The organism is Pseudomonas borbori, from assembly GCF_900115555.1.
GTDB lineage: Bacteria > Pseudomonadota > Gammaproteobacteria > Pseudomonadales > Pseudomonadaceae > Aquipseudomonas > Aquipseudomonas borbori.
This window is the reverse complement of record NZ_FOWX01000003.1, coordinates 168,205-223,381: the sequence shown is the minus strand read 5'-3', so window position 1 is coordinate 223,381 and position 55,177 is coordinate 168,205. Positions and strand designations below refer to the sequence as shown.

General features: G+C 64.4%; 56 protein-coding genes (2 of these 56 running past the window's edge). 38 read left to right on the top strand and 18 right to left on the bottom strand.

Features of this window, described 5'->3' with window-relative positions:
* The 3 genes from BM315_RS03670 to BM315_RS03660 form a co-directional block, all read right to left on the bottom strand.
* A protein-coding gene (locus tag BM315_RS03670; RefSeq protein WP_090497911.1) for a tripartite tricarboxylate transporter TctB family protein crosses the window boundary here: on the bottom strand, positions 1 to 53 show its beginning. It extends 391 nt beyond the left edge of the window; 53 of the gene's 444 nt are visible here — the first part of the coding sequence; it begins with the start codon at positions 51 to 53; the stop codon falls past the left edge of the window.
* A gap of 93 nt (positions 54 to 146) precedes the next feature.
* On the bottom strand, positions 147 to 1,127 hold the full coding sequence (locus BM315_RS03665) for a Bug family tripartite tricarboxylate transporter substrate binding protein (RefSeq protein WP_090497908.1): 981 nt from the start codon (positions 1,125 to 1,127) through the stop codon (positions 147 to 149).
* 29 nt (positions 1,128 to 1,156) lie between these two features.
* Positions 1,157 to 2,422, bottom strand: a complete 1,266-nt coding sequence (locus BM315_RS03660; RefSeq protein ID WP_090497906.1) for an OprD family porin — start codon at positions 2,420 to 2,422, stop codon at positions 1,157 to 1,159.
* A gap of 323 nt (positions 2,423 to 2,745) precedes the next feature.
* Between BM315_RS03660 and BM315_RS03655 the strand changes: the two genes are divergently transcribed.
* On the top strand, positions 2,746 to 3,417 hold the full coding sequence (locus BM315_RS03655) for a response regulator (protein WP_090497904.1): 672 nt from the start codon (positions 2,746 to 2,748) through the stop codon (positions 3,415 to 3,417).
* Between the two features lie 10 nt (positions 3,418 to 3,427).
* Entirely contained in the window at positions 3,428 to 4,819 is a 1,392-nt protein-coding gene (locus BM315_RS03650; protein WP_090497951.1) for a sensor histidine kinase, read from the top strand.
* On the opposite strand, the gene BM315_RS03645 is transcribed toward BM315_RS03650, so the two are convergent.
* From BM315_RS03645 to ygfZ, 3 genes are all read right to left on the bottom strand, one after another.
* Positions 4,820 to 5,566, bottom strand: a complete 747-nt coding sequence (locus tag BM315_RS03645; protein ID WP_090497902.1) for a substrate-binding periplasmic protein — start codon at positions 5,564 to 5,566, stop codon at positions 4,820 to 4,822.
* 67 nt (positions 5,567 to 5,633) lie between these two features.
* Positions 5,634 to 6,470: an HDOD domain-containing protein gene (locus BM315_RS03640; RefSeq protein ID WP_090497899.1), complete on the bottom strand. Its 837-nt coding sequence runs from the start codon at positions 6,468 to 6,470 to the stop codon at positions 5,634 to 5,636.
* Positions 6,471 to 6,510: 40 nt separating this feature from the next.
* Positions 6,511 to 7,452 carry a CAF17-like 4Fe-4S cluster assembly/insertion protein YgfZ gene (gene ygfZ / locus BM315_RS03635; protein ID WP_090497897.1) on the bottom strand — a complete coding sequence of 314 codons (942 nt, stop codon included), beginning with the start codon at positions 7,450 to 7,452 and terminating at the stop codon, positions 6,511 to 6,513.
* 217 nt (positions 7,453 to 7,669) lie between these two features.
* On the opposite strand from ygfZ, the gene BM315_RS03630 reads away from it, so the two are divergent.
* Both BM315_RS03630 and BM315_RS03625 read left to right on the top strand, forming a co-directional pair.
* Positions 7,670 to 7,924 (top strand): FAD assembly factor SdhE, encoded by a 255-nt coding sequence (locus BM315_RS03630; protein ID WP_090497894.1) that lies wholly within the window; start codon positions 7,670 to 7,672, stop codon positions 7,922 to 7,924.
* Entirely contained in the window at positions 7,908 to 8,360 is a 453-nt protein-coding gene (locus tag BM315_RS03625; protein WP_090497893.1) for a protein YgfX, read from the top strand. The genes BM315_RS03630 and BM315_RS03625 overlap by 17 nt, the downstream gene beginning before the upstream one ends.
* On the opposite strand, the gene nadB is transcribed toward BM315_RS03625, so the two are convergent.
* A complete protein-coding gene (nadB, locus tag BM315_RS03620) occupies positions 8,329 to 9,945 on the bottom strand; it encodes an L-aspartate oxidase (protein WP_090497892.1) in 1,617 nt (538 codons plus the stop codon). The genes BM315_RS03625 and nadB overlap by 32 nt on opposite strands.
* 383 nt (positions 9,946 to 10,328) lie before the next feature.
* Here nadB and rpoE point away from each other — a divergent pair, with 383 nt between their 5' ends.
* The 13 genes from rpoE (at position 10,329) to hrpA (ending at position 25,302) form a co-directional block, all read left to right on the top strand.
* Positions 10,329 to 10,910: an RNA polymerase sigma factor RpoE/AlgU gene (gene rpoE / locus BM315_RS03615; protein WP_090497889.1), complete on the top strand. Its 582-nt coding sequence runs from the start codon at positions 10,329 to 10,331 to the stop codon at positions 10,908 to 10,910.
* A gap of 31 nt (positions 10,911 to 10,941) precedes the next feature.
* Entirely contained in the window at positions 10,942 to 11,535 is a 594-nt protein-coding gene (locus BM315_RS03610) for an RseA family anti-sigma factor (protein ID WP_090497887.1), read from the top strand.
* 8 nt (positions 11,536 to 11,543) lie between these two features.
* The gene (locus BM315_RS03605) at positions 11,544 to 12,494 is read left to right on the top strand and encodes a MucB/RseB C-terminal domain-containing protein (protein WP_090497886.1); all 951 of its coding nucleotides are present in this window, start codon (positions 11,544 to 11,546) and stop codon (positions 12,492 to 12,494) included.
* Positions 12,491 to 12,946, top strand: coding sequence for a SoxR reducing system RseC family protein (locus BM315_RS03600; RefSeq protein WP_090497884.1), 456 nt, complete (start codon positions 12,491 to 12,493; stop codon positions 12,944 to 12,946). The genes BM315_RS03605 and BM315_RS03600 overlap by 4 nt, the downstream gene beginning before the upstream one ends.
* 34 nt (positions 12,947 to 12,980) lie before the next feature.
* Positions 12,981 to 14,408 (top strand): DegQ family serine endoprotease, encoded by a 1,428-nt coding sequence (locus BM315_RS03595; RefSeq protein ID WP_090497883.1) that lies wholly within the window; start codon positions 12,981 to 12,983, stop codon positions 14,406 to 14,408.
* 213 nt (positions 14,409 to 14,621) lie between these two features.
* Entirely contained in the window at positions 14,622 to 16,421 is a 1,800-nt protein-coding gene (gene lepA, locus BM315_RS03590; protein ID WP_090497881.1) for a translation elongation factor 4, read from the top strand.
* 5 nt (positions 16,422 to 16,426) lie between these two features.
* Positions 16,427 to 17,281, top strand: a complete 855-nt coding sequence (gene lepB / locus BM315_RS03585; protein ID WP_090497879.1) for a signal peptidase I — start codon at positions 16,427 to 16,429, stop codon at positions 17,279 to 17,281.
* 112 nt (positions 17,282 to 17,393) lie between these two features.
* Positions 17,394 to 17,771, top strand: a complete 378-nt coding sequence (locus BM315_RS03580; protein ID WP_090497877.1) for a DUF4845 domain-containing protein — start codon at positions 17,394 to 17,396, stop codon at positions 17,769 to 17,771.
* The gene (rnc, locus tag BM315_RS03575; RefSeq protein WP_090497876.1) at positions 17,768 to 18,457 is read left to right on the top strand and encodes a ribonuclease III; all 690 of its coding nucleotides are present in this window, start codon (positions 17,768 to 17,770) and stop codon (positions 18,455 to 18,457) included. The genes BM315_RS03580 and rnc overlap by 4 nt, the downstream gene beginning before the upstream one ends.
* Entirely contained in the window at positions 18,450 to 19,352 is a 903-nt protein-coding gene (gene era, locus BM315_RS03570; RefSeq protein WP_090497874.1) for a GTPase Era, read from the top strand. Before rnc ends, era begins: the two co-directional genes overlap by 8 nt.
* A gap of 162 nt (positions 19,353 to 19,514) precedes the next feature.
* On the top strand, positions 19,515 to 20,207 hold the full coding sequence (recO, locus tag BM315_RS03565; protein ID WP_090497872.1) for a DNA repair protein RecO: 693 nt from the start codon (positions 19,515 to 19,517) through the stop codon (positions 20,205 to 20,207).
* Entirely contained in the window at positions 20,200 to 20,946 is a 747-nt protein-coding gene (gene pdxJ, locus BM315_RS03560; RefSeq protein WP_090497871.1) for a pyridoxine 5'-phosphate synthase, read from the top strand. The genes recO and pdxJ overlap by 8 nt, the downstream gene beginning before the upstream one ends.
* A gap of 318 nt (positions 20,947 to 21,264) precedes the next feature.
* Positions 21,265 to 25,302, top strand: coding sequence for an ATP-dependent RNA helicase HrpA (hrpA, locus tag BM315_RS03555; RefSeq protein WP_090497870.1), 4,038 nt, complete (start codon positions 21,265 to 21,267; stop codon positions 25,300 to 25,302).
* A 63-nt stretch (positions 25,303 to 25,365) separates the two neighbouring features.
* Here hrpA and BM315_RS03550 read toward each other — a convergent pair whose 3' ends face one another.
* Positions 25,366 to 26,709, bottom strand: a complete 1,344-nt coding sequence (locus BM315_RS03550) for an erythromycin esterase family protein (RefSeq protein WP_090497868.1) — start codon at positions 26,707 to 26,709, stop codon at positions 25,366 to 25,368.
* Positions 26,710 to 27,016: 307 nt separating this feature from the next.
* Between BM315_RS03550 and BM315_RS03545 the strand changes: the two genes are divergently transcribed.
* Both BM315_RS03545 and BM315_RS03540 read left to right on the top strand, forming a co-directional pair.
* Positions 27,017 to 27,259 carry a hypothetical protein gene (locus BM315_RS03545; protein ID WP_090497866.1) on the top strand — a complete coding sequence of 81 codons (243 nt, stop codon included), beginning with the start codon at positions 27,017 to 27,019 and terminating at the stop codon, positions 27,257 to 27,259.
* Positions 27,256 to 27,558 carry a cell division protein ZapA gene (locus tag BM315_RS03540; protein ID WP_090497864.1) on the top strand — a complete coding sequence of 101 codons (303 nt, stop codon included), beginning with the start codon at positions 27,256 to 27,258 and terminating at the stop codon, positions 27,556 to 27,558. Before BM315_RS03545 ends, BM315_RS03540 begins: the two co-directional genes overlap by 4 nt.
* A gap of 48 nt (positions 27,559 to 27,606) precedes the next feature.
* Here BM315_RS03540 and BM315_RS03535 read toward each other — a convergent pair whose 3' ends face one another.
* Complete coding sequence (locus BM315_RS03535; RefSeq protein WP_090497862.1) at positions 27,607 to 28,521, bottom strand: LysR family transcriptional regulator; 915 nt, start codon at positions 28,519 to 28,521, stop codon at positions 27,607 to 27,609.
* A gap of 117 nt (positions 28,522 to 28,638) precedes the next feature.
* On the opposite strand from BM315_RS03535, the gene BM315_RS03530 reads away from it, so the two are divergent.
* Both BM315_RS03530 and BM315_RS03525 read left to right on the top strand, forming a co-directional pair.
* Positions 28,639 to 29,079 carry a carboxymuconolactone decarboxylase family protein gene (locus BM315_RS03530; RefSeq protein ID WP_090497860.1) on the top strand — a complete coding sequence of 147 codons (441 nt, stop codon included), beginning with the start codon at positions 28,639 to 28,641 and terminating at the stop codon, positions 29,077 to 29,079.
* Between the two features lie 5 nt (positions 29,080 to 29,084).
* On the top strand, positions 29,085 to 29,513 hold the full coding sequence (locus tag BM315_RS03525; protein WP_090497858.1) for a cupin domain-containing protein: 429 nt from the start codon (positions 29,085 to 29,087) through the stop codon (positions 29,511 to 29,513).
* A gap of 36 nt (positions 29,514 to 29,549) precedes the next feature.
* On the opposite strand, the gene BM315_RS03520 is transcribed toward BM315_RS03525, so the two are convergent.
* Both BM315_RS03520 and BM315_RS03515 read right to left on the bottom strand, forming a co-directional pair.
* Positions 29,550 to 30,263: a substrate-binding periplasmic protein gene (locus BM315_RS03520; protein WP_244527242.1), complete on the bottom strand. Its 714-nt coding sequence runs from the start codon at positions 30,261 to 30,263 to the stop codon at positions 29,550 to 29,552.
* 152 nt (positions 30,264 to 30,415) lie between these two features.
* The gene (locus BM315_RS03515) at positions 30,416 to 31,027 is read right to left on the bottom strand and encodes a LysE family translocator (protein WP_090497855.1); all 612 of its coding nucleotides are present in this window, start codon (positions 31,025 to 31,027) and stop codon (positions 30,416 to 30,418) included.
* 321 nt (positions 31,028 to 31,348) lie between these two features.
* Between BM315_RS03515 and BM315_RS03510 the strand changes: the two genes are divergently transcribed.
* The 9 genes from BM315_RS03510 to BM315_RS03470 all read left to right on the top strand — a co-directional run bounded on the left by BM315_RS03510 (position 31,349) and on the right by BM315_RS03470 (position 41,442).
* Positions 31,349 to 32,017 carry an ABC transporter ATP-binding protein gene (locus tag BM315_RS03510; RefSeq protein ID WP_090497949.1) on the top strand — a complete coding sequence of 223 codons (669 nt, stop codon included), beginning with the start codon at positions 31,349 to 31,351 and terminating at the stop codon, positions 32,015 to 32,017.
* 1 nt (position 32,018) lies between these two features.
* Positions 32,019 to 34,496, top strand: coding sequence for an ABC transporter permease (locus tag BM315_RS03505; protein WP_090497853.1), 2,478 nt, complete (start codon positions 32,019 to 32,021; stop codon positions 34,494 to 34,496).
* On the top strand, positions 34,486 to 35,568 hold the full coding sequence (locus tag BM315_RS03500; protein ID WP_090497851.1) for a lipocalin-like domain-containing protein: 1,083 nt from the start codon (positions 34,486 to 34,488) through the stop codon (positions 35,566 to 35,568). The genes BM315_RS03505 and BM315_RS03500 overlap by 11 nt, the downstream gene beginning before the upstream one ends.
* A 509-nt stretch (positions 35,569 to 36,077) precedes the next feature.
* Positions 36,078 to 37,199: a beta-ketoacyl-ACP synthase III gene (locus BM315_RS03495; RefSeq protein ID WP_090497947.1), complete on the top strand. Its 1,122-nt coding sequence runs from the start codon at positions 36,078 to 36,080 to the stop codon at positions 37,197 to 37,199.
* Complete coding sequence (locus BM315_RS03490) at positions 37,199 to 37,810, top strand: RNA polymerase sigma factor (RefSeq protein ID WP_090497849.1); 612 nt, start codon at positions 37,199 to 37,201, stop codon at positions 37,808 to 37,810. Before BM315_RS03495 ends, BM315_RS03490 begins: the two co-directional genes overlap by 1 nt.
* The gene (locus BM315_RS03485) at positions 37,804 to 38,037 is read left to right on the top strand and encodes an anti-sigma factor family protein (RefSeq protein ID WP_090497847.1); all 234 of its coding nucleotides are present in this window, start codon (positions 37,804 to 37,806) and stop codon (positions 38,035 to 38,037) included. Before BM315_RS03490 ends, BM315_RS03485 begins: the two co-directional genes overlap by 7 nt.
* A gap of 296 nt (positions 38,038 to 38,333) precedes the next feature.
* Positions 38,334 to 39,662 (top strand): OprO/OprP family phosphate-selective porin, encoded by a 1,329-nt coding sequence (locus BM315_RS03480; RefSeq protein WP_090497845.1) that lies wholly within the window; start codon positions 38,334 to 38,336, stop codon positions 39,660 to 39,662.
* Between the two features lie 90 nt (positions 39,663 to 39,752).
* Positions 39,753 to 40,877 (top strand): GNAT family N-acetyltransferase, encoded by a 1,125-nt coding sequence (locus tag BM315_RS03475; RefSeq protein ID WP_090497843.1) that lies wholly within the window; start codon positions 39,753 to 39,755, stop codon positions 40,875 to 40,877.
* Between the two features lie 88 nt (positions 40,878 to 40,965).
* Positions 40,966 to 41,442, top strand: coding sequence for an REP-associated tyrosine transposase (locus tag BM315_RS03470; RefSeq protein ID WP_090497842.1), 477 nt, complete (start codon positions 40,966 to 40,968; stop codon positions 41,440 to 41,442).
* Positions 41,443 to 41,543: 101 nt separating this feature from the next.
* Here the strand turns inward: BM315_RS03470 and BM315_RS03465 are convergent, their stop codons facing one another.
* Positions 41,544 to 43,376, bottom strand: coding sequence for an ABC transporter ATP-binding protein (locus BM315_RS03465; protein WP_090497840.1), 1,833 nt, complete (start codon positions 43,374 to 43,376; stop codon positions 41,544 to 41,546).
* Positions 43,377 to 43,671: 295 nt separating this feature from the next.
* Between BM315_RS03465 and BM315_RS03460 the strand changes: the two genes are divergently transcribed.
* Entirely contained in the window at positions 43,672 to 43,893 is a 222-nt protein-coding gene (locus tag BM315_RS03460) for a hypothetical protein (RefSeq protein WP_090497839.1), read from the top strand.
* Between the two features lie 81 nt (positions 43,894 to 43,974).
* On the opposite strand, the gene BM315_RS03455 is transcribed toward BM315_RS03460, so the two are convergent.
* Genes BM315_RS03455 through BM315_RS03445 form a run of 3 tightly spaced genes read right to left on the bottom strand, consistent with a single transcriptional unit; the run spans position 43,975 to position 46,290 of the window.
* Positions 43,975 to 44,529: a peptidylprolyl isomerase gene (locus tag BM315_RS03455; RefSeq protein WP_090497837.1), complete on the bottom strand. Its 555-nt coding sequence runs from the start codon at positions 44,527 to 44,529 to the stop codon at positions 43,975 to 43,977.
* On the bottom strand, positions 44,523 to 45,350 hold the full coding sequence (locus tag BM315_RS03450; RefSeq protein ID WP_090497836.1) for an alpha/beta fold hydrolase: 828 nt from the start codon (positions 45,348 to 45,350) through the stop codon (positions 44,523 to 44,525). Before BM315_RS03450 ends, BM315_RS03455 begins: the two co-directional genes overlap by 7 nt.
* Before the next feature lie 13 nt (positions 45,351 to 45,363).
* Positions 45,364 to 46,290: a LysR family transcriptional regulator gene (locus BM315_RS03445; protein ID WP_090497834.1), complete on the bottom strand. Its 927-nt coding sequence runs from the start codon at positions 46,288 to 46,290 to the stop codon at positions 45,364 to 45,366.
* An 85-nt stretch (positions 46,291 to 46,375) separates the two neighbouring features.
* Between BM315_RS03445 and BM315_RS03440 the strand changes: the two genes are divergently transcribed.
* From BM315_RS03440 to BM315_RS03420, 4 genes are all read left to right on the top strand, one after another.
* Positions 46,376 to 46,690 (top strand): 3-phosphoglycerate kinase, encoded by a 315-nt coding sequence (locus BM315_RS03440; protein ID WP_090497832.1) that lies wholly within the window; start codon positions 46,376 to 46,378, stop codon positions 46,688 to 46,690.
* Positions 46,691 to 46,845: 155 nt separating this feature from the next.
* Positions 46,846 to 47,445 (top strand): FMN-dependent NADH-azoreductase, encoded by a 600-nt coding sequence (locus tag BM315_RS03435; protein ID WP_090497830.1) that lies wholly within the window; start codon positions 46,846 to 46,848, stop codon positions 47,443 to 47,445.
* Positions 47,446 to 48,043: 598 nt separating this feature from the next.
* Positions 48,044 to 48,934 carry an EamA family transporter RarD gene (gene rarD, locus BM315_RS03425; protein WP_090497828.1) on the top strand — a complete coding sequence of 297 codons (891 nt, stop codon included), beginning with the start codon at positions 48,044 to 48,046 and terminating at the stop codon, positions 48,932 to 48,934.
* 11 nt (positions 48,935 to 48,945) lie between these two features.
* Complete coding sequence (locus BM315_RS03420) at positions 48,946 to 49,644, top strand: cupin domain-containing protein (protein ID WP_090497826.1); 699 nt, start codon at positions 48,946 to 48,948, stop codon at positions 49,642 to 49,644.
* On the opposite strand, the gene BM315_RS03415 is transcribed toward BM315_RS03420, so the two are convergent.
* Entirely contained in the window at positions 49,614 to 50,030 is a 417-nt protein-coding gene (locus BM315_RS03415; protein ID WP_090497824.1) for an anti-virulence regulator CigR family protein, read from the bottom strand. The two genes, BM315_RS03420 and BM315_RS03415, sit on opposite strands and share 31 nt — an antisense overlap.
* Before the next feature lie 150 nt (positions 50,031 to 50,180).
* Between BM315_RS03415 and BM315_RS03410 the strand changes: the two genes are divergently transcribed.
* Positions 50,181 to 51,557, top strand: a complete 1,377-nt coding sequence (locus BM315_RS03410; protein WP_425287763.1) for a DEAD/DEAH box helicase — start codon at positions 50,181 to 50,183, stop codon at positions 51,555 to 51,557.
* 75 nt (positions 51,558 to 51,632) lie between these two features.
* Here the strand turns inward: BM315_RS03410 and BM315_RS03405 are convergent, their stop codons facing one another.
* Complete coding sequence (locus BM315_RS03405) at positions 51,633 to 52,613, bottom strand: zinc-dependent alcohol dehydrogenase family protein (protein WP_090497820.1); 981 nt, start codon at positions 52,611 to 52,613, stop codon at positions 51,633 to 51,635.
* 348 nt (positions 52,614 to 52,961) lie between these two features.
* Here BM315_RS03405 and BM315_RS03400 point away from each other — a divergent pair, with 348 nt between their 5' ends.
* Together BM315_RS03400 and BM315_RS03395 are read left to right on the top strand one after the other, a co-directional pair.
* On the top strand, positions 52,962 to 53,684 hold the full coding sequence (locus BM315_RS03400; RefSeq protein WP_090497818.1) for a substrate-binding periplasmic protein: 723 nt from the start codon (positions 52,962 to 52,964) through the stop codon (positions 53,682 to 53,684).
* Positions 53,685 to 53,781: 97 nt separating this feature from the next.
* A complete protein-coding gene (locus BM315_RS03395) occupies positions 53,782 to 54,930 on the top strand; it encodes a PQQ-dependent sugar dehydrogenase (protein ID WP_090497816.1) in 1,149 nt (382 codons plus the stop codon).
* A 142-nt stretch (positions 54,931 to 55,072) separates the two neighbouring features.
* Here BM315_RS03395 and BM315_RS03390 read toward each other — a convergent pair whose 3' ends face one another.
* Positions 55,073 to 55,177, bottom strand: partial view of a hypothetical protein gene (locus BM315_RS03390; protein ID WP_170862154.1) — the 3' portion only. Its footprint extends 84 nt past the window's final position; only the last 105 of its 189 coding nucleotides appear in the window; the start codon falls outside the window, past its right edge; it ends in the stop codon at positions 55,073 to 55,075.

Sequence of the window (55,177 nt, the reverse complement as noted above, 5' to 3'; positions counted from 1 at the left end):
GCGAGTCCGGCGCAGAACAGCAGCCAGGTCGCAGCGAACAGGCGGACGTACATGGTGGGTTACCTAATTGAGGGTCAGGGAGGAGCGAGGCATAGAGCCGCAGGATGGCCGGGCCGCGTGGGCCGGCCATCCTGGGTGCCGGCGTTTTACTCCTGCATCAGGCCGAAGGCGTCGGCCAACACCTTGTACTCCTCGACCTGCTTGAAGACGAAGGCTTGCAGCTCGTCGCCAGTCATCGACAGCGGCAGCAGGTCGCGTTGTTCACGCAGCTTGGCGAAGTCCTCGCTGGCGAGCAGGCTGTCGAACTGCTGTTTCCACCAGTCGTACTGCTCGTCGCTGACCTCGGGGCCGACATAGAAGCCGCGGATCACCGGCCAGGTCATGTCGTAGCCCTGCTCCTTGGCCGTGGGGATCTCGGCCAGCTTGCCCGGCAGGCGCTCGTCGGATAGTACCGCGAGGATGCGCACCTTCTTCGCTTCCAGTTGCGGGGTAACTTCACCCAGGCCGCTGCTGGTCACCTGCACGTGGCCGCCGAGCATGGCGGTGAGGGTTTCGCCGCCGCCCTCGAAGGCGACGTAACGCAGGTTCTTCGGATCGATGCCGGCCAGGCGGGCGATCAGTGCGGTCTGCATCCAGTCCTGGCCGCCGATGGTGGCGCCAGCGCCGAAGACGATGCTCGACGGGTCTTTTTTCAGCGCCTCGACCAGGTCGGTGAGCGTCTGGTAAGGCGAGTCGGCGCGCACGGTGATGGCGCCGTAGTCGGTGCCCACCGCCGCGAGCCAGCGCACGCCGGTTTCGTCGTAACGACCGAACTTGCCTTGGGCCAGATTGAGCAAGGATCCGCTGGAGAAGGCGACAATGGTGCCTGGGTCATCGGCGCGCTGGGCGATCACTGCGTTATAGGCCACCGCGCCGACACCGCCGGGCATGTAGGTGACGCGCATCGGTGCTTTCAGCAGGCCGCTGTCTTTCAAGCCGCTTTGCGCCAGCTTGCAGGTCAGGTCGAAGCCGCCACCGGGCTTGGCCGGCGCGATGCACTCGGGGCGCTTGGGTTCGCCGGCCAGCAGCTGGCCGGCGAAGGCCAGGCAGGCGGTGGCCAGGGCGATACGGGTAAAGGCAGTTTTCATGGTTGAATCCTCTCGATTGTTATTGTGGATTACCAAATCGGCAGTGTGTAGCCGACGATCACGCGGTTCTCGTCCGCATCGCGGGCGAAGTCGGAGTGGAAGCTGGCGTTGCGCAGGCGCACGTAGAGGTTCTTCGCCGGGCCGCTCTGCACCACGTACTTGAGTTCCAGGTCGCGTTCCCACTCGCCGCCGCTCTTGGCGCTGCCGATTACGGTGGCATCGTCGCCGCGGGTGTAGCGGGCGAGGGCACTCAGGCCGGGCAGGCCGAGCGCCGCAAAGTTGTAGTCGTAACGGGCCTGCCAGGATTTTTCGTCGGGGTTGGCGAAGTCGTTGATCTGCGAGAAGTTGACCAGGTAGGGGTCACTGCCGTCGATATAGGCGTAACCGGTGTCGCCGCTCATATCCTGGTAGTTCAGGCTGAGCTTGTGGCCGCTGTGGGCATAGCTGAGTATGCCGTTGAGGGCGCGGTTGTCGACCTTGCCGGCATTCGCCGCGCCGGTGTCGTCACTGAGCATCAGGCGCAGGTCGGCGGCCAGGGTGCCGCCGCCCATTGGGTAGCTGGCGAGCAGGTTGAAGAAGTTCTGCCGGTAGATGTCGTCCAGCTCGGCGTAGAAGTAGCGGCCTTTCAGGTTCGTGTTGAACTGGTAGTCGAGGCCGGCCAGGTCCAGGTGATCGGCAGCGATGCCGCCGGGGAAGCGCTTGTTCTTGCTGTTGAGCAGCATATCCTCGGAGTTGGTCGAGGCGCGGTCGATGACCTTGTCCAGACGCCCACCGGTGAAGGTCAGGCCAGCCAGTTCCGAGGAGGTCAGCAGGCCGCCCTCGAACACCTGGGGCAGCAGGCGGCTGTCGCTGGCCTTGACCACCGGCAGTTCGGGCACGTGCGAACCGTAGCGCAGTTCGGTGGCGGAAGCCTTGACCTTGGCGGTCAGGCCCAGACGGCTGAACTCGTCTGGAGTGCCGCCGTCGTCCTGTACCGGCAGCAGGTCGGTGCCGGTGCGCCCTCCGCCGGAGTCGAGCTTGACGCCGAGCATGCCCAGGGCATCGAGGCCGAAGCCGACCGTACCTTCGGTGTAGCCGGACTGGATGTCGAGGAGGAAACCCTGGCCCCATTCTTCGCGCTTGTTCTGGCCATCGCCTTCGCGGAAATCACGATTCAGGTAGATATTGGTCATGACCAGGTTGGCGCTGCTGTCTTCGACAAAAGCGGCCTGGGCGGCAGGCGCGAGCAGCGCCGCGGATACGGCTAGGCTTAGCAGGTTCGCAGGCAGCAGGGCCTGACGGGATGCGATCGGCATCGGGTGGTCTCCATTGTTGTTTTTGTCACGGCCGCACACCACTGTGCGGACCGTTCAGGTAGGTGGGTCGAGCCACCTGGGACTGATCCTATGAGGTCAAGCTTTCGCCAAGCTTTCAGTGCTGAAAAAACGCCTGGAGCGTTTTTTGACGTCGCCTGCGACGGCCCGCAGGGTGGGCGCCAGGGATGGCGGGCCACAAAGTTTTACCGTGGCGGCTGGTCGCAGGTATTTAGACCATTCACAGGGCGCCTCGCGTCTGTAAACTGCGCCCCGGGCTGCGTGGCCGATAGCGGCCGTTGACTCGAATCCGGAGGGAGGTGGCGGTGCGAATTCTGCTGGTCGAAGACCATCCGCAACTGGCGGCAAGCGTGGCTCAGGCCCTCAAAGGCGCGGGCTGGACGGTGGATGTGCTGCACGACGGGGTGGCCGCCGACCTGGCGCTGGCCAGCGAGGACTATGCCCTGGCGATTCTCGATATCGGCCTGCCGCGCCTCGATGGTTTCCAGGTGCTGGCGCGTTTGCGCGCACGCGGCAAGACCCTGCCGGTGCTGATGCTGACCGCCCGTGGCGAGGTCAAGGATCGCGTGCACGGCCTCAACCTCGGCGCCGACGATTACCTGGCCAAACCCTTCGAGCTGAGCGAGCTGGAGGCGCGGGTCAAGGCGCTGCTGCGGCGCAGCATGCTGGGTGGCGAGCAGCAGCAGCGCTGCGGTGAACTGGTCTACGACCTGGCTACCCGGCGCTTCAGTGCGCGGGGTGAAAGCCTCAGCCTGACTTCCCGCGAGCAGGCGGTGCTGGAGGCGATGATCGCCCGGCCGGGGCGGGTGATGAGCAAGGAGCAACTGGCGGCCCAGGTGTTCGGCCTGGACGAGGAGGCCAGCGCCGACTCCATCGAGATCTACGTCCATCGCCTGCGCAAGAAGCTCGAGGGCAGCGGCGTGCGCATCGTCACCTTCCGTGGCCTGGGTTATCTGCTGGAAGCAGTCGGTGACTGAGGGGGCGCGGATTGCTGCAGTCGGTAGCCTGCGCGGGCGGCTGCTGCGGCGTCTGGCGCTGTTGCTCGCCTTGCTCCTGCTGATCGCCAGCCTGAGTGCCTACTGGAGCGCCCGGCGCGCCGCCGATACCGCTTATGACCGCACCCTGCTGGCGTCGGCGCGGGCGATTGCCCAGGGCCTGTATGCCGATGACGGCCGGCTCAAGGCCAATGTGCCCTATGTCGCCCTGGACACCTTCGCCTACGACAGCGCCGGGCGCATCTACTACCAGGTGTTGGATCTGCGCGGGCAACTGGTGTCCGGTTACGAAGACCTGCCGGCTGCGCCTGCGGGTACTCCGCGCACCGACGACTACCCGGCGCTGGCGCGTTTCTACGACGGCCTCTACCGCGGTCAGGGCGTGCGGGTGGTCAGCCTGCTGCAACCGGTCAGCGAGCCCTTGCTCAATGGTATCGCCGAGATCCGGGTGGCCGAGACCCTGGGCGCGCGCGAGCGCATGATCCGTGAGTTGCTGGTCGGCACGCTGTGGCGCATGAGCTTGCTGGCGTTCAGCGCCTTGCTGCTGGTGTGGCTGGCGGTGAGTGCTGCGCTGCGCCCCCTGGACCTGTTGCGGCGGGCCGTGGCCTCGCGCGCCAGCGACGATCTGCGGCCGCTACCGGATACCGAGCTGCCGCGCGAGTTGCGCCCGCTGGTGAATGCGTTGAATCAGTTCAACGACCGCTTGCGCGACCTGTTCGAGCGCCAGTCGCAATTCATCGCCGATGCCGCCCACGAACTGCGCACGCCCCTGGCGGCGCTCAAGGCGCGGGTCGAGCTGGGTCTGCGCGCGCAGGAGCCGGCCGCCTGGCGCAGCACCCTGGAAGAGGCTGCGCAGAACACCGACCGGCTGACTCAACTGGCCAATCAACTGCTTTCGCTGGCGCGCATCGAAAGCGGCGCGCGGGCGATTGCCGAAGGCGGCGCGCAACGCCTGGATCTCAGCCAGCTGGCCCGTGAGCTGGGGTTGGCCTTGGCGCCCCTGGCCCATGCCTGCGGAATCGCCTTGGCGCTGGAGGCCGAGCAGCCGGTGTGGCTGCGCGGCGAGCCGACCCTGCTCAATGAACTGTTGTGCAACCTGGTGGATAATGCCCTGGCGCATACCCCGGTCGGTGGCAATGTGATCCTGCGGGTACTGGCGCCCGGCATCCTGGAGGTCCAGGACGATGGCCCGGGGATCCCCGCGGAGGAGCGCGAGAAGGTCTTCGAACGTTTCTATCGCCGCAGCGTGCAGGGCTCGGGCGCCGGCCTGGGCCTGGCCATCGTCGGCGAGATCTGCCGCGCGCATCGGGCCGCCATCAGCCTGCATCAGGCGCAGCCGCAGGGGTTGCTGGTACGGGTGGAGTTTGCCGTCGAGGCTGGCTGATCATGGGTGGGGATGCTGGACTCCCCACAGATACTGGGCGATCTTGCCGTTGTCCTGCAATTGCTTGAGGCCGCGGTTGAAGCATTCGAGCAGCTCGGCATTGCCGGGTACCTGGCGTGACAGCAGGAGGTGCAGAGAGGCGCTGCTCAGGGGCTTGGCGTGAAAGTTCAGTCGCGCTCGTTCCGCCGCCGTGAAGCGCTGAGCCAGCAGGCTAAGGCCGGCCTCCCGTGACATCGGGAACAGGTCGATGCGGCCTCCCAGCAGCTGACGGAATGCCACTTCGTCGCTGTTGATGCGATGCACGTTCAGCCGACCCGCCGTCTCGGCTCGCTCGAAGTCGCGGCCGTAGAAGTAGCTACGGGTGGCGCCTATGCGCAGATCCTGCAGATTATCCAGGGTGGTCCACGCGAAATTCCGGTTCTTGAGATGGAAGAAGTGCTGGTGGCTGAGCAGCACAGGGTCGCTGATGAAGAACTGCTCCTCGCGTTCGGCGTTGCGCCGCCAGACCGCGGTGCCGGTGCGTTGCCCCTGCGCGGCCATCTGCAGCGAGCGCGCCCAGGGCAGGAACTCCCACTGCACCTCGATGCCCTCGAGGGTAAAGGCTTCGTTGACGATTCGCGTGGCGACGCCCTGATGGGGCAGCTGCGCGCCGTGAAAGGGCGGCCACTCGCCCGTCGTAAGGCGAATGGGTTCCGCTATGACCAGGTCGCTAAGTAGCAGGATGACTAACAGCAGGCAGTGCTGCATGGGATCCCTCCTTCGAGCATACCGTGCTCAGTGTGATGCTCTGCAGGCTCGGGTGCAGACGACAGCTTTACTGCAGCATGCCCATGGCCGCTTCCATGGCCGCGGAGAGGTCTTCGTCGTCGTTCAGGTTCTGCTGTGGGTCCAGGCCGAGTTTGTGGAAGGCCGGAATCTGGCTCCAGTCCAGTTGGGTGTAGGGGTGTTGGCTGCCCAGGTAGCTCTGCAGGATGGCGACCTGGACGATGTCGACGTAGTCGACCTTGGCGCTGTCGCGGCTGAAGTCCAGGTGTTGGCCCGGTACCATGGCGATCAGTTCGGGGAAGTCCCAGGTGCGCAGAATCTTGTCGCCGATCAGCGGGTGAATCTGCTCGATCACATGGTTGAGGCTGATCGAGTCGGCCAGCAGTTCGTTGTGGTCTTCGGCGTAGGTGAGGATCGGCAGCACGCCGATCTGGTGGACCAGGCCGGCGAGGGTCGCCTGATCCGGCAGCAGGCGGGTGTAGTGCTTGCACAGAACGTGGCAGATCCCGGCGATTTCCGTGCTTTTGTTCCAGACTTCGCGCATCTTGCGGTCGACCACGTCCGAGGTGGCCTGGAACATCTGCTCCATCGCCAGGCCGGTGGCCAGATTGCAGGTGTAATTGATGCCCAGGCGGCTGACGGCCATCTGCAGGTCGGTGATTTCCTTGTTGGTGCGTAGCAATGGGCTGTTCACCACCTTGATGATGCGGGCGGTCAGCGCCGCATCGTTGCCGATGACCTTGCTGATCTGCGGAATGCCGATGTCCGGGTCTTCTGCCGCTTCACGGACCTTCAGGGCGACCTCCGGCAGGGTCGGCAGTACCAGATCGTCGTTGTCGATGGCCTTGATCAGTTCCTGTTGGACTTTTTCGGCAAGCTTGCTCATGGGCGGATCTCTTCGGTAATCGGCTGCAGGTGCAGGGTGGTTAGCGCTGGATTTCGCGGTTGCTGTCCAGGGTGTAGGGCAAATCCAGCAGCCTGAGCGGAAGGCCTTGCGGGGTGCCGAGGTGAATGCGGCCGTCGCTGACTGCGTCCTCCAGCAATACCGCGAGCAGCTCGAAGCCGCTGTCGCTCTGCGCGGCCAGTACCACTTCACCGACGCTGCCGCTGCGCTCGGGCGAGAACAGTTCGGTGGCCGGTGCGGGCAATTGCTCGCCGTCCACTGCCAGGCGATACAGGCGACGCTTGAGCTTGCCGAGGTACTGCATGCGCGCGACGATTTCCTGGCCGGTGTAGCAGCCCTTCTTGAAACTGACGCCGCCCAATGCCTGCAGGTTGAGCATTTGCGGGATGAACAACTCGCGGGTGGCGCCCAGCACCTGGCCGATGCCGGCGCGCACCTGGGCCAGCAACCACCGATTCAGTGGGGCGTGCGCCAGCTGTGCAGCCAACTGGGCCTGCAGGTGCTCGGCCTGGCTGGCCGGTGCCCAGAGTTCGGCGCGGCCGTCGCTCAGGCGCAGCGCCAGCAGGTCGGCGACCCGCGCCACGCTGTCGGCGTGGCCGGGCAGGTCGAGGCCGAGGCTGGCCAGCGCGGCGTCACCCTCATGCAGGCCGAAACGCACCCAGTCGGCGCTTTCGTCGATCAACTTGGACTTGCTGAATACTGCGTATTTCTGCAGGTCGAGCAGTTGCGGCTCGACCAGTTCACTGGCCATCGCCAGCAGGAAACCGTCGAACACGCTGACAACCCGGAAACTCGACAGCATGCGGCCTTTCGGGGTGCAGCGGGCACCGAGGCTGGCGCTGGCATCGCTCAGGTAATTGAGGTTGCAGGTCAGTTGGCCCTGGAGGAATTTGCTCGCATCAGGGCCGCGAACGGCGAGGACGCCTTCGTGGCTGAGGGTGGAGAAAAACGCGGAATCGGCCATAGGAATAAACAATCGCTGGATGAAAGTTAGGGGCGTCATCATAAAAGCAGCCACAAGCTACAAGCTACAAGCTTCAAGCAAAAGCAGAGAAAAGGCTTGAACGCCGGTTTGCTTAGGGCCTCACTCGAGCGGCTTGCAGGGGGCGGCCACCCGACTTGCAGCTGACTGTTATACTGCGCCGCTTCCTCCCCGTCAGGCTCTATCAAGGAACCGCTCCATGGTCGATTCGACAGAACTCAATCGCCTTTACTGGCACAGCCGTCGCGGCATGCTGGAACTGGATGTACTGCTGGTGCCATTCGTCAGGGAGGTTTATCCAACCCTCGATGAGCGGGATCGCGAGCGTTACCGCAAGCTGCTCGAGTGTGAAGACCAGGACATGTTCGGCTGGTTCATGCAGCGCGGCGAACCCGAAGATGCCGACCTGCAGCGCATGGTTCGCATGATCCTGGACCGTGTCCAGCCCAAGTGACGGTTTCGAGTGCCGCTGGCAGCCGTCGCGGCGCTTGCTGCTGCTCTACGGGTTGGTTCAGGCGCTAGCGCTGCTCAGCTTGTCGCTGGTCGAGATTCCGTGGTGGGCGCTGGCGCTGGGTGTCGCCCTGTGTCTGGGGCATGCCGCCTGGGTGTTGCCGCGGCATATTCTGCTGAGTGCGCCGCAGGCGTTCAGCGGGTTGCGCTGTACGGTCGATGGCTGGCAGTTGTGGAGTGCTTCGGGCGGCTGGCAGGTCATCCAGTTGTGCCCCGACAGCCTGGCGTTGCCGCTGGTCGTGGTGCTGCGCTTTCGCCTGGCGGGCGAGCGTCGGGTGCGCGGCCTGTGCATCCCGCACGATGCCATGGTGCGGGACATGCACAGGCGCTTGCGTGTGCGCCTGAAGTTCAGTCGCCGTAGGTGGGCGGCTGCAGAATAGTGTCTTTGGCCTCGGGTAACTGCTGCGGGTAGTCCAGGGTGTAGTGCAGGCCGCGAGATTCCTTGCGTTCCATCGCCGAGCGGATCATCAGTTCGGCCACCTGGGCCAGATTCCTCAGTTCGATCAGGTCGCGGCTGACTTTGTAATTGCTGTAGAACTCGTCGATTTCGTCGAGCAGCAGGCGCACCCGGTGTTCGGCGCGTTGCAGGCGCTTGTTGGTGCGCACGATGCCGACGTAGTCCCACATGAAGCGCCGCAGCTCATCCCAGTTGTGCGCGATGATCACGTCTTCATCCGAGTCGGTCACCTGGCTGGCGTCCCAGCACGGCAGGCCGGTCGGCATGCCGACATCGTCCAACTGCTGGACGATGTCGGCCGCCGCCGCGCGGGCATAGACGAAACACTCCAGCAGCGAGTTGCTGGCCATGCGGTTGGCCCCGTGCAGGCCGGTGAAGCTGGTTTCGCCGATGGCATACAGGCCGGGTACGTCGGTCTGGCCGGTCTGCTCGACCAGCACGCCGCCGCAGGTGTAGTGCGCAGCCGGCACTACCGGAATCGGCTCGCGGGTGATGTCGATGCCGAAATCCAGGCAGCGCTCATAGACAGTGGGGAAGTGCGCCTTGATGAAATCGGCCGGTTTGTGGCTGATATCCAGGTACACGCAGTCCACACCGAGGCGCTTCATTTCGTGGTCGATGGCGCGGGCCACGATATCGCGCGGCGCCAGTTCGGCGCGCGCATCGAAACGCTGCATGAAGCGCTCGCCGCCCGGCAGCTTGAGCAGCGCACCTTCGCCGCGCAGGGCTTCGGTGACCAGAAAACTCTTGGCCTGCGGGTGGTACAGGCAGGTCGGGTGGAACTGGTTGAACTCCAGGTTGCCGACTCGGCAGCCGGCGCGCCAGGCCATGGCGATGCCGTCGCCGCATGCACCATCCGGGTTGCTGGTGTACAGATAAACCTTGGCCGCGCCGCCGGTGGCGAGGATGACGAAGCGCGCGCCATAGGTATCAACCTCGCCGCTGGCGCGATTGAGCACATAGGCGCCCAGGCAGCGTTCGCCGGCCAGGTCGAGTTTACGCTCGGTTATCAGGTCGACCGCCACGTGCTGCTCGAGCATTTCGATATTGGCCCGCAGCCTGGCCTGTTCGAGCAGGGTCTTGAAGATCGCCGCGCCGGTGGCGTCGGCGGCGTGGATGATGCGTCGATGACTGTGACCGCCTTCGCGGGTCAGGTGAAATTCGAAGCCGCCGTCTTCGCGGGCGGTCTGGTCGTCGCGGGTGAAGGGCACGCCCTGATCGATCAGCCATTGAATCGCTTCGCGGCTATGCTCCACGGTGAAGCGCACCGCTTCTTCGCGACACAGGCCGGCACCGGCATTGAGAGTGTCTTCGACATGCGACTCGATGGTATCGGTGTCGTCCAGCACCGCTGCCACGCCACCCTGGGCCCAGTATGTCGAGCCATTGGCCAGATTGCCCTTGCTCAGCACGGCAATGCGCAGATGCTCGGGCAGTGTCAGCGCCAGCGTCAGGCCGGCGGCCCCGCTGCCGATGACCAGAACGTCGTGTTGGTGGTGTTGGCTCATGTCGTGATTCCGCAGGTAAGCGGCCCCTAGTATATAGAGCGGGCGGGCAGCACAATAGCCGGCTTATGACCTACTGTGGTGGTGAGGAACTTTCTTAGTCTCTCATGATCCATAAAGGGCCACCCGTAGAGGGGCAGTGTCGTCTGTTTGCCGAAGTGCGTTGAGGGCATGTAAGGATTTTCGATCGTTGGCAGATGGCTGATCTAAGACTATTTTTGCGCAGCAGGGCCTAGCGGCTGTTGCTGCGTCACTCCGTGCAGGACAAAAAGCGTTCTGCAGGAAGCTTGTTTGGGGGGAGAACTTTTGCGCAACGCCCGAGTCTATTTTGGCAGAACGATTGATTGGCTGATGTTGCACTCCTGCAGACTCGATGGGGAGTGTTGATGCTAGTTCAGGAAGAAGATCAGCAGCTGGTCGAGCGCGTGCAGCGTGGCGACAAGCGGGCATTCGATTTGCTGGTGCTGAAGTACCAGCACAAGATTCTGGGGTTGATCGTGCGTTTCGTGCATGACACCCATGAAGCGCAAGACGTGGCGCAGGAAGCCTTCATCAAGGCTTATCGGGCGCTGGGAAATTTTCGCGGTGACAGTGCGTTCTATACGTGGCTGTACCGTATCGCCATCAATACGGCGAAGAATCATCTGGTGTCGCGTGGTCGGCGACCGCCAGAGAGCGATGTAAGTGCCGAGGATGCTGAGTTCTATGATGGCGATCATGCCCTCAAGGACATCGAGTCCCCGGAACGCTTGCTGCTGCGGGATGAAATCGAAGCCACAGTGCATCGGGCCATCCAGCAATTGCCAGAAGATTTGCGTACGGCGCTAACCTTGCGTGAATTCGATGGTCTGAGTTACGAGGACATTGCGAGCGTGATGCAGTGTCCGGTCGGTACTGTGCGTTCGCGAATTTTTCGAGCTCGTGAGGCCGTAGACAAGTCCTTGCAACCCCTGTTGCAGGGAAGTTAAGACAGCGGCGATAGCCAAGAGAGGAACCGCCATGAGTCGTGAAGCCCTGCAGGAATCGCTGTCCGCGGTGATGGATAACGAAGCGGATGAAATGGAGCTGCGGCGCGTGCTCAGTGCGAGCGACGATGCCGAACTGCGTGCAACCTGGTCGCGTTATCAGATCGCTCGTGCAGTGATGCACAAGGAGTTGCTGGAACCGCGTCTGGATATCGCTGCCGCTGTGTCTGCGGCGCTGGCCGACGAAGCCTTGCCGGTACAGAACAGGGCCGCCGCTCACGGTCCGTGGCGCACGGTCGGGCGTTTTGCCGTGGCCGCCTCGGTTACGGTCGCCGTGCTGGCAGGTGTGCGTTTGTACAACCAGGATGAGGTTGCAAGCACCCAGTTGGCGCAGCAAGCTGCTCAGCCGGCCTTGAGCGCTCCGCAAGCGCAAGGCCCTGCCATGCTGGCTGGTTTCAGTACGGCAGGCGAGCAACAAGCTGCGGCCGAAACTGCCAGTGAGGCCACGCCTGGCTGGCATGACCAGCGTCTGCCGGCGTATCTGCGCCAGCATGCTCAGCAAGCGGTTATGAATGCTAATGAGAGCGCGCTGCCTTATGCTCGCGCTGCAAGCCTGGAAAACCGCTAAGGAGGCGCATGCGCTTTATTCCCGTCATCTCTTTGTTGCTTGGCAGCTGGTTGGCGTTACCTGCTGTCGCTGCCGAGGCGCAAGATTGGCTGCAACGTTTGGCTGAGGCTGGCCGAAGCCGAAGCTTTCAAGGTGTATTCGTCTATGAGCGCAACGGCAGCTTTTCTACCCATAGTATTTGGCATCGGGTGGATGAGGCGGGTGTGGTGCGCGAACGGCTATTGCAGTTGGATGGGCCCGCGCAGGAAGTGGTGCGTGTCGATGATCGCGCGGAATGCGTCAGTGGTTCCCTGGCCGATCAGATCGGCGACCCCCAGGCGTGGTCCGCGCATGGTCTGAGTGTCCAGCGACTGCTCGAGTCTTATGACCTGCGCATGATCGGCAATTCGCGTGTGGCGGGGCGTTCCGCTGTGGTCTTGGCGTTGTCCCCGCGCGATCAGCATCGTTACGGCGTTGAGTTGCACCTGGATCAGGAAAGCGCCCTGCTGTTGAAGTCCCTGTTGCTGAATGACAAGGGGCAGTTGCTCGAGCGCTTTCAATTTACCCGGCTCGATCTGGGCGCGCTTCCTACTGAGCAGGAGCTGCAGCCTGGCGCGGGTTGTCAGCCGGTAACTGCCAGCAAGGCGGCTAAGGTTGCCGAGGCCTGGCGTTCCGAGTGGTTGCCGCCAGGTTTTACCCTGAGCCGGGTGGCCGAGCGTCGCAGTCCTGCTTCCAATGAACAAGTCGCCAGTCTGGTTTATTTCGATGGGCTGGCGCGTTTTTCTGTGTTCGTTGAGCCCTTGCGTGGTGTCATGGTCGAAGATGCGCGCAGTCAGCTTGGCCCTACTGCTGCGGTTTCGCGGCGTCTGGCGACCGCCGATGGCGATGTGATGGTGACTGTGGTTGGTGAGATTCCTCTGGGTACGGCGGAGCGTATAGCCTTGTCGATACGCGGTATAGAAATGCAGGCTGTGCAATGATCGAAGAGCAGGGACGAGTCGTGGCTGTCGAACCAGGTGCCGTTTGGGTTGAGACCCTGCGTAAAAGCACCTGTTCCAGTTGCTCGGTCAGCGCCGGTTGCGGTCATGGCGTGCTCGACAAGCTGGGGGTCGGTGGGCGGCGGGGCTATGTCCGTGCGCTCTGCGATCTGCAGTTGAACGTGGGCGATGCGGTGGTGATTGGCGTGCGCGAGGAGTTGCTGGTGCGCGGCTCATTGCTGGTCTATCTGCTGCCTCTGATCGGTTTGTTCGGCGCGGCATTACTGGCCGAACAACTGGCCTTGAGTGAGCCGCTGGTGATCCTGTCTGCTTTCGTCGGCTTGTTCGTGGCTTGGTCGGCGGTGCGCTGGCGCAGCAATCGCACGGCCGATGATCCGGCCTTGCAACCGGTTGTCGTGCGTGCCTTGCTCGGCGGATCTGCTGCAGCGTTTTGAGCATTTTGCTCGTTCGATGGGGAGTTTTATATCGATGTCTAGCCTGAAATCGTCTTTCTATTCCTTGCTCGCTCTACTGCTATTGGGGCAGGCGGTGGTTGCCCAGGCAAGCTTGCCGGACTTTACCGAGTTGGTCGAAGAGGCCGCGCCAGCGGTGGTCAACATCAGCACCCGGCAGAAAATACCGGAGCGTGTGGCCGGGGCTGGCGAATTGGCCATCCCCGATCTTGAAGGCCTGCCGCCGATCTTTCGCGAATTCTTCGAACGCAATATTCCGCAAGTGCCGCGCGCACCAAACGGCGGCCGCCAGCGTGAAGCGCAGTCGCTGGGTTCCGGTTTCATTATTTCCGCCGATGGTTATGTGCTGACCAACAATCACGTGGTCGCCGGTGCCGATGAAATCATCGTGCGTCTGCCTGACCGCAGCGAGTTGGAGGCGAGGCTGATCGGTGCCGATCCGCGTAGCGATGTGGCCTTGCTCAAGGTCGAAGGCAAGGATCTGCCAACGGTCAGGCTGGGCAAATCCGAGGATCTGAAGGTCGGTGAGTGGGTGCTGGCCATCGGCTCGCCCTTCGGCTTCGACCATTCGGTGACCGCCGGCATTGTCAGCGCCAAGGGGCGCAGCCTGCCGAATGAAAGTTATGTGCCGTTCATTCAGACCGATGTGGCGATCAATCCGGGTAACTCCGGTGGCCCGTTGTTCAACCTGGCGGGTGAGGTGGTGGGGATCAACTCGCAGATATTCACCCGCTCCGGTGGCTTCATGGGCTTGTCCTTCGCCATTCCGATGAGCGTGGCCATGGATGTGGCCGAGCAGTTGAAGGCCGACGGCAAGGTCAGTCGCGGCTGGCTGGGTGTGGTGATTCAGGAAGTGAACAAGGATCTGGCCGAGTCCTTCGGTCTGGACAAGCCGGCGGGTGCGCTGGTTGCCCAGGTGCTGGAGGGAGGTCCGGCGGCCAAGGGCGGTTTGCTGGTTGGCGACGTGATTCTCAGTATCGACGGCAAGCCGATCGTCATGTCGGGAGACCTGCCGCATCTGGTGGGGCGCCTGAAGCCGGGCAGCGAGGCCGAGCTGGATGTGGTGCGTGACGGTTCGCGCAAGCAGCTCGCGTTGACCATCGGGGCCTTGCCGGAAGACGGAGAAGCCTTGGCCGGGGCGACTGGGCCGGGCGTGGAGCGCAGCAGCAATCGGCTCGGAGTCAAGGTGGTCGAGTTGAGCGCGGAGCAGAAGAAAGGCCTCGACCTGAAAGGCGGTGTGGTGATCAGCGAAGTGCTCGACGGCCCTGCCGCGCTGATCGGCTTGCGTCCGGGCGATGTGATCACCCATTTGAATAATCAGGCCATCGATTCGGCGAAGACCTTTACCCAGGTAGCCCAGGAGTTACCGAAGAACCGCTCTGTTTCAATGCGTGTACTGCGCCAGGGGCGCGCCAGTTTCATCACCTTCAAGCTGGCGGAATGATGACGGCGCCTTGCCTGGCCGTCGCAAATGCGCTGCCGCCGGCCTGATCTAGAAGCTGAAACGCGGCACGCAAGACTGAAGAAGGGCGATTTCGATCGCCCTTCTTCACATCTGCCGATTGGCGCCTGGGCGTGACGGCTGCGGCGCCAATCGGGTACACTTCACGGCTATTTTCGGCGGGCTGTCGCCTGCGACCTTTTCGAGTGTTGTCCTGTGAGTGACCTGAGTCATATCCGCAATTTCTCCATCATCGCCCACATCGATCACGGCAAGTCCACCCTGGCCGATCGCTTCATCCAGATGTGTGGTGGCCTCGCCGATCGTGAAATGGAAGCCCAGGTCCTGGATTCCATGGACCTCGAACGTGAGCGCGGGATCACCATCAAGGCGCATAGCGTGACCCTGTATTACAAGGCGCGCGACGGCAAGACCTACCAGTTGAACTTCATCGATACCCCCGGGCACGTCGACTTCACCTATGAAGTCAGCCGCTCCCTGGCGGCCTGCGAAGGCGCGCTGCTGGTGGTTGATGCCGGTCAGGGGGTCGAGGCGCAATCGGTCGCCAACTGCTACACCGCCATCGAGCAAGGCCTCGAGGTCATGCCGGTGCTGAACAAGATCGACCTGCCGCAGGCCGACCCGGATCGGGTCAAGGAAGAAATCGAGAAAATCATCGGCATCGATGCCACCGATGCCGTGACCTGTAGCGCCAAGACCGGCCTGGGGGTCGACGAAGTGCTCGAGCGTCTGGTACATACCATTCCCGCGCCGGCCGGCGATATCGAGGCGCCCTTGCAGGCGTTGATCATCGACTCCTGGTTCGACAACTACCTGGGGGTGGTTTCCCTGGTGCGCGTGCGCCACGGGCGGATCAAGAAGGGCGACAAGGTGCTGGTGAAATCCACCGGCAAGATTCACCTGGTCGACAGTGTCGGCGTCTTCAACCCCAAGCACTGCGCCACGGTCGACCTCAAGGCCGGCGAAGTCGGCTTCATCATCGCCGGCATCAAGGACATTCACGGTGCGCCGGTGGGCGACACCCTGACCCTGAGCTCGACCCCCGACGTCGAAATGCTGCCAGGCTTCAAGCGCATCCAGCCGCAGGTCTATGCCGGTCTGTTTCCGGTCAGTTCCGACGACTTCGAGGATTTCCGTGATGCCCTGCAAAAGCTCACGCTGAACGACTCATCCTTGCAGTACACCCCGGAAAGCTCCGATGCCCTGGGCTTCGGCTTCCGCTGCGGCTTCCTCGGCATGCTGCACATGGAAATCATCCAGGAGCGCCTGGAGCGCGAGTACGACCTGGATCTGATCACCACCGCACCGACGGTTATTTTCGAGTTGCTGCTCAAGACCGGCGAGACGATCTACGTCGATAACCCGTCCAAGCTACCGGATCTGTCGACCATCGAAGACATGCGTGAGCCGATCGTGCGGGCCAATATCCTGGTGCCGCAGGAGCACCTGGGTAACGTCATCACCCTGTGCATCGAGAAGCGTGGCGTGCAGCACGACATGCTGTTCCTCGGCTCGCAGGTGCAAGTGACCTACGACCTGCCGATGAACGAAGTGGTGCTGGACTTCTTCGACCGCCTGAAGTCGACCAGCCGTGGCTATGCGTCGCTGGACTATCACTTCGATCGTTATCAGTCGGCCAATCTGGTCAAGCTGGACGTATTGATCAACGGTGAGAAGGTCGACGCCCTGGCGCTGATCGTGCACCGTGACAACGCCCACTACAAAGGGCGTGCGTTGACCGAGAAGATGAAAGAGCTGATTCCGCGGCAGATGTTCGATGTGGCGATCCAGGCCGCCATCGGCGGGCAGATTGTCGCGCGCACCACCGTCAAGGCGCTCAGGAAGAACGTGCTGGCCAAGTGTTACGGCGGTGATGTGAGCCGCAAGCGCAAACTGCTGGAAAAGCAGAAGGCCGGTAAGAAAAGGATGAAGCAGGTTGGTAACGTGGAAATTCCACAAGAAGCCTTCCTCGCCGTGCTCAGATTGGATAGCTAGGTCCCATGTCGCTAAATTTCCCGTTGTTGCTGGTAATCGCCGTCGCCGTTTGTGGTGCGCTGGCGCTGTTCGATCTGGTTTTCCTGGCTCCGCGCCGGCGCACGGCCATTGCCAACTACCAGGGCCAGGTCGATCAGCCCGACGAGGCGGTAGTCGAGCGCCTGAACAAAGAACCATTGCTGGTGGAGTACGGCAAGTCGTTCTTCCCGGTGCTGGCGATCGTGCTGGTGCTGCGCTCCTTCCTGGTCGAGCCGTTCCAGATACCGTCCGGCTCGATGAAGCCGACCCTGGAAGTGGGCGATTTCATCCTGGTCAACAAATTCGCCTATGGCATCCGCCTGCCGGTGCTGGACACCAAGATCATCGCGGTGGACGACCCGCAGCGTGGCGATGTCATGGTGTTCCGTTACCCGAGCGACCCGAACATCAACTACATCAAGCGTGTGGTGGGCCTGGCCGGTGATCGGATTCGCTACACCAGCGACAAGCGTCTGTTAGTCAACGATCAGCCGGTAGCCGAGAAATTGCTCGGCGAAGAGCCAGGCAGTCTTGGCAGCGCGGCCCTCTATGAGGAGCGTCTGGGCGCGGCCGAGCACCTGATCCGCAAGGAAATGAATCGTTATCGGGCCGAACCGGGGCGTGAGTGGGTGGTGCCGCAAGGGCATTACTTCATGATGGGCGACAACCGCGACAACTCCAACGACAGCCGTTACTGGAACGATCCTGCAATTTCAAAGCCCTTGTTGGGCATGGTGCCGGACCAGAATATCGTCGGCAAGGCGTTCGCCGTCTGGATGAGCTGGCCCGACCCGAAATTGCGCAATCTGCCGAATTTCTCGCGCGTCGGTTTGATTCACTGACCTTTCGCGCCTGAGTTCATAGAATAAGTGCGGCGCTGTTCAATACGGCGCCGCAGGCTATATATAGTCTTGGCCCGCTGGGCACTCACATTGGTCGAACTTGGGGGCAAACATGACATTTGCACGTTCGCAGAAAGGCTTGTCGATACTGAGCTGGTTGATGGTACTGGCGGTCGTGGCATTCTTCGCCAGCACGGCGTTCAAGATGCTGCCGCACTACCTCGACTATATGTCGATGGAAAAGATCATTACCTCGGTGGAAGCTGATCAGACCATGGATATCCGCACGGTCGGCGCTTTCTATGGCCATGTCGGCAAGGGCATGGAGGTCAACAGCATTCGCGACCTCGATCTGAGAGAAGCGTTGAAGGTGAAAATCGAGAACAACGAGTTTCGTGCTCATCTGAAGTATGAAAAGCGCGAGCCGCTGATCGAGAATCTCGATCTGGTGGTCCGGTTCGACAAAGAATATCGCGTGCGCATGCCGTGAGTGCTTCGTTGGCTCGTCTCGAGCGTCAGCTCGGTTATACCTTCAAAGATCAGGACCTGATGGTGCTGGCGCTGACCCACCGCAGTTTCGCCGGGCGCAACAATGAGCGCCTGGAGTTCCTCGGTGACGCCATTCTCAACTTCGTCGCCGGCGAGGCGCTGTTCGAGCGCTTCCCGCTGGCGCGCGAAGGTCAGTTGTCGCGTTTGCGCGCGCGCCTGGTCAAGGGCGAGACCCTGGCCATCCTCGCCCGTGGCTTCGATCTGGGCGACTACCTGCGGCTCGGCTCGGGCGAGTTGAAGAGCGGCGGCTTCCGCCGAGAATCGATTCTCGCCGATGCCCTCGAAGCACTGATCGGCGCCATCTACCTGGATGCCGGGATGGACGCGGCGCGCGAGCGGGTGATCGCCTGGCTGACCAATGAACTGGAAAGCCTGACCCTGGTCGATACCAACAAGGATCCGAAAACCCGCTTGCAGGAATTCCTGCAATCGCGGGCCTGCGAGCTGCCGCGCTATGACGTGGTGGATATTCAGGGCGATCCGCATTGTCGGACATTCGTCGTCGAATGCCAGATTTCCTTACTGAATGACAAGACCCTGGGCCAGGGTGCCAGCCGTCGCATCGCCGAACAGGTCGCTGCAGCCGCCGCCTTGATTGCCCTCGGGGTGGAGAATGGGCATGACTGATACACCCGTTACACGCTGCGGCTATGTCGCCATTGTTGGTCGGCCCAACGTGGGTAAGTCGACCCTGCTCAATCACATCCTCGGGCAGAAGCTGGCGATCACCTCGCGCAAGCCGCAGACCACCCGGCACAACATGCTCGGGATCAAGACCGAAGGCGCCGTGCAGGCGATCTACGTAGATACCCCCGGCCTGCACAAGAACAACGAGAAAGCCCTCAACCGCTACATGAACAAGAACGCCTCGTCAGCGCTGAAAGACGTCGACGTGGTGATCTTCGTGGTCGACCGCACCCGCTGGACCGACGAGGACCAGCTGGTGCTCGAGCGCGTGCAGTACGTGCAGGGTCCGGTGATCCTGGCGATCAACAAGACCGACCGTCTCGAAGACAAGGCCGAGCTGATGCCGCACCTGGAGTGGCTGGCGACCCAGTTGCCCAATGCCGAGATAGTGCCGGTCTCCGCCCAGCACGGGCACAACCTCGATACCCTGGAAAAACTGGTCGGCGAGCGCCTGCCCGAGGGCGTGCACTTCTTCCCGGAAGACCAGGTCACCGACCGTTCCAGCCGTTTCTTCGCCGCCGAGTTGGTGCGCGAGAAGATCATGCGCCAGCTCGGCGCCGAGCTGCCGTACCAGATCACCGTGGAAATCGAAGAGTTCAAGCGCGATGGGCGTATTCTGCATATCCATGCGCTGATCCTGGTCGAGCGCGACGGCCAGAAGAAAATCATCATTGGCGACAAGGGCGAGCGGATCAAGCGCATCGGCCAGGAGGCGCGCAAGGACATGGAAGTGATGTTCGACTCCAAGGTCATGCTCAACCTCTGGGTCAAGGTCAAAGGCGGTTGGTCGGACGACGAACGCGCCTTGCGCTCCCTGGGCTACGACGATATTTGAGCTGTGACCGGGTTGTAGACGATCAGATTGTAGGATGGTCGGACCGCGTAGGTGATAACCCATCAAATTCGATGATGGGTTACGCCGCGCCCAGCAGGTTGTCTTGAACGGGCATCGTGTAAGCGGCTAACCCATCCTACGGAACGTGGCAGTCAACCATCCATGACCTCTCAGCCAGCCTATGTTCTGCACAGCCGTGCCTACCGCGAGAGCAGTGCGCTGGTGGATTTCCTCACCCCGCAAGGCCGCCTGCGCGCGGTAATGCGCGGTGCGCGGGGCAAGGCCGGCAGCCTGGCGCGGCCGTTCGTGCCGCTGGAAGTGGAGTTTCGCGGGCGCGGCGAGCTGAAGAACGTCAGCCGCCTCGAAGCCGCCGGCATTCCCAACCTGTTGCACGGCGAGGCGCTGTTCAGTGGTCTCTATCTGAACGAGCTGCTGATCCGCCTGCTGCCGGAGCAAGACCCGCACCCGCTGACTTTCGAGCACTACGCCATGACTGTGCTGGCGCTGGCCCAGGGCCGTGCGCTGGAGCCCTTGCTGCGTTCTTTTGAATGGCGTTTGCTCGATGAGCTGGGCTATGGTTTCGCCCTGGATGTGGATCGGCTTGGCCAGCCGATCGTCGCTGCGGGTCTCTATCGTCTGCAAGCGGATGCCGGCCTGGAAGCGGTCGGCCAGTTGCAGCCGGGCGTGTTCCACGGTAGCGAGTTGCTCGCCATGGCCGAGGCCGACTGGAGCGCGCCGGGCGCCCTGGCCGCGGCCAAGCGCCTGATGCGCCAGGCCCTGGCACCCCATTTAGGCGGTCGACCGCTGGTCAGCCGCGAACTCTTCATGACGCTCAAGGAGCCATCACGTGACTGACGCCAACCGTATTCTGCTGGGTGTGAACATCGACCATGTGGCGACCCTGCGCCAGACCCGCGGTACGCGCTACCCGGATCCGGTCAAGGCCGCGCTGGACGCTGAGGAGGCGGGCGCCGATGGCATCACCGTGCACCTGCGCGAAGACCGTCGACATATCCAGGAGCGTGACGTGCGGCTGCTCAGGGAGGTCATGCAGACGCGGATGAACTTCGAGATGGGCGTCACCGAGGAGATGCTCGCCTTCGCCGAAAGCATTCGCCCCGAGCATGTCTGTCTGGTGCCGGAAACCCGTCAGGAGCTGACCACCGAGGGTGGCCTGGACGTGGCCGGGCAAGAGGCGCGGATTCGCGCCGCGGTCGAGCGCCTGAGCCGGATCGGCTGCGAAGTCTCGCTGTTCATCGACCCGGACCCGCAGCAGATTGAAGCCTCCAAGCGCGTCGGTGCGCCGGCTATCGAGCTGCACACCGGGCGCTATGCCGATGCCAGTACGCCGGTCGAAACGGCCAAGGAATTGGCGCGGATTCGCGACGGCGTGGCCTGCGGCCTGGCCCATGGCCTGATCGTCAACGCCGGCCACGGCCTGCATTACCACAACGTCGAGGCGGTGGCGGCGATCGCCGGGATCAACGAGCTGAACATCGGCCACGCCCTGGTCGCCCATGCCCTGTTCGTCGGCTTCAAGCAGGCGGTGGTGGAGATGAAGCAACTGATAGTCGCGGCGGCCAATCGCCCCTGACAGGCTCAACTGCCCGCGTTGCCCCTCTCGATAAAAGAGAGGGGCGTTAACAGCGGCCTCGCGTGCGCGCCCAGGCTAGGCGTCCGCGGCCAGGCGTCCAGCAAAATGCCAAGCCTGGATTTAACCAGTCTGGCCCGCCGGCCCATGCACCGAGCGGAACGCAGTCCGAACCGCTCTACATGTTGTCGTTTCCCGGGGCGCAAATCTGCGACAATCGCCGCTCTTTTTTCAGCGCCATCTGCCGGCCCGGGCCATGCCCGGTTAGCCACGCCGGGTGGCGCGGATTGCGAGCGAGCCTCGCCCTTACGAAAGCATGCGATGACCGATTCAGTTCCTGCACTCGACCAACTGCTGAAAAACCTCGACCAGGCCCTGCTGGCCGACCGCCACCGCCTGCGCCGCCAGCTACACGAGCTGCGCAAGCAGGCGGTGCCGGACCCGGCCAGGCTGGGGCAGTGGCTGGAACACTTCCAGACCTCCGTGGCCAAGGTCGAGGCGCGCCGTCTCAGCGTGCCGCTCATGCGTTACGACGATGCCTTGCCGATCGCCGCCAAGCGCGACGAGATCAAGGCCGCCATCGCCAAACACCAGGTGGTGGTGATTGCCGGCGAGACCGGTTCGGGCAAGACCACCCAGTTGCCGAAGATCTGTCTGGAGCTGGGCCGCGGCGTGCATGGCCTGATCGGCCACACCCAGCCGCGGCGCCTGGCCGCGCGCAGCGTGGCCACCCGGGTGGCGGAAGAGATCGGCACGCCGTTGGGCGAACTAGTCGGCTATCAGGTGCGTTTCGAGGACAAGAGCGGCGAGCGCAGCCTGATCAAGCTGATGACCGACGGCATCCTGCTGGCCGAGACCCAGCACGACCGCTACCTGGAAAAGTACGACACCCTGATCGTCGACGAGGCCCACGAGCGCAGCCTGAACATCGACTTCCTCCTCGGTTACCTGAAAACCCTGCTGGCGCGCCGCCCCGACCTCAAGCTGATCATCACCTCGGCGACCATCGACCTGCAGCGCTTCTCCGAGCATTTCGGTGGGGACGGCCTACCCGGGGCGCCCATCGTCGAAGTCTCGGGGCGTACCTATCCGGTCGACACCTGGTACCGGCCGCTGACGGCCGAGCAGGACGAGGACGGCAACCGGGTCGAGGAAGACCTCTCGGTCGATCAGGCGATTGTCGCCAGCCTCGATGAGATCGCCGCCTTCGAGAAGAGCGCAGGCAAGCACCCCGGCGATGTGCTGGTGTTCCTCCCCGGCGAGCGCGAGATCCGCGACTGCGCCGAGGTGCTGCGCAAGGCCAACCTGAGGTTCACCGAAGTGTTGCCGCTGTATGCGCGCCTGAGCCCGGCCGAGCAGCAGAAGATTTTCGCGCCCATGGGCGCGCGCAAGGTCGTCCTGGCCACCAACGTCGCCGAGACCTCGCTGACCGTGCCGGGCATCCGTTACGTGATTGACAGCGGCACCGCGCGCATCAGCCGCTACAGCTACCGCGCCAAGGTCCAGCGCCTGCCGATCGAAGCCGTGTCCCAGGCCAGCGCCAACCAGCGCAAGGGCCGCTGCGGCCGGGTCGAGCCGGGCATCTGCGTGCGCCTGTACAGCGAGGAGGATTTCAATGGCCGGCCGGCCTTCACCGACCCGGAGATCCTGCGCACCAACCTGGCGGCGGTGATCCTGCAGATGCTTCACCTGCGCCTCGGCGAGATCGAGGCTTTCCCCTTTATCGAACCGCCGGACGGCAAGGCGATCAGCGACGGCTTCAACCTGTTGCAGGAGCTCTCGGCGGTCAGCCGCGAGGGCCAGTTGACCGCGCTGGGCCGCCAGCTGGCGCGCCTGCCGGTCGACCCACGGCTGGGGCGCATGGTCCTGGAAGGCGCCAAGCAAGGCAGCCTCGAGGAAGTGCTGATCATCGCCAGCAGCCTGTCGGTGCAGGACCCGCGAGAACGCCCCGCGGATCGCCAGCAGGCCGCCGACCAGGCCCACGCGCAGTGGAAGGACGTCGATTCCGACTTCGCCGCGCTGATCAACCTGTGGCGCGGCTTCGAGGAGCAGCGCCAGGCTCTCGGTTCCGGTGCGCTACGCAGCTGGTGTCGGAAGAACTTCCTCAATTACCTGCGCCTGCGCGAATGGCGCGATGCGCACCGCCAGCTGGTGCTGATCGCCCGTGAGCTGAAACTCTCCGAAGGCCACGGCAGCGCCGATGGGTATCGCTCCGCTCAACGCCATCCTACGAAGGGCGGTGCGCAGCAGGCGAGCAAACCGGCAAAACCTGCCGAAGTCGATGAAGCCGCCCAGCGCGCCAAGGGCTACGCCGCGGTGCACAAGGCAATCCTCTCCGGCCTGCTCAGCCAGATCGGCCAGAAGACCGAAGACGGCGACTACCTGGGCGCACGGCAGCGGCGTTTCTGGGTGCACCCCTCGAGCGTGATCGGACGCAAGAAACCCACCTGGATCATGGCCTCTGAACTGGTCGAGACCACCAAGCTGTTCGCCCGCATGGTGGCCAGGATCGAGCCGGACTGGATCGAACCACTGGCGCCGCACCTGATCAAGAAGAACCACCTGGAGCCGCACTGGGAGAAGAAGCGCGGCCAGGTGGTGGCCTACGAGCAGATCAGCCTCTACGGCCTGATCGTGGTCGGTCGCCGGCCGGTGCATTACGGCCCCATCGACCCCGAGGTGTCGCGCGAGCTGTTTATCCGCGAGGGCCTGGTCGGCGGTGAAATCCTCTCCCGGGCCAAGTGCCTGAGCGCCAACCGCAAGCTGCTGGAGCAGCTCGACGAGCTGGAAGCCAAGGCCCGCCGGCGCGACATCCTCGCCGACGAGGAAACCCTGTTCGCCTACTACCAGGCGCGCCTGCCGGCCGAGATCTACCAGGCCGCGACCTTCGACAGCTGGTACAAGACCGAGAGCCAGAAAGACCCGCAGCTGCTGATCATGCGCGAGGAAGACGTGCTGGCCCGCGATGCCAAGGAGATCACCGCCGCGCAGTACCCGGATACCCTGCGCCTGGGGGAACTGACCCTGCCGCTGAGCTACCACTTCGAGCCCAACCACCCACGCGACGGCGTCACCTTGCGCGTACCGGCGCCGCTGCTGCCGCAACTGCCGGCCGAGCGTCTGCAATGGCTGGTGCCCGGCCTGCTGGAAGCCAAGTGCATCGCCCTGGTGCGCAACCTGCCCAAGGCCCTGCGCAAGAACTTCGTGCCGGTACCGGATTTCATCGGCGCCGCCTTGAGCAAGCTGAGCGTCGGTGAGGGCAGCCTGCCCGCCGCCCTGGGCCGCGAACTGCAGCGCATGACCGGGGTGCGGGTGAGCGACGAGGCCTGGACCGAGGCCGAAGCGCAGCTCGACAGCCACCTGAAGATGAACCTGGAGGTGGTCGACACCCATGGCAAGGTCCTCGGCGAAGGCCGCGACCTGGCCGAACTGTGCGCGCGCTTCAGTGAGGCCAGCCAGGCCGCGCTGGCCCTGCCGCAGACCGGGAAGAGCCAGAAGTCGGTCGAGGCCAAGGCCTTCGTCGCCGTGGCCGAGAAAACCCAGCAGCAGATCGCCGGCCTGTCGCTGACGGTGTATCCGGCGCTGGTGGAGGAGGCCGGCACGGTCAAGGAAGGCCGCTTCCCAACCTTGGCCGAAGCCGAATTCCAGCACCGCCGCGCCCTGCAGCGCCTGCTCCTGCAACAGCTGGCCGAGCAAGCCAAGTTCCTCCGCGGCAAGCTGCCGGGGCTGACCGAACTGGGCCTGTTGCATCGCGAGCTGGGCCGGGTCGAGGCGCTGGTCGAGGACATCCTCCTGGCCAGCCTGGATAGCTGCATCCTCGACGGCGAAGCCACGCTGCCCCGCGACGGCGCCGCCCTCGCGGCCCTGGCCGAACGTAAACGCGGTGACTGGACCAGTCACGCCGAGCGCCTGGCCAGACTGACTTTGGAGATCCTCAAGCTCTGGCACGGCCTGCAGAAGCGTTTCAAGGGCAAGATCGACCTGGCCCAGGCCATCGCCCTCAACGACATCAAGCTGCAGCTGGGCAACCTGGTCTACTTGGGCTTCGTCCGCGAAACCCCGGGCGAATGGCTCAAGGAGCTGCCGCGTTACCTGAAAGCCATCGAACAGCGCCTGGACAAGATCGGCGCCCAGCTGCAGCGCGACCGGGTCTGGAGCGGCGAGCTGGCCGGCTACTGGGAACAGTACCAGGCGCGCCTGGGCAAGCACCGCCAGGAAGGCAAGCGCGACCCGCAGCTGACCCTGTATCGCTGGATGCTCGAGGAATACCGGGTGTCGCTGTTCGCCCAGCAGCTCGGCACCAAGCTGGCGGTGTCGGACAAACGCCTGAGCAAGCAGTGGAGTCAGGTCGAGGGCTGAAGTGGCGGTGAAAAATCGCTTGCCTGCTGCGACCGTCGCCAGCCGGCAGCGGCTTGTTTAACCCTAGATCCCGAACGGGTAGGTCTCGTCATCGTGACTCGCGCTGCCGGGGGTGCTGAGCGGTTTGACCGGGTGGGTTTCGTCGAGCCAGATGAATGCATCGAACTGATCGGCCAGCACGGCCTGGAAGTAGTGGCTTTGCAGCTCGGTCAGCGGCCGATAGATGACGCCGATGGCGCGTTCGAGCAGGAGGGTGGACAGGGCGTCGCGTACCACTTGGCGCTTGGGGTCGCGCCAGTCGAGCAGGGCGGCGCTGAGGCCGCTCCGGTGAAACTGGTGCTCCCAGCTGTTCGGCCTTGCCGGGCGGATGTCCTTGATGTGCATGGCGCCATCCCAGTCGTCGGCGGCGGCCACCTGGCCATGGTCGGTGGCCATGCCGATCAGCACGGCCTCGTGCTCCCAGGCCAGGCGGCTGAGTTGACCGATGTTGAATTCGCCGCGCCAGCCCATGGCGGTGGCGGCGGCATTGCCGATATGCGAGTTGTGCGCCCAGACCACGGCTTTCGCCGCGGGGCCGCGGTGCTGCAGCAGGGCCTGCAGGGTCTCGAACATATGCCGGTCGCGCAGGTTCCACGACTCGGCGGAGCCACGGTACATGACCCGGTAGTACTGCTCGGCCGCCCGCACCACCCGGGCATTCTGCGCCGCATTGAAGAGGTCTTCGTGGTCCTGTGCGCAGGCTTCCAGGCGTTGGGCCAGCAGGCTGTTGAGCTGGGCGAGTACGGCCTGCTCGCAGGAATCGCCGTTGCCGTGTTCGACATACAGGCCATAGCGTGCCGGCTCGTCCTGCCAGGGCGACAGACAGCCATAGCGCCGGCGTGCCTGCCGGGCCTGCTGCGGGTCGAGCCGATCCAGGTAGTGCAGGACCTCGGCCATGGAGTTGCGCAGGCTGTAGACATCCAGGCCGCGAAACTCGACGCGCTGGTCCTCGGGCAACCGCTGGTTGTGATGGTGCAGCCAATGGATGAAGCGCGATACGTCGGTGTTGCGCCACATCCAGGTGGGGAAGCGGGTAAAGGCGTTCTGCGTCCAGGCCGAGGCATCGCGCTGGCGGGCGAAGCGGTCGAGTTGCCCGGCATCCGGCCAGTCCGCCTCGACCGCGACTATGTTGAAACCGTGCCGTTCGATCAGGCATTGGCTGATGGCGGCGCGGGTTCGGTAGAAGTCCGAGGTGCCATGGCTGGCTTCGCCGATCAGCACCACGCGGGCATCGCCGTAGCGGTCGAACAGTTCGGCGAAGGTACTGCTGTGCAGATCCGGCAGGGGCTCGGCGTATTGGCGGATGAGCGCCGGCAGGTCGGCCACCTGCGCGGGCGAACGGTTGGTTATTTCGACCGGGGAACCCATGACGCACCTCAGCTGACGAATCGATCACTTATCAGCGTAGTGCGGCCAGGCCGACCGACTCCGACGCAGCGACGAACGCACGCGGTTTGTGCCGGGTGCACTGGCAAGCGACTGGCCAGGGCGGGGAACTCATGGCGGGGCGAGGCTGTCGGACCGATTGAATTGTGCTGGTCCCGCGGGGGTGATGACGCCAAGACGCTGACCTCGATATGAGGCACTGTTGAGATGTCCGGTCGAAAACGTCGTCTGGCTTCTCCCGGGGCTTTTCTTTATTGTGGCGGCCCGCCAAAAAGCTCGAGTAATCAATATGTTGGAAAATAGCCTAAGTCAGTTGGAACAGCTGGTCAGTGACCTTGTGCAGGCGAACAAGGCACTGCAGAGCGCAAACGCGCAATTGAACAGCGAACTGGCGCAGATCAAGGATGAAAACGAGACCCTGCAGCTGAGCGCCATCGAGCAGGAGGAGCTGCACGGCGCCACGACCACGCGCATCCAGGCCCTGGTCGAACTGGCCGGCGGCACTGTCAAGGCGAGCCCGGTCAACCCATGAGTGCTGACGGTGCAATGATCAAGGTCATTTCGATCCTGGGTAACGACTACAGCATCAAGGTGCCTGCCGACAAAGAGGCGGATCTGAACGCGTCGGCGCTGCTGCTCAAGCGCCTGCTGGCCGAGACCAAGGCCCAATCCTCGACCCTGATCGGCGAGCGTCTGCTGGTGCTCACGGCGTTGAAGCTGTGTGCCCGGCAGATCGAGCTGGAGCAGCGCCATCGGCAGGACATCGAGCGTATCGAGGGTGCGCTCAGCGCCAGAGTCGCCGATATCGCCGGTTTGATCCGCCAGGCGTGAGCCGGTGCGCCGGCGCGAGTCGGCCGGTGCTAACTCGGGCCGCAGCGGTCACGACCGCCACAGCGGATGTTCGCCCATGACCGTGGTCGCCCAGTCGGCGAAGGCACGCACCCGCGCGGAGAGGTGGCGCGAGTAGGGGTAGACCAGGCTCATCGGCATGCTCGCCGGGGTCCAGCCGGGCAGGACTTCGTGCAGGGTGCCGGCGGCCAGTTGCGCCTGGGCCTCGGCCAGCGGCACCGCCACCAGGCCGAGCCCGGCTTCGGCGGCGGCGATATAGGCGCCGCCGCTGTTGAAGCGCATCGCCGGCGCCTGGTCGATGGCGAAGGAGTCCTCGCCGCGCTGCAGGACGACGCGGTACTGCCGGCCGCTGACGGGGAAGACGAAGGCCAGGAAGCGGTGCCGGGCCAGGTCGGTGGGCGATTTCAGCGGCGGCGCGGCGGCCAGGTAGGCGGGCGAGGCGCAGAGGCTGAAACGCATCTGGCCGATGGGCCGGCAGACCAGGTCGGGTGTGCTGACCGGGCCGCCGCGGATGGCGCAGTCGACCCCTTCCTGCACCAGGTCGACTACCCGCTCGCTGCAGCCGATGTCCAGCTGGATCTCCGGGTGGCGGGCGACGAAGCCGGGCAGGGCGGGAATCAGCAGGAAGCGGCCGACCGGCGAGGGCATCTCCACACGTACCCGGCCGCGGGCCAGGCTGCGACTGCGCGATATGCTGGCTTCCAGTTCGTCGAGCTCGTCGAGCAGGCTGCGCGCGCGCTCGTAGTAGGCGGCGCCGTCGGTAGTCGGCGCCACCCGGCGGGTGGTGCGGTGCAGCAGCTTCACCCCCAGTTGGCTTTCCAGCGCCTGCAGCTGGCCGGAGACCGTGGTCTTCGGCATCGCCAGGGCGTCGGCGGCGCGGGTGAAGCTGCCCAGTTCGACGATGCGGCAGAAGGCGCGCATCGCCTCGAGTCGGTCGAAGGCCATGATTGTCCGGGTTCTCGTTCAATGTTTCCTGGTTTTGCCAATTTATCCGGAAAACTCTGAGCAATACAGTGGCTCCCAAGCCCGGCGTCAGTCGCGGCAATCCAGCGGAGAACCCCCATGAGTACCCAACGCATTTACTATCGTGCGGTCGCCCCGCACACCTTCAAGGCCATGCTCGGCCTGGAGCAGGCCCTCGGCGAGACGCTGCTCGAGCGCTCGTTGCACGAACTGGTGAAGATTCGCGCCTCGCAGCTGAACGGCTGCGCCTATTGCGTCGATCTGCACAGCGCCGATGCGCTCAAGGCCGGCGAGACCGCGCGGCGCATCTTTGCCCTGCCGACCTGGGAGGAGACGCCGTTCTTCAGCGCCCGCGAGCGCGCCGCCCTGGCCTGGACCGAGACCCTGACCCTGGTGGCCGAGCGGCATGCGCCTGACGAACTCTATAAAGAAGTCGCCGAGCACTTCAGCGAGCGCGAACTGGCCGAACTGACCTTCGCCATCGCCACCATCAACGCGTGGAACCGCCTGGGCGTCGGTTTCGCCCTGCAACCGGAGTGACGGTCATGAGCAAGTCAGTTCGTTGGACCGGCGCCGCGCTGCTCCTGCTCGCCAGCGGCGCTGCGCTGGCGCATGGTGGCGCCGGCGAGGAGGACGTCAGGCCGCTGGCCGAGGTGCACTTGCCCGCCACGCCGGCTGCGCAGGCCACGGCGTTGCGCGTCGACTTCGCCCCCGGCGCCACGTCGCGGCCGCACAGCCATCCGGGCCCGGTGTTCGTGGTAGTGGTCGAGGGTGCAGTCGAGTCCGCGTTGGACGGCGGCGTGGCGCAGCACTTCACGGCCGGCGACGCCTGGTACGAGGCGCCCGGCCAACTGCACCGCATCATCCGTAACGCCAGCCAAACTGCACCGGCGACACTGGTGGCCTGGTTGCTGTCGGACGGCCGGGCGCCGCTGGTGCAGTCGTCGGCCGCGGGGGCCATGGTGTCGCCGTAGAGACCCGCAAGCCGCCGCCAGGCGAGGCCGGCTGGGTCAGCGGTAGCGGGCGAGGATGGTCTCGAACTCGCCGGCCTGTTTCATCTGCACCAGGGCGCGCAGCAGCGGCATGGTCGGCACGTCCGGGGCGTCGCGCACGATACAGGCGACCAGATCGGCGGCAACTTCCTGCAGCGCCTGGAGTTTGTCTCCGGCCGGCAACTGGCGGTTGAACCACTGCAGCGTCAGCTCGTTGCTGATGGCGTAGTCGTAGCGCCTGGCCGCGAGCTTGGCCAGCGCCAGTTCCTGGGTGCGGGCGTCGTCGCGGCGCAGGTGGCCGCTGGCGAACAAGGGGTCGAGGCTGGGGTAGGCGAAACCCAGTACGGTGCCGATCGTCTCGCCCTGCATCCGGCTCAGCTGTACCTGCTGCTGGCTGCGGCCGACCAGCAGGTCGCGCTGGACCATGAACGGCACGCTCCAGATGTACCTATGATGCGACTCGCTCAGCCAGGCCGGGTTGATGTAGCAGCGTACGTCGATTTCACCGCGCGCGAGCATTTCCCGGATGCGCAGGCGCGGGAGCACCAGCATTTCGGCGCGGCGGCCGACTTTCTCGGCCAGCCGCTGTTGCAGGTCATAGAGGATGCCGGCGGTGGCCTGGCCGTGCGCGATGTGGATCATCGGCATGGCCCAGCTGTCGCTGACGGAAAAGCGCAACGGCCGTTCTTCGGCGCAGGTGCCGAGGCTCAACAGGATCAGGACAAGCGACATACAGCGCATTCGGGTACCGGGCGGGGCTTTCGGATTGCGCCAGGCGACTTGTGGTCTGCCTGGCGGTGGGGCCTGCTAGTTTATTGTTTCGCCGACACCGGCTCGTAGGGTGTGCGGGGCCGCCTAGGCCGTGCGCACCCTGCGCAGGCCTCCTAGCGGGTCATCGGCAAGGCTGCGCCCATCAAGGCAAAAATCCCGCCGCAGCAGCGGTTGAAGCCTTTGCCGCTACGCTCCAGCCAGGGGCGGATACGCTGGGCGGCGCGGGCCAGCAGGTATTCGACGACGCCCTCGACCAGGGCGAAGGTTAGCGCCATCACGGCGAATTGCAGCCAGAGACTGCGCTGCGGGTCGAGGAACTGCGGCAGGAAGGCGCCGAAGAACAGGATCACCTTGGGGTTGGACAGGGCCGCGAGCAGGCCCTGGCGGAACAACAGCGGGCCGGGTTTTACGCTACCCGGGGTGACTGCTGCCAGGTGCAGCGCCGGGGCTCGCCAGAGTTGGATGCCGAGCCAGATCAGGTAGGCGCCGCCGAGCCATTTGAGCAGGATCAGGGCGTCGATCGAGGCATTCAGCAGGGTGCCGATGCCGAACATCGACAGGGCCATCAGCACGGCAAAGCCGCTGACTCCGCCGGCCACGGTCCACAGGGTGCGCCGGTGTCCGTAGAGCGCGCCGTGGGTCAGGGCCAGCAGGCCGTTGGGCCCGGGCGTCAGCGACAGGCCGATGATGGCGACGAGGTAGAGCAGCCAGGTGTGTAGGACCATGCTTGGGCATCCGTCGGCTAATGGTTTCTGGGCGCGCGGGTCAAGCCTGCGCCGGCCAAGGCTATCAGCCCTCGCCGATTTCCACATCCGGCGCTAGCGCTTTTATCCGGGTGGCCGGCAGGTGCTGCACCGCGTGGGGGTGCCGTCGGTCGGTGTGGCCCGGCCAAGACCCGGGCGGGGTTTGCGTATCACCGGGCGAGCGCGGTTGGCTGGCTACGCCGGGCTGCCGCATGCTTGCAGTCATCCGTTGCCCTCGCGGGCTGATGACTATGCTGTGCTTTGCCGGTTGCCGTAGAACCGCTTCATTCAGGCCGCATGCCGATGCTGAAAATCCAGGGGCTGTATAAGAGTTATCCGACGCCGCAGGGGCCTTTGCCGGTGCTGCAGGGCATCGACCTGGAGTTGGCTGGCGGCAGCAGCCTGGCGCTGATGGGCGAGTCCGGTAGCGGCAAGAGCACCTTGCTGCATTTGGTTGCGGGACTCGATCAGGCCGATGCCGGGAGCATCGAGGTGGCCGGCAAGCGCCTGGATCAGTTGACCGAGAGCCAGCTGGCGGCCTGGCGCCGCGGCAGCATCGGCCTGATCTTCCAGCAGTTCAACCTGATTTCCAGCCTGCGCGTGGAGGACAACCTGGCGTTCCAGGCGCGCCTGGCCGGCCGTCATGATCCGCAGTGGCAAGCCGAGCTGACACAACGCCTGGGCCTGACGCAGTTGCTCGACCGCTACCCGGAGCAACTCTCCGGCGGCCAGCAGCAACGGGTCGCCCTGGGCCGTGCGCTGGCCGCCCGGCCGGCGCTGCTGTTGGCCGACGAGCCCACCGGCAGCCTGGACGAGAGCAGCAGTGACGAAGTGCTGGAACTCTTGCTGCAATTACTCGCCACGAGCGCCACCAGCTTGTTGATGGTGACCCACAGTCCACGCGTGGCGGCACGTCTGCAGCGGCGGGTGCAGTTGCGCAGCGGTCGCCTCGTCGACCAGGACAACAGCTGAAATGGCCGTGCTCTACTGGACCCTGAGCGCGCTGTGCAGTCACTGGCGGCGACACCCGGTGCAGTTTTTCAGCCTGCTCACCGGTTTGTGGCTGGCCACCAGCCTGTGGACCGGAGTGCAGGCGCTCAACAGTCAGGCGCGCGACAGTTATGCCCGTGCCAGCCAACTGATTGCCGGGGACGCGCATTCCAGGATTGGCGCGCGCAGTGGCGGGCGCTTCAGCCAACAGGTTTTTGTCGACCTGCGCCTGGCCGGCTGGCCGGTGTCGCCCCTATTGCAAGGTTCGTTGCGCCTGCGGGGGCAGGCCGAGCAGCGCCTGCAAGTGCTCGGCATCGAACCGCTCACCCTGCCGCGCGGCACCAGGCTGGCGGGCCAGGCGCTGGCCGACCTCGACCTGGTCGCCTTCCTTGACCAGCCGGGACGCACCTGGATCGCCGCGGACACGCTCAAGGCCCTCGACCTGGCGGAGGGCGAGCAACCCTTGACCGTTGGCGGGCAGGCGTTGCCGCCGTTGTACCTGCACCCGCAACTGGCGCCCGGCGTGCTGCTGGTGGATATCGGGGTGGCGCAGCGGTTGCTGGATGCACCGCTGCAGCTATCGGGCCTGTTGCTGAGCCGCGACTTCGCCGCCGGCATGCCCAGGCTGCCGTCGGCACTGGACGGGCAGCTGCGCATCAGCCGGGCCGGGGACGAAGCCGATCTGGCCCGGCTGACCGAGAGCTTTCACCTCAACCTGACCGCCCTGGGTTTGCTGGCATTCGTGGTCGGTCTATTTATCGTCAACGCCGCCATCGGCCTGGCCCTGGAGCAGCGCAGGCCCTTGTTGCGCACTCTGCGCGCGTGTGGGGTCAGTGCGCGCTGCCTGCTCGCCGCGCTGGCCCTGGAACTCTGCGGGCTGGCCTTGCTGGGCGGCGTGCTGGGGGTGATCAGCGGTTACGGCCTGGCCAGTCTGCTGTTACCGGATGTCGCGGCCAGCCTGCGTGGCTTGTATGGCGCCGAAGTGGCCGGGCAGCTCAACCTCAGCCCGCAGTGGTGGCTGAGCGGGTTGGCCATCAGCCTGCTTGGCGCGCTGCTGGCGGGGGCCGGCAGCTTGTTGCGCGCCGCCCATCTGCCACTGCTCGCCCTGGCCCAACCGGAAGCCTGGCACCAGGCCCAGGCGCTCTGGTTGCGCCGCCAGGCCTGGTTGGCCGGCGCCCTGCTGGTGCTGGCGCTGCTTGCCCTGGTGTTCGGCGCTAGCCTGGCCATGGGCTTTGTCCTGCTCGCCTGCCTGCTGCTGGCGGCGGCCCTGTTGCTGCCAGTGTGTGTCAGCGGGCTGCTGGCGTGGTGGTTGCCGTATTGCCGCGCGCCGCTGGCCCAGTGGTTCGTGGCCGACAGTCGCCAGCAGTTGCCGCGGCTGGCGCTGGCCCTGATGGCGTTGCTGCTGGCGTTGGCGGCGAATATTGGCGTGGGCAGCATGACCGAGGGTTTTCGCCAGACCTTCATCGGCTGGCTCGATCAGCGGCTGGCGGCGGAGCTGTACCTCAGGCCGGAAAGTCCGCAGCAGGGCCGCGCCATCGAAGCCTGGCTGGCCGAGCGCGCGGAGGTGAGTGCGCTGTTGCCGAGCTGGCGGGTGGAACTGCCGGTGCAGGGCTGGCCGGTAGAACTGACCGGTATTCTCGATCATCCGACCTATCGCCAGCATTGGCCGTTGCTGGAGGCCGCGCCCGGGGCCTGGGAACGGCTCGCGGGTGGTGCCGGGCTGATGCTCAGCGAACAGTTGGCGCGACGTCTGCAGCTAGGCCTGGGTGAGGAGCTGAGCCTGGTCACCCCGCAGGGCGACTGGCGCCTGACGGTCGTGGCGATCTATGCCGACTACGGCAACCCCAAAGGCCATCTGCTGGTCAATGCCGCCGCCTTGCAGCGCTACTGGCCGGGGTTGCGTCCCGGCAGCTACAGCCTGCGCCTGCCGCCCGCCGCGGTACCGGCGCTGAAACAGGCGTTGCAGGCCAGGTTCGCCCTGGATGAGCGCAAGCTTGTCGACCAGAGCGAGCTGAAGGCCTGGTCCGGTCGGGTATTCGACCGCACCTTTGTCGCCACCTCCGCGCTCAACAGCCTGACCCTGGGCGTGGCGGGGGTCGCCTTGTTCATCAGCCTGCTGACCCTGAGCCAGAGCCGACTGGGCCAATTGGCGCCGCTCTGGGCGCTCGGCGTGGGCCGCCGTCAGCTGGTGTTGCTGAGCCTGGGGCAAACGCTGCTGCTGGCGCTGATCACCCTGTTGCTGGCCATCCCGCTGGGCCTGCTGCTGGCCTGGTGCCTGGTGGCGGTGATCAATGTGCAGGCTTTCGGCTGGCGTTTGCCGTTGCATGTTTTTCCCTGGCAACTGCTGCAGTCGGCGGCCCTGGCCTTGCTCGCGACCCTGTTGGCGGCGGCCTGGCCGCTGTGGACGCTATACCGCGTCAGCCCAGCAGAACTCCTGCGGACCTTTGCCAATGAAAACTAATCCGCTCAGGTTGTTCGCGCTGCTGTTAATGGCCGGGCTCGGCGCCTGTGATGCGCAGCCACCCTCGCCCCAGGGGTTTGCCGGGCTCGGCAGCCGCAGTGCCGAATTCGCCAGCGTGACGCGCGACCGCTCGTTCAGTTTCCCCCTGGACCACGGCGCCCACCCGGATTACCGCATCGAGTGGTGGTACCTCACCGCCAACCTGGAAGACCAGCAAGGCCGCAGCTGGGGCGTGCAATGGACGCTGTTTCGCAATGCTTTGCGGCCCGCCGCCGATCAGCCCGGCTGGAACAACCCGAACCTGTGGATGGGGCATGCCGCCATCACCGGCCCCTACGGCCACCGTCATGCGGAAACCTTCGCCCGCGGCGGGATCGGCCAGGCCGGCGTCAGCCCGATGCCGTTCAAGGCCTGGATCGATGATTGGCACTTGAGCGGCCAACTGCCCGGCCAGGCCAACCTGACCGAGTTGCAGGTGAGTGCCAGCGGCTCCGGCTTCCGCTACCGCCTGCAGCTCAGCAGCGATAAACCCCTGGTGTTGCAGGGCGACAAAGGCTTTAGCCAGAAGTCCGGGCAAGGCCAGGCGTCCTATTACTACAGCCAGCCCTTCCTGCAGGCCCAGGGCACCCTCGAGCTGGATGGCAACAGCTATGTCGTCAAAGGCCAGGCCTGGCTGGATCGCGAATGGAGCAGCCAGCCGCTGGCCGCCGATCAACAAGGCTGGGACTGGTTCTCCCTGCACCTGAGCAGCGGGGAAAAACTCATGCTGTTCCAGCTGCGCCATGCCGATGGTCGACACTACCGCGCCGGCACCTGGATCAGCGCCACAGGCGACAGCGAGGTGCTGAGCGAGCAGGACATGCGCATCAGGCCCCTGCAACTGAGCCGGGTGGCCGGTCGCAAACTGCCCACCCGCTGGGCACTGAGCATTCCCTCCAAGCAGCTCGAGCTGACCGTCGAAGCGCTGCAGGAACAGGCCTGGATGCCGACCCGCTTCCCGTATTGGGAGGGTCCCATCCGTTTTCGCGGGAGCCACCAGGGGCTTGGCTATCTGGAAATGACCGGCTACTGACCTGCCTGGCGCCGGCCTTCGATTTTTCGCCATCCGAGCAAGCCAAGCCCGCGCGGCCGGGTGTTCCAGAAGAACGCTCTGTTTCTTGAGCGCATTCGGCAGGTTGACCCGTGTAGGGTGCGCCGTGCGCACCACTGGCCCGCGGGTGCCTGGTGCGCGCGGCCTAGGCGACCCCGCACACACCCTACGAGCCGGCGCCCTCGAAAGGGTAAAAGCCCGCGCGGGCCGCTCCAGGCCCTATGCTTCGACAGGCGGGCTGGCGGTAACCCGCGGGTGTTGCTGGATTGCCTCGATTGGCGAGGATTATTTCGTCAGGCGCCGACCGACCGCCAGTCAAGCGCTTGTTTGAGGTGCGGACGAAACTGCTTTGGCTGTGGCACACTCTGCGGCCTGGAACGGGCTGTGCTAGCCCCTCCGCCGGCTCCCAGATTGCATGCCGATGGCCGCCCGCCTGCGGTTGCCTGGATAATTGGCCGCCCCCGCGCGGCGAGAGAACGAGAGGATTGACCGTGCACAAAGCCGTGATCAGTGGTACCGGCCTGTATACCCCAGCCAACAGCATTTCCAACGATGAGCTGGTGGAGTCCTTCAATGCTTATGTGCAGCAGTTCAATGCTGCCAACGCCGCGGCCATTGCCAGTGGCGAAGTCGAGGCGCTGACCGAATCGAGCAGTGCCTTTATCGAGCGGGCCTCGGGGATCAAGAGTCGCTTCGTGATCGACAAGGACGGCATCCTCGATCCGCAGCGCATGGTGCCGCGCATCCCCGAGCGTTCCAACGAACAGTGGGGCATCCTCTGCGAGATGGCCGTCGCCGCCGCCCAGGAGGCGCTGGCCCGTGCCGGCAAGACCTCAGCGGATATCGACGGGGTGATAGTCGCCTGCTCGAACCTGCAGCGCGCCTACCCGGCAGTGGCCATCGAAGTGCAAGCGGCGCTGGGCATCCAGGGCTTCGGCTACGACATGAACGTGGCCTGCAGCTCGGCCACCTTCGGCCTGCAGGCCGCGACCAACGCCGTGCAGCTCGGCCAGGCGCGGGCGATCCTGATGGTCAACCCGGAAATCTGCACCGGCCACCTGAACTTCCGCGACCGCGACAGCCACTTCATCTTTGGCGATGCCTGCACCGCGGTGATCGTCGAGCGCGCCGACCTGGCGACTGCCGCGCAGCAGTTCGACATCGTCAGCAGCAAGCTGATCACCCAGTTCAGCAACAACATCCGCAACAACTTCGGCTTCCTCAACCGCGCCGCGGAGGAGGGCATAGCCACGGCGGACAAGCTGTTCGTCCAGGAAGGCCGCAAGGTGTTCAAGGAAGTCTGCCCGATGGTCGCCGAGCTGATTGCCAGCCATCTGGCGGAAAACCAGTTGAACGTCGGCGACGTCAAGCGCTTCTGGCTGCACCAGGCCAACCTCAACATGAACCTGCTGATCGCGCGCAAGCTGCTCGGCCGCGATGCCGAGCCGGGAGAGGCGCCGGTGATCCTCGACACCTACGCCAACACCAGTTCGGCCGGTTCGGTGATCGCCCTGCACAAGCACCAGGACGACCTGCCAAGTGGCGCCCTGGGCGTGCTCAGCTCCTTCGGCGCCGGTTACTCGATCGGCAGCGTGATTCTGCGTAAGCGTTGATGGATTACCCGTCCGATCGCGCGCTGCTCGCCCGCCTGCTGGCCGGCGAGGAGAAGGCCTTCCGCGAACTGGTCGCCACCTATCAGGGGGCGATGCGCGCGGTGGCCTTCGCCATTGTCGGCAGCCGCCATGCCGATGAAGTGGTGCAGGACGCCTGGCTGGCGGTGGTGCGCAACCTGGAAGGGTTCCAGGGACGTTCCAGCCTCAAGACCTGGCTGCTGACCATCACCGCCAACACCGCCAAGACCCGCCTCAAGCACAACCGCCGCGAGGTCTTGCTGGACGACCTGCCGGGGCCGCACGGCAGTATCGGCGACGAGCGCTTCGCCGAGGGCGGGCACTGGCTGCTGGCGCCCCACGCCTGGCATCAGGACAGCCCGGAAGCCCTGCTGACCGAAGACGAGTTGCGCGAGTGCCTGGAGAAAACCCTGGGCAGCCTGTCCGAGCTACAGGGCAGCGTGCTGCAGTTGCGCGAACGCGAGGGCCTAGAAATGGACGAGATCTGTAATCTTTTGCAGGTCTCGCTCTCCAATGTCCGGGTGTTGCTGCACAGGGCGCGGCTGAAGGTGTTCGCCACCCTGGAGCATTTCGAGGAGACCGGCCAATGCTGAGTTGTAAGGAACTGGTGGCGCACTCCAGCGACCTTCTGGATAGCCAGTTGAGTCTGCGCCAGCGCCTGGCCGTGCGCGCGCACCTGGCCATGTGTTTGCGCTGCCGGCGTTTCATCAAGCAGATGCGCCTGACCCAGGCCGTGCTGCGCCAACTGCCGCAAGAGCCGATCGCCGAGCTCGATGCCCTGGCCGCCAAACTGGCCGAGCTCAGGCGCAAGTCGTCCTGAACCCCGATGTGCTAAATCCCGTTAAGCCCCGCTCCCTGTAAGCGCAAGCTTGCCCCCTGTGCGGCGTCCGTCGCGTATGCCAGGCGAACCATGGCGTGCCTTCTTGCCCGCGCAGAGTGGCGCGCCAGAGCCTTTTCATGCTTATAGATAATCGAAGTAAAAAAGTTCCGTTGTCATCAAATATTTATATATCAGCAACTGCGCTGAAATAACCTATCGCCAAGATTCCCCCCAGCACGAACGAGCGCAATCGCTCGGGTGTTTTCAACACTTAAAGTCCATTAGGGGAATCTTCGATGATCCGTAAGCACAGCTTCCGTGGAGCAATGGCCGGCTTTGCTGCCAGCGCCCTGGCTCTGGCCGTTTCCGCCCAGGCTTTCGCTGGCACCGTCACCACTGACGGCGCCGATATCGTGGTCAAGACCAAGGGCGGCCTGGAAGTGGCTACCACCGACAAGGAATTCAGCTTCAAACTGGGCGGCCGCCTGCAGGCCGACTACGGTCGTTTCGACGGCTTCCACACCAAAAACGGCGAAACCGGTGATGGCGCCTACTTCCGCCGTGCCTTCATCGAGCTGAGCGGTGTCGCTTACAAAGACTGGAAATACGCGATCAGCTACGACTTCGCGCACAACGCCGGCAGCGCCGAAGACGGCTACTTCGACGAAGCCTCGATCGCCTACACCGGCTTCGCCCCGGTGACCCTGAAATTCGGCCGCTTCGACCCGGACTTCGGCCTGGAAAAGGCCACCAGCTCCAAGTGGATCACCGCCATCGAGCGTAACGCCGCCTACGAAATCACCGACTGGGTCAACGGTCACGAGAACGGCCTGGGTGCTCAGGTCAGCGCCGTGGTCGGTGGCATGGCCTGGGTTTCCGCCGGTCTGACCGCCAAGGACAACAACGACGTCGACGGCGACAGCACCAAGCAGTTCAACGCACGCGGTGTGTTCGCCCCGCTGGCCGAGTCGGGCAACGTCCTGCACCTGGGCCTGAACTACGCCCAGCGCGACCTGGATGATGTTGCAGCCGACGGCCGTATCCGTCCGCGTCTGACCGTGCGTGGCGTGTCCACTGCCGGTGGTAACGACGCCGGCGCCAACGGCAACCGCGCCACGTTCGGCGGCTTCCAGGGTGTCGCCGGCGACTTCGAAGACGATGCCGCCTGGGGTGCCGAACTGGCCTGGGCTGCCGGTCCGTTCTCGGTCCAGGGCGAGTACCTGAGCCGCACGCTGAAGGCCGATCGTGCCACCATCGAGGACGTCGAAGCCAGCGGTTACTACGGCCAACTGGCCTACACCCTGACCGGCGAATCGCGCGGCTACAAGCTGGACGGCGCCAAGTTCGACAGCATCAAGCCGGCCAACAAGCAGATCGGCGCCTGGGAAGTGTTCTACCGCTACGACAGCATCACCGTCGAAGACGACAACATCGTCGCCGCTACCGCCACCCGCGAAGTGGGCGACGCCGAAGCCCAACTGCACACCCTGGGCGTCAACTGGTACGCCAACGAAGCGGTCAAGGTCGCCGCCAACTACGTGATGAGCTCGACCGACAAGATCACCAACAACGTCGGCGACGATGACGGCGATGCGGTGGTGATGCGCCTGCAGTACGTGTTCTAAGTAACTGCGCTACGAGTACAACGTTGCTCCCTTCAAGCCCCGCCGCGTGCGGGGCTTTTTTTCGTCAGGACAACAGGCCAGACTGCGGCCATGCCTATATCGACCCTGCCTGCGTTGAACGAGTTGGATGCCTCGAGCTGGGATGCCTTGCGCATCGATCAGCAGCCTTTTCTGTGCCACGCCTTTCTCTCGGCGCTGGAAGACAGCGGCAGCGTGGGTGGCCGTAGCGGCTGGCAGCCGGCGCATAGGCTATTGCAGGACGGCCGGGGGCGGCTGCTGGCGGCCATGCCGGCCTATGTAAAGAGCCATTCCTACGGCGAGTACGTGTTCGATCATGGCTGGGCCGATGCCTGCCAGCGGGCGGGCATCGACTATTATCCCAAGCTGCTCGGCGCCATTCCCTTCTCGCCGGTGAGCGGCCCGCGTTTGCTCGGCGATCCGCTCGCCGCCGGGCAATTGCTCGACGAGCTCTGCGCCAGCCTGACGCAGCAGGGTCTGTCGAGCCTGCATATCAACTTCACCGCCCCGGCCGATGATGCGCTGCTGCAGGGGCGTGACGGCTGGTTGCAGCGCCTCGGCTGCCAATACCACTGGCACAACCGCGGCTACCGGGATTTCCAGGATTTTCTCGATGCCCTCAGTTCGCGCAAGCGCAAGCAGATGCGCAAGGAGCGCGAGCAGGTGGCGGGGCAGGGCATCGAGTTCGACTGGCGCGAGGGCCATCAGCTCAGTGAGGCCGAGTGGGATTTCGTCTACCTGTGCTATGCCAATACCTATCACATCCGCGGCCAGGCGCCTTACCTGACCCGGACCTTCTTCAGCCTGCTGGCCGAACGCATGCCCGAGGCGATCCGCGTGGTGCTGGCGCGCCAGGGCGGTCGGCCGGTGGCCATGGCCTTCAGCCTGCTCGGCGGCGACAGTCTGTATGGCCGCTACTGGGGCTGTCTGGCGGAATTCGACCGCCTGCACTTCGAGACCTGTTTCTACCAGGGTATGGACTATGCGATCGGCCAGGGGCTGCAGCGTTTCGATGCCGGCGCCCAGGGCGAGCACAAGCTGATCCGCGGCTTCGAGCCGGTGCTCACCCGTTCCTGGCACTACCTCTGCCACCCGGGCCTGCGCGCGGCGGTGGCCGATTTTCTCGAACAGGAGCGGGTCGGCGTGCAGGGCTACGCCGAGGACGCGCGCGGTTTGTTGCCGTATCGGCAGGGATAGTCGCGGTTCGCGGGCGGATGATGGGCCATAGCAATGCAACTGATCGTAGGAGCGGCCCATGGCCGCGAAACTATCAAGGAGAACGCTTATGGACGAGCGCTACGGCTACAAAACACCGGGACACGCTGCATTACGCAAAGGCCGTGCATCCATCTGCAGTACGGCTTACCTGATCACCACAACAACCAAGAACCGCCAACCACTCTTCACCCACTTCCCTGCGGCCTGCTCAGCCGCGCGCTGTTTCGAAGACGCCGCCTTGCTCAGAGAAAGCCGCATGCTGGCCTGGGTGTTGATGCCGGATCATGAGCACTGGCTGCTTCAACTTGGCGAGACAGACAGCCTCGGCGATGTGATTGGCCGGCTCAAATCCGCCAGCTCCCGTTACACCAATCGAAGCCTGAATCGAACAGGCCCGCTCTGGTCGAAAGCCTTTCACGATCATGCCCTGCGCGCAGAGGAAGACCTGCAAGCCGTCGCCCGTTACATCGTGGCCAATCCACTGCGTGCGGGACTGGTCAAGCGGATCGGGGATTACCCGTTGTGGAATGCCGTCTGGCTTTGACCAGGCTCGGCGATGATTGGTGCATCCAACATCGATTCGCGGGCATGGCCCGCTCCTACATGGATCGCCGCATCACCCGTAGGAGCGGCCCATGGCCGCGATCACTCCACCCCGACAAAACCGCCGGTCTGGTGCTGCCAGAGGCGGGCGTAGAGGCCGCCGCGTTCGATCAGCTGGCGGTGGCTGCCGGTTTCGACGATGCGGCCCTGGTCGATCACCACCAGACGGTCCAGGCGCGCGATGGTCGACAGGCGGTGAGCGATGGCGATCACCGTCTTGCCCTGCATCAGGGTATCCAGGCTTTCCTGGATCGCCGCTTCGACCTCGGAATCGAGCGCCGAGGTGGCTTCGTCGAGCACCAGGATAGGTGCGTCCTTGAGCAGCACCCGGGCGATGGCGATGCGCTGGCGCTGGCCGCCGGAGAGCTTGACTCCGCGTTCGCCGACCCGGGCATCGAAGCCGCGGCCGCCCTGGCCGTCGTCGAGCAGCGGGATAAAGGCATCGGCGCGGGCCTTGCGCACCGCCTCCAGCAGCTCCGCATCGCTGGCGTCGGGCTTGCCATAGCGCAGGTTGTCGCGGATCGAGCGGTGCAGCAGCGAGCAATCCTGGGTGACCACGCCGATCTGCGCGCGCAGGCTCTCCTGGGTCACAGTGGCGATGTCCTGGCCGTCGATCAGGATGCGTCCGTCCTGCAGGTCGTAGAGGCGCAGCAGCAGGCTGACCAGGGTCGATTTGCCGGCGCCGGACGGGCCGACCAGGCCGATCTTCTCGCCCGGGCGCACGCGCAGGTCGAAGCCGGCGATGACTCCGCCGGGTTTGCCGTAGTGGAAGTGGATGTGCTCGAAATGCACCGTGCCCTGGCTGACCCGCAGCGGCTCGGCGTGCGGTTGGTCGAGCACCTGGCGCGGCTGGACGATGGTGCGCATGCCGTCCTGCACGGTGCCGACGTTCTCGAAGATGCCGTTGACCACCCACATGATCCACTCGGCCATGCCGTTGATGCGGATCACCAGGCCGACGGCCAGGGCGATGGCGCCGCTGCTGATCAACGCCTGGCTCCACAGCCACAGGGCCAGTGACGCGGTGGTGGCGATCAGCAGGCCGTTGAGGCAGGTCACGCTGAAGTCCAGGGCGGTGACGGTGCGGGTCTGCAGGCGCACCTTGTCGAGCAGCTCCTGCATCGCCTCGCGGGCGTAGCCTTCTTCCTCGCGGGTGTGGGCGAACAGCTTGAGGGTGGTGACGTTGCTGTAGCCGTCGACCACCCGGCCCATCAGCTTGGAGCGCGCCGCCGAGGCCCTGGCCGAGCGGTTCTTGATCCGCGGCACGAAGTACCACAGCAGCAGGCAGTAGCCGGCGAGCCACAGGCTCAGCGGCAGCATCAGACGCAGGTCGGCCGCGGCGAACAGGTACAGCGCGCTGCCGGCGTAGACCAGCACGTGCCAGAGCGCGTCGACCACCTGCATGGCCGAGTCGCGCAGCGCCGGGCCGGTCTGCATGATGCGCTGGGCGATGCGCCCGGCGAAGTCGTTGTGGAAGAAACTCAGGCTCTGCTGGAGCACGTAGCGGTGGTTTTGCCAGCGGATCAGGTTGGTCAGGCTCGGCGAGATCGCCTGATTGGCCAGCAGGTCGTGCAGGCCGAACACCAGGGGGCGGATCAGCAGCACCACCAGCAGCATCCACAGCAACTCGCCGTGATACTGGTCGAAGAACGCGGCGCTCGGGGTGGCCTGGGCCATATCGATCAGGCGGCCGAGGAAGCTGAACAGCGCCACCTCGATCAGCGCGGCGAAGAAGCCGACCACCAGCACGGCGAGCATCAGCGGCCAGACCTGGCGCAGGTAATGGGCATAGAACGGCAGGAGGCCCGGGGGCGGCTCGACGTCCGGGCTGGCTTTGAATACGTCGATCAGGGCTTCGAAGTGGCGAAACAGCATGTCAGGCGTCCTGCCTTGGTGGTGGTCAGAGTACTGATTCTATCCCTTAACCCATAGGTGCTCGACTGTCGGGTAATGCCGCAGGGTGAAGGCCTGCCCTGGGGCGCAGACGTCTGCCGTCGAGCATCGGCAGGGCTCTGCCCTGGGCTTTCAGGTTCGGGTCAGAGCCTGCAAGCCTCGATTGTCGGCCGTTCCGGCACTCTTGTGGCCGACACGGGTCCATAAAGGTGAGTGGGGCGGCTTGCCCCGCCTGGCCCGAGTTCGGGCGACCACACACAAGCAATGGAGGTCAGGTATGCGCATTTCATTTCTGTTACCCGCATTTCTCGCCCTGGCGTTGATGGGGTGCGACGACGAACCGGCCCAGCCCAGCGCGCCGCCGTCACCGCCACCGATGGAGCAGCAGGCTCCAGTGCCGGCTGAGTCCATGCCCAGCGAGCCTATGCCCGCAGAGCCCATGCCATCTGAGCCTATACCCGCCGAGCCCGCCCCGGCCGAGGATGACAGCCAGCAGTAAGCGGCGAGTGTGCATGGCCGGTTCCCCGGCTTCGGGTGGGGGAGCCGGTGCCGCAGGCTACAAGGCAGGGTCGCCCATGGGTCACAGGCGCTTGGCCTCGATGATCAGCACCGGCTCGCGCGGTACGTTCTGGTGGCCGCCGCGATTGCCGGTGGGTACCTGGGCGATCTTGTCGACCACCTCCATGCCGCGCAGCACCTTGCCGAATACCGCGTAACCGAAGTCGCGCGAGCCGTGGTCGAGGAAGGCGTTGTCCTTGTGGTTGATGAAGAACTGGCTGGTGGCCGAGTCGCGCACCTGGGTGCGTGCCATGGCCAGGGTGCCGCGCACGTTGTGCAGGCCGTTGTCGGCTTCGTTCTTGATCGGGGCTTGCGGCTGTTTCTGCTGCATGTCGGCGTCGAAGCCGCCGCCTTGCACCATGAACCCCGGTATCACCCGGTGAAACTGGGTGCCGGCGTAGTAGCCGCTGTCCACATAGCCAAGGAAGTTTTCCACGCTGATCGGGGCTTTTTCCGCGTTCAGTTCGATTTCGATGTCACCGAGGCTGGTGGTCAGCAGTACCTTCGGGTTCTCCGCAGCCAGCAGGCTGCTGGCAAAGAGTACGGAGCAGGCGGCGAGGGCGAGTGTCTTCAGCATGCGTGTTGATCCTTGTTGAGGGCAGTGGGGGCAGTCTGTTCGACTTCTTCGAGGAAGGCCAGCAGGCTGCTGTTGAAACGTTGCGGTTGATCCAGGGGTGTGGCGTGGCGCGAGTCTTCGATCACCAGCAGGCGCGCGTTGGGCATTTCCTTGACATAGGCCTCTTTCTGCGCGATTGGGGTGTAGTCGCGATCGGCGCTGATCACCAGGGTGGGGCAGGTGATGCGCGTCAGGCGTTCGCGCACCCCCCAGCCGATGATGGCGTCGAGGCTGGCGAGGTAGGCGCGCTTGTCGTTGAGCGGCCAGCGTTCTTCGATCTTGCGCCGCAGCTCGGCTTGCTCGGGCTTGGGGAACAGCAGCCGGCCCAGACCCTTGGCGATGGCGTCGAGGCTGAGCAGGCGCGACAGGCTCCAGCGTTTGACGATTTCCAGGAAGTCGCGCGGGCTTTTCGCCTTCACTTCAGGGCCACTGTTGACGATGCACAGGCTCTCTAGCAGTTCGGGCCGCTCGACGCCCAGCTGGAAACCGATCATGCCGCCCATGGAGATGCCAACCAGGTGCACTTTCTCGAGGCCCAGGTGTTCGATCAGTGCTGCCACGTCTTCGGCAAAAACGGCGATGCTGTAGCGTTCGCGCGGCTTGTCCGAGCGGCCGTGACCGCGGATGTCGATGGCCACCACCCGGTAGTGCGCCGCCAGCTCGGGGATCTGGTATTCCCAGTCGCGGGTACTCGAGCCCAGGCCATGCACCAGCAACACCGGCGCGCCCTTGCCGTACTCCTCGTAGTGCAACTGGCAACCGTCGTGATCGAAGTAGGACATGGGTTGGTTCCTGTCAGTTGGCGGATTGCGGTGCGGCGAAGGGCGCATTGAGAGGCGCCGCGTCGAAGTTCTTGATCAGGTCTACGAGAATCTGGCTGGCCGGCCCCAGGCTTTTGTCCTTGTGGCTGTAGAGGGTAAAGCGTGGATGGTTGCTGCCGCCCTGTTCCAGCGCCAGGGGTTTGAGGATGCCTTCGCTCATTTCTCGCTCGATCAGGTGGCGCGGCAGCCAGGCGAAACCCAGGCCGCTGCTGACGAAGTTGGCGGCGGTCGACAGGCTGCTGACCGTCCAGCGTTGCTCGGCACCCAGCCAGCCGACGTCGCGCGGTTTGCTGCGCCCCGAGTCGCGGATGACCACCTGTAATTGGTTCTGCAAGTCCTCGAAGGTCAGCTTGCGTTGCATCTTGTGCAACTGATGGTCGGGGTGGGCAACCGCCAGGAATTCCACCTCGCTGAGTTCATGGCCCAGATAGCCGACCATGGTCAGGCTGCTGATGGCCAGATCGGCGGTGCCTTCCAGCAGCACTTCTTCGACGCCCGACAGCACTTCCTCGCGCAGGCGCACGCGGCAACCACGGCTCTGCGGGATGAAGGCGGCCAGCGCCCTGATCAGTCGTGCGGTCGGGTAGGCGGCGTCGACCACCAGGCGCACCTCGGCTTCCCAGCCCTGATCCATGTTGTAGGCCAGGTCTTCCAGCTGACTGGCCTGCTTGACCAGTTGTCGCGAGCGGCGCAGCAGCACGTCGCCGGCCTCGGTAAGCACGGCCTTGCGCCCGTCGATGCGCAGCAGCGGCACGCCGAGCTGTTCCTGCATGCGCGCAATGGTGTAGCTGACCGAGGATTGCGAACGATGCAGCACCTCGGCGGCCTGGGCAAAGCCGCCCTGATCGACTACGGCCTGCAAGGTACGCCACTGGTCGAGGGTCACGCGGGGCGCTTTCATTATCCTCTCCTATTCACGTGAGCCGTTGGGTGCATGGTGAGGCGAACTCGCTCTAAACTGGCAGTCCCTTGTTGGAGACCGGCCCATGAAAAAATTTTGCTGTGCCCTGATCGCCCTGTTGCCGCTGGCTGCTTTCGCTTACCCGATCGAGGTGGAAAAACAGTTCAACGGTGCCGAAGTGTCGGTCACGACCCAGGAAATCGATCACAACATGGGCGCCGTGCTGCTCTACAACTACGGTGAGAGCGAGGCCGAGTGCAAGGCGGTGTTCCGTAACGGCCCCGAGGCGCCACGTACCCGTAAGGTACTGCTGGCACCTGGGCAGAACAGCAACCTGACCGTCAAGTTCGCCCGCAGCATCATCAAGCTGCGCGTGCAATTGACCTGTGGCCTGCAGTAATCAGCCTGGCGTTCAAGGCAGAGCCTAGTGTGAGGGGGCTTATAAATCAACTTTGTCGATAGATTAAAGCGATTATTTGCGCTTTTTTATCGATTGTTGTGTCTCTACTCTTTGCTCCATCGACGTTAGCCAACCCCTCTCGATGGAGCAACAACATGCCCAATATTCTGGTAATCGAAAGCAGCGCCCGCCAACAAGGCTCGGTTTCTCGTCAGCTCACCGAGCAATTCATCGCCCAGTGGCAGGCCGCTCACCCGGCCGACCAGATCCAGGTCCGCGACCTGACGGTTGAGCAGGTACCGCACCTGGACGCCAACCTGCTGGGTGGCTGGATGACTCCGGCCGATCAGCAGAGCGTCGCGGAGCAAGCGGCATTGGCGCTGTCCAACAAACTCACCGATGAAGTGCTGGCTGCCGATGTGCTGGTACTTGCTGCGCCCATGTACAACTTCACCATTCCCAGCACCCTGAAAGCCTGGCTGGATCATGTGCTGCGTGCCGGCGTCACCTTCAAGTACAGCGAAACCGGCCCGCAGGGCCTACTCACCGGCAAGCGTGCCTTTGTCCTGACCGCCCGTGGTGGTATCTATGCCGGTGGCAGCATGGATCATCAGGAACCCTACCTGCGTCAGGCGCTGGCCTTCATCGGCATTCACGACGTCAGCTTCATCCATGCCGAAGGCCTCAACCTGGGCGGCGAGTTCATGGAGAAAGGTCTGGCCGAGGCCAGGGCGCAGTTGGCGCAAGTGGCCTAAAGTTCAAGTAACAGGCAACTCCCTTGGCGTCCCTTTGCTCCTGGGGCGCATGTCCCGGTCGATCGTTTTGGCGGTTGGCCGGGTTTTTTTCTGCTTCAGTCTGGTCCGGTGAGTCCCTGGCCGGCCAGGTGGGCCGCTATTTTGCGGTGTTGACGTGGGGGCTGATCACCGGCCTGGTGTGTCTGCCGCTGACCGGCTGGCACGGCGTGGCGCCAGCGTTCATGCGCGGCATACTGCGGTTCAGCATTCTGCATGCCCGCCACCCCTCGTCCCTTCCGCAATAGCGGCGCCTCGGCTACTCCTGCCTGTTCCCAGGGCGTGCGGGCCGTCGCTCTGCCGGCCTTTTGGCTGTTCGGTAACGCCGCTCGCTTACCCACCAGCGCCAGCCAGTGGTGGGTCTTGGCCTGGCTCGGTATGGTGGCGTCCGGGTTTGGGCTTTACTGGTGGAGCTGGTGCCGGCGGGGCTATTGGTCAATCCGTTGCTGTGCAACCGCGATGCCGATCTGTGGCGGTTGAGCCCGGGTGGGACGGTGATTGTGAGTTCCCTGCCGTTGACCAGGGGCGGCAGCCGGCAGCTAAACGTGGCGAAGGAGATGCGATGAAGCTGTCCGGGCGTGGTGTGTCGCTGTCGATTGGCGCCTCGATGCTGTTTGCCCTGATTCCCGGCTATGTGCAACAGCTGGCACCGCTGGATGGTGTGCAGGTGTTCGCCCAGCGGGTGCTCTGGTCGATCCCTGCGGTGTTGCTGCTGGTCGCCGTGGCCCGGCAATGGACGGTGCTGGCCGTGGCCATCGGCCGTCTGCGCCATGAGCCGTTATTGTTGGCGGCCTTGCCGCTCTCGGCTGCATTGATTGGCGTGCAGTGGGCCTTGTTCGTCTGGGCGCCGCTGGCCGGGCGCATGCTGGATGTGTCATTGGGGTATTTTCTGCTGCCCTTGGCTATGGTGCTGGCCGGGCGGGTGTTCTACGGCGAGCGTCTGCGCCCGTTGCAGCAGTTGGCGGTGTTCTGTGCCTTGCTTGGCGTGCTGCATGAACTCTGGCGGCTGCAGGCGTTTTCCTGGGTCACCCTGGTCACCGCGCTGGGTTATCCCCCGTACTTCATGTTGCGCCGCTGGATGCGCCTGGACGCCCTGTCCGGGTTTATCCTGGAAATGCTGGTGCTGGCGCCCTTGGCGGTGTGGCTGATCGTCGCCTGGGGCCCGGTGGCGGTGTTCGTCCAGGCGCCGCAGCTGTGGTGGCTGCTGCCGGGGCTGGGCCTGCTTGGCGCCCTGGCCTTTGCGGCTATGATGGCGTCCAGCCGGCTGTTGCCACTGGGGCTGTTCGGCATTCTCAGTTATGTCGAGCCGGTGCTGTTGTTTCTGGTGGCGCTGCTGTTTCTCGGCGAAAGCTTCAATGCCCAGCAGTGGCTGACCTATCTGCCGATCTGGCTGGCGGTGCTGCTGGTCGGCTGGGACAGCGCGCGGCTGTTGATCAAGCAGCGGAGCATCTGACAGGAGGCGATATGCAGATCAATGCTGACCTGAGCGAGCGGGTGGTGCTCGATACCCGCACTATCGACTGGCAGAGCTCGCCCTTGCCTGGCGTCGAGCGGCGTCCGCTGGAGCGTTTTGCCGCGGAAAGTGGGCGCGCCACCTCGATCGTGCGTTATGCGCCGGGTTCGCAGTTCCGTAGCCATGAGCATCCGGGAGGCGAGGAGATCCTGGTGCTCGACGGGGTCTTCGTCGATGAACATGGCGCCTATCCTGCCGGTTACTGGCTGAAGAATCCGCCCGGCAGCAGCCATGCGCCGTCCAGCCCTGGCGGTTGTCTATTATTCGTCAAGCTGTGCTACCAGGAGCCGCAGGATCAGCACGCGCTGCGCATCGATACGCACAAGGCGCAGTGGCAGCCAGGCCTGGTGCCGGGGTTGAGGGTATTGCCACTGGATAGTTTCGCCACGGTGCACACTGCATTGGTGCGCTGGGCGCCAGGCACCGAGTTCCATGCCCACCGGCATCTTGGTGGGGAAGAAATTCTGGTGCTGGAGGGGGTATTTCAGGATGAGTATGGCGATTATCCCGCCGGTACCTGGCTGCGCAACCCGCACGGATCGACGCATACGGCGTTTTCCCGTGAGGGTTGCCTGATTTATGTGAAGGTCGGCCATCTACTCGATGTGGGTACAGCGGATCAGTCCAGCACGTTTCTCAGCACTTCGTAGACGATCCCCGTGGCAATCGCCACCAGTATCACGTCGGTGCCGGCCTGCTTCCATTCGTAGCCGTCATAGCGCGGCAGTTGGCTGGCCACCCTGCCGTCGAAGTTCTTGGCGATGCCGGGGGGCAGTGGTTTGCCGCGGGCCAGATTCTTGGCGATGCCGGGTGGTAGCGAGCTAACCCGGCCGATCAGTTGCCGGTTGTCACCCAGGACGATGCGTACGCGGCCGATATCGATGCTCGGGCCACTGAGCTGGACACCGACGTTGCCGTCATGGCCAGCGCCCGGTTTGCCGTGGTTATCGGTTTTCGGCGCGGCGAAGACGCTTTGCGTCGCCAGGACGATGGCCAGGGTGCTACAGAGCAGCAGGGTGCGAGACGAGTCGGGCATGTAATTCTCCGGGGCCTGGGGGCGGTTGTGCTGCCTGATTTGAGCGCTCTGTCGGGGTTTCGTTCAAGTGCCGAGGTGCCTGATCTGTGCGGGTCTGCACAAAGAAACTCGGCCGCAGCGCCGGAAAGCGTTACGCTATGCGGCTGATTTTTGCTTTTTCGTCGAGGTTGCCCCGTGTTTGCCCAATTCGCCCTGCATGAACGTCTGCTCAAAGCCGTGGCTGCGCTGAACTTTACCGAGCCCACCCCGGTGCAGCTGGCGGCTATTCCGCTGGCGCTGCAAGGGCAGGATTTGCGGGTCACGGCGCAGACCGGCAGCGGCAAGACGGCGGCCTTCGTCCTGCCGATGCTCAATCGCCTGTTGGGCGATGGCGCTTCCTCGCCGCGCATGAGTGTGCGCGCGATGATCATGCTACCGACCCGTGAGCTGGCCCAGCAAACCCTCAAGGAAGTCGAACGCTTCGCCCAGTTCACCTTCCTCAAGGCCGGTTTGATCACCGGTGGCGAGGATTTCAAGATGCAGGCGGCGATGCTGCGCCGGGTCGACATCCTGATCGGCACGCCCGGTCGTCTGATCGAACACGCCAACGCCGGCAACCTGTTGCTCGATGAAGTGGAAGTGCTGGTGCTCGACGAAGCCGACCGCATGCTCGACATGGGCTTTGCCGAAGACGTGCAGCGCCTGAGCGAGCTGTGCAATGCCGAGCGTCAGACCCTGCTGTTCTCCGCGACCAGCGGCGGTGCAGGCCTGCGCGAGATCGTCGCCAAGGTCCTCAAGGAGCCGCAGCACCTGCAGCTCAACCGCGTCAGCCAGCTCAACGAAGGCACGCGCCAGCAGATCATCACCGCCGACCACAACCATCACAAGGAACGCCTGGTCGAGTGGCTGTTGGCCAACGAAACCTACGGGAAGGCGATCATCTTCACCAATACCCGGGTGCAGGCCGACCGCCTGTATGGCAAGTTGGTGGCCCATGATTTCAAGGTGTTCGTGCTGCACGGCGAGAAGGACCAGAAGGATCGCAAGCTGGCCATCGATCGCCTCAAGCAGGGTGCGGTGAAAATCCTGGTCGCCACCGATGTGGCGGCGCGCGGCCTGGATGTCGACGGCCTGGATCTGGTGATCAACTTCGACATGCCGCGTTCGGGTGACGAGTATGTGCACCGCATCGGCCGTACCGGCCGCGCCGGTGCCGAAGGCCTGGCGATTTCGCTGATCTGCCATAACGACTGGGCACTGATGTCGAGCATCGAACGCTACCTCAAGCAGCGTTTCGAGCGGCGCAACATCAAGGATCTCAAAGGCATCTACCAGGGGCCGAAGAACCTCAAGGCGTCTGGCAAGGCAGCCGGGCCGAAGAAGAAAAAGCTCGACCCCAAGACCGGCAAGAAGCTGGCCGCGAAGAAGCCGGCGGCCAAGGCGCCGAGCAAGCGTAATACCATCAACAAACCCAAGGTCGCGGCGCCGGAACTGGTCAGCCAGGACGGCTTGGCGCCGCTCAAGCGGCGCAAGCCGGCGGCTGAGTAAGCCTGTAGCCTGGATGCAATCCGGGGGTATTCCGAAGGTGTCGAGCGCTCCCCGGATTGCATCCGGACTACGGCACTACTTCGGCACTATCAATATCTTGCCGTCGCGCTCGGCGCTGGCGGCCGCGGCCACCGCCTCCTTGATCTGGCTGACATCGTAGGTGGCCGCCACGCGGCTGTGCAGCTTGCCGCTGGCGATCAGTTGGGTCAGCTCGCCGAACACCTTCATCTGCTCGGCCGGGGTGGCTTTCTGGAACCATTTGGCCAGCCAGAAGCCGCGCAGGCTCACGTCGCGAAACACGAAGGACGCCGGTGACACCTGGCAGGGCTGGCGGCTCATCATGCCGTAGTTGACCAGCACGCCGCCCTCGCTGAGGCTCGCGGCCAGATGGTCGGTGGCGGCGCCGCCCACCGCATCGATGCCCAGGCGCACGGCTTCGCCGCCGGTGGCCGCACGTACGCGCTTGGCCAGGTCCGGCCCATCCACCAGCACCAGGTCGCCGCCTTCGGCCTGCACGCCCGCCACTGCCGAGTCGCGGCGGACCACGTTGAGGGTCTTGAAGCCGCGCAGCTTGGCCAGCTGGATCAGGTAGCTGCCGACCCCCGAGTTGGCGGCGTTCTGGATCACCCAGTCGCCGGGCTGGAGGTCGACGAACTCGCTGAGCATCAGCGAGGCGGTCGGCGGGTTGACGGTCAGCATCGCCAGTTGCAGCGGATCGGCTTCCGGCAGTGGGATCAGCTTGTTCGCCGGGGCATTGAGGTGGCTGACCCAGGTGCCGCAGCCGACCGGCAGCAGCACCAGCTGGCCGACCTTGAGGTTGTTCACCTCGGGCCCCAGCGCCTCGACACGGCCGACGCCTTCGTTGCCGCCAATCGCCGGCAGCGGCGGCAGCATGCCGTATTCGCCGGTCAGGGTGAGCACGTCGGAGGGGTTGATCGGCGCGGCCGCCACCTTGATCCGCACCTGGCCCGCGGCAGGTGCGGGTAGCTGCAGTTCGACCGCTTCGATCACATCTTGCGGAACCGGGCCGCGGGTTTGGTATTGGGCTTTGAGCATGGGGGTTCTCCAGAAGTGGCGACTTACTCAGAGGGTTGAGCCTAACCCAGGGTGGCTATGCCGCGACTAATCCCGTTCAATCGATATCAGTGATTGCGCTCGGCTTGCTGCACCAGAGTCCGTGAAACCTTGGCTGTCCTTTCTGGATCGGATCTCTGCAACGACTGGCCTTGGGCAAGGGGGGCGTGTTCGGCACGCCCAGCGGCCTACTGACGGGGGCTGGCTTGCAACCCGAAACTATCGTGCGTCTGGTGTATCCGCCCCCCGCACACATTGGGGCGCAACCTGGCGGTGCGCTCACCATGCATAGCCGTTTATGCTGCACGACAGCAACCAAGGGAGACTGGCATGCAGTGGATGTGGGGGATGGTGCTGCTCTGGTGCGGTTGCGCAGTTGCGGCTGAACCGTTGCGCCTGGGCATGGGGACGCACAAGCCGCCTTATGTGTTTCAAGGTGAAGCGCGGGGGCTGGAGTACGAAATCGTGGTGGCGGCCGCAGAGCGTGCCGGCTTTGTCCTGCACGTCTTGCACATGCCGATGGAGCGCCTGCACTGGCTGCTGCGCCGTGGCGAGATCGACGCCATTGCCACCACCAACGAGCAGAGCGGCATCGAGGTCTTCTATTCCGAGCCGCATATCTACTACCAGAATGTTGCCGTGGCATTGCGCGCGCGCAACTACAAGATCGAGCGGATTGCCGATCTGGGCAGTTACTCGGTCAGCGCATTTCAACGTGCACGTTTTTTGCTCGGTAGCGAGTTTCAGCGGATGGCGCAGAACAACCCGCGCTATCGCGAAGAGGCGCAGCAGATCGCGCGCAATCGCCTGCTCTACAGCGGGCGGATCGAAGTGGTGGTGGCGGACATGCGGATCCTGCGCTATCTCAATCGTGAGGTGCTCGATCAGGTCGATGTCAGTCAGCCACTGGCCGAATATCCTATCTTCGCCCCAACGCCCTATCAGGTCGGCTTTCGCCGAGAGGCCCAGCGCGATCGCTTCAATCGGGGCCTTGCGGCCATTCGCGCGAGTGGCGAGTACCGCGCCATCGAGCGACGTTATGCGATGTATTGAACTCGACATCTGTGCTAATGCAGCCCTGGGCTGCGAGCCGGGCTGCGCTGGTGCATGATTCGAACATCAGGCTCTAGCCGCCGTGAAGGAGGGAAGCATGTCGTACACACCCATACTGGCGACTCTGGGGTTGACCAGTGTACTGCTGATGCCGCCGACCAGCGCACAGCCCCGCGAATACCCCAGCGAGCACGGCACTCTGAAGGTCAGTCAGCTGGTTGCAGGGTTGGAACATCCCTGGAGCCTGACCTTTCTGCCCGATCAGCAAGGCGTGCTGGTCACCGAGCGGCCCGGGCGTTTACGCCTGGTCAGCCTGCAAGGCGAACTGTCCGAGCCGATCGAGGGCGTACCGGCGGTCTATGCCAGAAGCCAGGGCGGGTTACTCGATGTGGCCCTGTCGCCCGAGTTTGCCTCGAACCGCTGGGTCTACCTGTCCTATGCCGAGGCCGGTGATGGCCAGTACGCCGGGACCACGGTCGGGCGCGGCAAGCTGTCGGCGGATAAGCGCCGGCTGGAAGGTTTCGAGGTGATCTTCCGGCAGTTGCCGAAGCTGTCCAGTGGCGTACATTTCGGCTCGCGCCTGGTGTTCGATCGCGATGGTTATCTGTTCATCGCCCTGGGCGAAAACAACCAGCGCTCGACCGCGCAGGACCTCGACAAGCTGCAGGGCAAGGTGGTGCGCCTGCACCCGGACGGCAAAGTGCCGCGCGACAACCCCTTTGTCGGCCAGCCAGGCGTGCGCCCGGAAATCTGGTCTTACGGTCATCGCAACCAGCAAGGGGCCGCACTCAATCCCTGGACCGGGCAGTTGTGGACCCACGAGCATGGCCCGCGCGGCGGCGATGAGATCAACATCCCCCGGGCCGGCAAGAACTATGGCTGGCCGCTCGCCACCCATGGGGTCAACTATTCGTTCCTGCCGATTCCGGAAGCCCAGGGCAAAGCGGTCGAGGGCACCGAAGCGCCGCACTATGTGTGGGAAAAGTCGCCGGCAATCAGCGGCATGGCCTTCTATGATGGCGAGCGTTTGACCGCCTGGCAGGGCAACCTGTTCGTCGGTGCACTGGCCGGGCAGGCACTGATTCGCCTGGAGTTGCGCGGCGACCAGGTGGTGCACGAGGAGCGTCTGCTGGAACAGCTCGATGCGCGTATCCGCGATGTGCGCCAGGGGCCGGATGGCTACCTGTACGTGTTGACCGATGAGGGTAATGGCCAATTGTTACGGCTGGATTTGCAGCCGAAATGAGCTCGGGCTGCGCAGGTGTGGGCCGGCCTTGGACTTTGCGGGTCAGGCTGCAGATAAGGGCTTGATGCTGATTCCGCGGAGGAGGGCGGTAGCCCAGCGCCTTGTCTGGGGCAAAGCGCTGCGGGGCTAAGGTGAGGTTCGGCTATTTCTTGCCGATGGTGATCTGCTTGGAAGCGCCGTAGACCTGGCCACTGACGCCTTTGGCGATCTGCTGGATTTCACCGCCGGAGTTCAGGAAGGCGGCAAT

Coding starts and splice junctions, on each gene's coding strand:
- BM315_RS03665 (WP_090497908.1), bottom strand. CDS start 1,127: ATGAAAACTGCCTTTACCCGTATCGCCCTGGCCACCGCCTGCCTGGCC.
- BM315_RS03660 (WP_090497906.1), bottom strand. CDS start 2,422: ATGCCGATCGCATCCCGTCAGGCCCTGCTGCCTGCGAACCTGCTAAGC.
- BM315_RS03645 (WP_090497902.1), bottom strand. CDS start 5,566: ATGCAGCACTGCCTGCTGTTAGTCATCCTGCTACTTAGCGACCTGGTC.
- BM315_RS03640 (WP_090497899.1), bottom strand. CDS start 6,470: ATGAGCAAGCTTGCCGAAAAAGTCCAACAGGAACTGATCAAGGCCATC.
- ygfZ (WP_090497897.1), bottom strand. CDS start 7,452: ATGGCCGATTCCGCGTTTTTCTCCACCCTCAGCCACGAAGGCGTCCTC.
- BM315_RS03630 (WP_090497894.1), top strand. CDS start 7,670: ATGGTCGATTCGACAGAACTCAATCGCCTTTACTGGCACAGCCGTCGC.
- nadB (WP_090497892.1), bottom strand. CDS start 9,945: ATGAGCCAACACCACCAACACGACGTTCTGGTCATCGGCAGCGGGGCC.
- rpoE (WP_090497889.1), top strand. CDS start 10,329: ATGCTAGTTCAGGAAGAAGATCAGCAGCTGGTCGAGCGCGTGCAGCGT.
- BM315_RS03610 (WP_090497887.1), top strand. CDS start 10,942: ATGAGTCGTGAAGCCCTGCAGGAATCGCTGTCCGCGGTGATGGATAAC.
- BM315_RS03605 (WP_090497886.1), top strand. CDS start 11,544: ATGCGCTTTATTCCCGTCATCTCTTTGTTGCTTGGCAGCTGGTTGGCG.
- BM315_RS03600 (WP_090497884.1), top strand. CDS start 12,491: ATGATCGAAGAGCAGGGACGAGTCGTGGCTGTCGAACCAGGTGCCGTT.
- BM315_RS03595 (WP_090497883.1), top strand. CDS start 12,981: ATGTCTAGCCTGAAATCGTCTTTCTATTCCTTGCTCGCTCTACTGCTA.
- lepB (WP_090497879.1), top strand. CDS start 16,427: ATGTCGCTAAATTTCCCGTTGTTGCTGGTAATCGCCGTCGCCGTTTGT.
- BM315_RS03580 (WP_090497877.1), top strand. CDS start 17,394: ATGACATTTGCACGTTCGCAGAAAGGCTTGTCGATACTGAGCTGGTTG.
- era (WP_090497874.1), top strand. CDS start 18,450: ATGACTGATACACCCGTTACACGCTGCGGCTATGTCGCCATTGTTGGT.
- recO (WP_090497872.1), top strand. CDS start 19,515: ATGACCTCTCAGCCAGCCTATGTTCTGCACAGCCGTGCCTACCGCGAG.
- hrpA (WP_090497870.1), top strand. CDS start 21,265: ATGACCGATTCAGTTCCTGCACTCGACCAACTGCTGAAAAACCTCGAC.
- BM315_RS03550 (WP_090497868.1), bottom strand. CDS start 26,709: ATGGGTTCCCCGGTCGAAATAACCAACCGTTCGCCCGCGCAGGTGGCC.
- BM315_RS03545 (WP_090497866.1), top strand. CDS start 27,017: ATGTTGGAAAATAGCCTAAGTCAGTTGGAACAGCTGGTCAGTGACCTT.
- BM315_RS03540 (WP_090497864.1), top strand. CDS start 27,256: ATGAGTGCTGACGGTGCAATGATCAAGGTCATTTCGATCCTGGGTAAC.
- BM315_RS03535 (WP_090497862.1), bottom strand. CDS start 28,521: ATGGCCTTCGACCGACTCGAGGCGATGCGCGCCTTCTGCCGCATCGTC.
- BM315_RS03530 (WP_090497860.1), top strand. CDS start 28,639: ATGAGTACCCAACGCATTTACTATCGTGCGGTCGCCCCGCACACCTTC.
- BM315_RS03525 (WP_090497858.1), top strand. CDS start 29,085: ATGAGCAAGTCAGTTCGTTGGACCGGCGCCGCGCTGCTCCTGCTCGCC.
- BM315_RS03520 (WP_244527242.1), bottom strand. CDS start 30,263: ATGTCGCTTGTCCTGATCCTGTTGAGCCTCGGCACCTGCGCCGAAGAA.
- BM315_RS03515 (WP_090497855.1), bottom strand. CDS start 31,027: ATGGTCCTACACACCTGGCTGCTCTACCTCGTCGCCATCATCGGCCTG.
- BM315_RS03510 (WP_090497949.1), top strand. CDS start 31,349: ATGCTGAAAATCCAGGGGCTGTATAAGAGTTATCCGACGCCGCAGGGG.
- BM315_RS03505 (WP_090497853.1), top strand. CDS start 32,019: ATGGCCGTGCTCTACTGGACCCTGAGCGCGCTGTGCAGTCACTGGCGG.
- BM315_RS03500 (WP_090497851.1), top strand. CDS start 34,486: ATGAAAACTAATCCGCTCAGGTTGTTCGCGCTGCTGTTAATGGCCGGG.
- BM315_RS03490 (WP_090497849.1), top strand. CDS start 37,199: ATGGATTACCCGTCCGATCGCGCGCTGCTCGCCCGCCTGCTGGCCGGC.
- BM315_RS03485 (WP_090497847.1), top strand. CDS start 37,804: ATGCTGAGTTGTAAGGAACTGGTGGCGCACTCCAGCGACCTTCTGGAT.
- BM315_RS03480 (WP_090497845.1), top strand. CDS start 38,334: ATGATCCGTAAGCACAGCTTCCGTGGAGCAATGGCCGGCTTTGCTGCC.
- BM315_RS03475 (WP_090497843.1), top strand. CDS start 39,753: ATGCCTATATCGACCCTGCCTGCGTTGAACGAGTTGGATGCCTCGAGC.
- BM315_RS03470 (WP_090497842.1), top strand. CDS start 40,966: ATGGACGAGCGCTACGGCTACAAAACACCGGGACACGCTGCATTACGC.
- BM315_RS03465 (WP_090497840.1), bottom strand. CDS start 43,376: ATGCTGTTTCGCCACTTCGAAGCCCTGATCGACGTATTCAAAGCCAGC.
- BM315_RS03460 (WP_090497839.1), top strand. CDS start 43,672: ATGCGCATTTCATTTCTGTTACCCGCATTTCTCGCCCTGGCGTTGATG.
- BM315_RS03455 (WP_090497837.1), bottom strand. CDS start 44,529: ATGCTGAAGACACTCGCCCTCGCCGCCTGCTCCGTACTCTTTGCCAGC.
- BM315_RS03450 (WP_090497836.1), bottom strand. CDS start 45,350: ATGTCCTACTTCGATCACGACGGTTGCCAGTTGCACTACGAGGAGTAC.
- BM315_RS03445 (WP_090497834.1), bottom strand. CDS start 46,290: ATGAAAGCGCCCCGCGTGACCCTCGACCAGTGGCGTACCTTGCAGGCC.
- BM315_RS03440 (WP_090497832.1), top strand. CDS start 46,376: ATGAAAAAATTTTGCTGTGCCCTGATCGCCCTGTTGCCGCTGGCTGCT.
- BM315_RS03435 (WP_090497830.1), top strand. CDS start 46,846: ATGCCCAATATTCTGGTAATCGAAAGCAGCGCCCGCCAACAAGGCTCG.
- rarD (WP_090497828.1), top strand. CDS start 48,044: ATGAAGCTGTCCGGGCGTGGTGTGTCGCTGTCGATTGGCGCCTCGATG.
- BM315_RS03420 (WP_090497826.1), top strand. CDS start 48,946: ATGCAGATCAATGCTGACCTGAGCGAGCGGGTGGTGCTCGATACCCGC.
- BM315_RS03415 (WP_090497824.1), bottom strand. CDS start 50,030: ATGCCCGACTCGTCTCGCACCCTGCTGCTCTGTAGCACCCTGGCCATC.
- BM315_RS03405 (WP_090497820.1), bottom strand. CDS start 52,613: ATGCTCAAAGCCCAATACCAAACCCGCGGCCCGGTTCCGCAAGATGTG.
- BM315_RS03400 (WP_090497818.1), top strand. CDS start 52,962: ATGCAGTGGATGTGGGGGATGGTGCTGCTCTGGTGCGGTTGCGCAGTT.
- BM315_RS03395 (WP_090497816.1), top strand. CDS start 53,782: ATGTCGTACACACCCATACTGGCGACTCTGGGGTTGACCAGTGTACTG.